The organism is Pseudoxanthomonas kaohsiungensis (genome assembly GCF_010211765.1).
Lineage (GTDB): Bacteria > Pseudomonadota > Gammaproteobacteria > Xanthomonadales > Xanthomonadaceae > Pseudoxanthomonas > Pseudoxanthomonas kaohsiungensis.
The window spans coordinates 1-56262 of the sequence record NZ_PDWO01000012.1 but is presented as its reverse complement, the minus strand read 5'-3'; the positions used below and the strand labels follow the sequence as shown (position 1 = coordinate 56262).

Genomic DNA, 56262 nt, shown 5'->3' with positions numbered 1-56262 from the left:
AAGGTCACCGGCTTCGGCAGGCCGGTGATGCGCCTGTCGTACAACTTCCATGGCGCGCCCGCGCTGGGCCTGGCCGAATTCAAGGACTGGAAGCAGGACCTGGTCGTCGGCGCCAGCCTTCAGGTATCGCCACCATTGGGGCAGTACGACGCGGACCGCATCGTCAACATCGCCAGCAACCGCTGGTCGTTCAAGCCCGAGCTGGGCCTGTCGAAAGCCGCCGGGCCGTGGATCACCGAACTGAAGCTGGCCGCGACCTTCTACACCGACAACGAGGAATTCTACGGCGGCACGACGCGTTCGCAGGATCCGCTGTACGCGCTGCAGGGCAACCTGATCCGTGGCCTGGCCTCCGGCGCGTGGTGGTCGCTGGATGCCACGTATTTCGCCGGCGGGCGTTCGCAGGTGGACGGCCGCTACAACCGCGACCTGCAGCGCAACTGGCGCGTGGGTGCGTCGTTGTCGCTGCCGGTGGACCGGAAGAACTCGGTCAAGGTCGCCGTCAGCAGCGGCGTCTACGCGCGCACCGGCAATGAATTCGACGCGATCGGGGTGTCATGGCAGCACCGCTGGGGCGGCGGCTTCTGAGGCGCTGGCCGGGCAGGGACGAAGGCACTACGCCGCCAGTGGTTGCACTGCGCGCCCCTGTCGTCCGCCGAACCCCGCCATGTCCGAACCGGTCCGCCTTGCCCGCCGTGTCGCCGAACTGGCGGGCTGCACGCGCGCCGACGCCGAACAGTACATCCGCAACGGCTGGGTGCGGGTGGATGGCCAGGTGTTGGAAGCGCCGCAGCACCGGGTGTCCGGCGAGCGGGTCGAACTGGATCCGGCCGCGACCCTGGAAGCGGTGGAGCCGGCCACGATCCTGCTGCACAAGCCGGCCGGGTACGACGCGGTTTCCGGCGACAGGCCGGCCGCCGCGCTGGTGGAGCCGGCCACGCGCTGGGCCCACGATCCCTCCGGCATCCGTCCGCTGAAGCGCCATTTCCTGCGGCTGACCCCGCAGGTGCCGCTGGATGCCGAGGCCAGCGGCCTGATGGTGCTGACCCAGGATGGACGGGTGTGGCGCCGGCTGACCGAGGATCGGGACGACATCGAGCACGAATACGTCGTAGAGGTCGAGGGCGAGATGAAGCCGCATGGCCTGCAGAAGCTCGCCCACGGGCTGTCGTATGCCGGACGCGTCCTGCCGCCTTGCAAGGTCAGCTGGCAGAGCGAGAACCGGCTGCGTTTCGCGATCAAGGCCGTGCAGGGCGGCCAGCTGCGCACCATGTGCGCGCAGGTCGGCTTGAAGGTGCTGTCGATCCGCCGGCTGCGCATCGGGCGCGTGGCCCTGGGCAAGGGGCCGGACGGCGCGATGCCGGCGGGGAGCTGGCGCTATCTGCCGGCAGGGGAGCGGTTCTGAAGCGCCGTGGCCGGGCGGGCAGGGGCGGCGTCCCGCGCGGTGCGTCGAGGCCGGGCGTCGTCCTGCGCCGCCGCTTCGCGCTTGCCTGAGCGTCGTCTTCCGGCGCCGTTCGAGCTCATCTAAGCGTCGTCTTCCGGCGCCGTTCGAGCTCACCTAAGCGTCGTCTTCCGCCGCCGTTCGAGCTCATCTAAGCGTCGTCTTCCGCCGCCGCTTCTCGCCCCTGCTGGCGGATCAGGGCTTCCTCGCGGGCGTCGTTGATCGCGTGGCGCACGCTGTCCAGGTCGACGCTGCTTTCGTCCGGGGTGAACTCGCCGCTCAGCACGGTGTCCGGATGCAACTCGCCGGCCTCGAACAGTGCCCACATTTCCTCGCCGTACCAGGTCTCCAGCAGCTCCGGCGCGAAGCGGCCCAGGCTGGCGGTGAGGTTGTTGACGTCGCGCAGCAGCATCGTGCGCGCCGCGTTGTTGCCGGCGGCGCTGACGACCTGCGGGAAATCGATGACGACCGGACCGTCGGGCCCGACCAGCACGTTGTAGGCCGACAGGTCGCCATGGATCAGGCCGCAGCACAGCATCAGCTGCGCCTGGCGTACCAGCACGGCGTGGTAGTCGCGGGCCTGCCGCGCTTCCAGCTCGACCTCGCCCAGGCGCGGCGCGCTGTAGCCCTCGGCGTCGGTGACCAGTTCCATCACCAGCACGCCATGGAAATAGCCGAACGGCTCGGGCACGCGCACGCCGGCCGCGCGCAGCTGGTACAGCGCCTCGACCTCGGTGTTCTTCCAGGCCGTCTCCTGCTGCTTGCGCCCATACTTGGTGGCCTTGCCGATCGCGCGCGCCTCGCGGCTGCCGCGCACCTTGCGGCCTTCCTGGTACTGCACGCGCTGCTGGAAGCTGCGCTGGGCCATGTCCTTGTAGACCTTCGCGCAGCGCACCTCACCGCCGCTGCGGACCACGTAGACCGCCGCTTCCTTGCCGCTCTTGAGCGGCCGCAGCACTTCGTCGATGACGCCGTCGTCGATCAGCGCCTGCAAGCCTGGGGGTGTTCTCACGGGATCCTGGGGGGTGGCGGCCGCTGCAGGAAGGCGCGGCCGTGGACGCGCGATTTTCGCACCTCCGGCCCGGCGGGGCCATCGACGTGCGACGGGGCCGCACTGCGACCCGCTGGCCGCGGCGGCCGGGGCGGGGGCGTGCGATGCCACAACGCCTTCCGGATGCGCCGCGCCTGACCTGGGTCAAGGCGGCCCGGCGACGCCCGCCACACACTGCCGGCATGCGAATCGACGTACTGCCGCCCGCTCCCCGTCGTCTCCAGGCCTCGCCGGCCTGGCTGGCACACGCCCCCCATCGCCTGATGTTCTTCATCGGCGCGGCCAACGTCCTGCTGGCGATGCTGTGGTGGGCGCTGTGGCTGCTGTCGGTGCGGTTCGGGCTGTGGACCCTGCCGGCGCTGGCGATCCCGCCGGGCTGGCTGCATGCGTTCGTGATGCAGTACCTGGTGCTGCCCAGCTTCGTCTTCGGCTTCCTGCTGACCGTGTTCCCGCGCTGGATGGGGCTGCCCGACCTGCAGCGCTGGCACTACCTGCCGGTGGGTGCGGGCCTGATGGGCGGGCAACTGGCGATCCTGCTCGGCGCCGCCGGCTGGGACGCCGGGCTGACCGTCGGCCTGTGGATGGCGCTCGCCGGGTGGAGCGCGGCGCTGGCCATCCTCGGCCGCCTGCTGGTGGACGAGAAGGGCGCCACCTGGCATGCGCGCTCGTGCTTCGCCGCCCTGGTGCTGGGCTGGCTGGGCATGGTGATGTTCATCGCCTTCGTGCTCGGCGCGCCGGCGGGCTGGGCATTCGCCGGGATCAGGCTTGGCGGCGTGGGCATGCTGCTGCCGGTCTACCTCACGGTCGCGCACCGGATGTTCCCGTTCTTCGCCGCCAACGTGGTGCCCGGTTACCGCGCCTGGCGTCCGCTGTGGTGGCTGGCCGCGATGTGGACGCTGGCGCTGGCGCACCTGGCGCTGGAGCTGGTGCATGGCCACGCCTGGCTGTGGCTGGTCGACGTGCCGCTGCTGGTGCTGAGCGGCCTGGCGGTGGTCCGCTGGTGGCCGCGTGCGCGCATGCCGGGCCTGCTGGCGGTGCTGTTCGTCGGCACCCTGTGGCTGCCGGTGACGTTCGCCCTGTACGCGGCGCAGAGCCTGGGCTACTGGATCACCGGCGAATTCATGCTCGGCCGCGCGCCGATGCACGCATTGTTCATCGGCTTCTTCGGCAGCCTGCTGGTGGCCATGGTGACCCGCGTCACCCAGGGCCATTCGGGCCGCCCGCTGCAGATGTACGGCATCGCCTGGTTCGCCTTCGCCGCGATCCAGGTCGTGGCCACGTTGCGGATCCTGGCCGAGGTGCTTCCGGACCCGGGCCTGTGGCAGGCACTGGCGGCGGTGGGCTGGCTGCTGGCGCTGTCGCCGTGGGTGGCGCACATCGGTCGCATCTACCTGTCGCCGCGGCGCGACGGGCGCCCGGGCTGACGGCAGGCCGCGATGCTCACCTTCTACCCCGACATCAAGCTCGTCCATGTCGCCGCGATCATGGCCAGCGGCGCGTTCTTCGCACTGCGCGCGCTGGCGCTGCTCGGCGGCATGCGCTGGCCGCGGCAGGCGCCGGTGCGCTACCTCAGCTACACCATCGACACCGTGCTGCTGACCGCGGCGCTCATGCTGCTGACGATCCTGCCGCGCGAGCTGTTCGCCAATGGCTGGCTGTGGACCAAGCTGGGCCTGGTGGCCGCGTACGTGGTACTGGGCATCGCCGCGTTCCGGCCGCAGCGCCGCGCCGTGGCGCGCGCCGGGCTGGTGGCGGCGGCGGGGCTGTGCTTCCTGCAGGCTTACTTCATCGCCCGCGCGCACCATCCGCTGGGCGCCTTCTGGCTGTTCGGCGGCTGAGCCGGACGGAGGATCATCGTGGAAGTGAACGAACTGGAACTGCCCGACCCGAGCATGCCGGCGTGTCCCTGGCTGCAGGAGTCGTGGGAAGCGGCCGGCGTGCGGATCGACGTGCCCGATGCCCGCCTCGACCAGGATGATGCGACGACGGGGCGGATGCCGGCCGGCGACTGAGCGTCAGCCCCGCGGCTTCTTGCGCGTACGGCTTCGCGCGGGCTTGCGCGGGGCCTCCATGCGCGGCCCCGTATCCGCGCTGGCCGGTGCGTACGCGAGGTGCATCCGTTCCAGCGAAGACAGCGCGTCGATGTAGGCGATGAAGTGCTGCAGGTAGCCGGGGGACAGCGTGCGCATCAGGTTGAGCGAGCGGTGCACGAGCACGGCCGAGTTGAGCGGGCCTGCGTCGCCGGCCACCGGTTCCAGCGACTGGCGCAGCTGGGACTCGGTGCGCAGGCCGGCCCAGAGCGTGCGGAACTGCTGCAGCAGCGGAATCTCGGGATAGGGGTCGCCGTCCATCGTGCGATGCGGCATCCGCGCCAGCAGCGTGGCCAGCGCACCGGCGGCGGCCGGATCGCGCGATCCGCTGGCATCGGCCGCCACGGGCGCCGCCACGTCGCGCGCGTAGTCCTCGACCAGCCCGGACAGGCGCTCGTCCAGCAGGCGACGCGCCAGGCCCTCGTGCGCGCCGGCACGGCGGGCGAGCGACTCGATCAGGGCGAACCGCACCGGGTCGACGCGGTCGGCGCCCTGTGCGCGCCAGGCATCCAAGCGCTGGCGCACGCCGGGAGCCGGATTACCGTCCATCGCTGGCGGCGGCCGGTGGCTGGGCGTGCGTGCGCCGCGGGACCGGTGCGATCTCCACGCGGCGGTTGCGGGCGCGGCCCTCTTCGTCGGTATTGGGGCCGACCGGCTGGCTGGCGCCGAACGCGGCGGCGAACACCGACGACGCCGGCACGCCTTCGTCGACCAGCACGCGGGTCACCGTGAGCGCACGCTGCGCGGACAGTTCCCAGTTGTCCGCGAACAGGCGGTTGCCGTCGCGTACCTGGCGGTCGTCGGTGAAGCCGCTGACCATCAGGATCTCGTCGCGTGCCTCCATGTAGGCGGCCAGCGGCGCCGCCAGGCTGCGCAGGAGTTCGCGGCCATGCGGTTGCAGCTGCGCCGAGTTGAGCGCGAACAGCACGTTGCCGCGGATGCCGATGCGCCCGTCGACCAGGGTCACCCGTCCGGCCGCCAGCGGCCCCGCCAGCGCCTGCTCCAGCGCCTGGCGTTGCGCCTGCTCGGCCTGCCGCCTGCGCATTTCCGCGTCCAACCGGCCCGACAGCTCGGCCTGCACCGCGATCACGCCGACCAGCACCAGCACGAACGCGCCGAGCAGGACCGACATCAGGTCGCCGAAGCTCGCCCAGACCGGCGCGGTGGATCCGGCGTCGTCGAACTCCACGCTCATGCCGCTTCGGTCCCGGCGGCGCTGGCGTCGTTGCCGGCCTGGCGCGGACCGCCGATGCGCTGCAGGTCTTCGACGATCTGCTTCTGCGCCAGCAGGCTCAGGTCGACCACCTCGCGGGCCTGGGCGACGTAGTAGGCCAGCTGCTCGTCGCTGCGTGCGAGCGAGCGGTCCAGCGCGGCTTCGATGCCCTGCAGGCGCGCGAGCAACTCTTCGTTGGACTGGCCGAACACCTGCACCGCCGCACCGAAGGCTTCGCCCAGGCTGGCCACCTCGGTGGCGCCGACGGCGACCTGCGCGGCGATGTCGCCGAGCTTGCCGGTCTCGGCCTCGATGTGGTCGGTGAAGCGCGTGCCGACGCGCTCGAGCAGGTCGGCCGAGGTGGCGACCAGGGCATCGATGGCACCGCGCTGTTCGGTGGAGGCGTGGTTGACCGCATCGAGCAGGGTGCCGAGCGTGCCGATCAGCTGGGTGCGCTCCTCGAGCATCGCGGTGTCGCGGACCATGCTTTCGGACAGCTTCTGGCGCAGCTCGGCGATGACCTCGGCCGCGGCGCGCGGCGCCTGCGCGGCGGCGTCCACCAGCCGTTCGATCTCGGCGATGGTGGCGCTGGCATGCGCCTGCGCCTGTGCCGCCATGTCGTTCGCGCTGGCGGCCAGCGCATCGCAGATCGCCTGCTGCCGCGCGGCCACCGCCTGGCCGGCCTGCTCCCAGTCCTGGCGCAACCCGGCGCCCATGCGGGCGACCTGTTCGGCCCAGGCGGCCAGGCGTTGCTGTTCGTGCTCGACCAGCAGCGCCTGCAGTTCGCCGTGCGAGCGATCCACGTCGCCGACCAGGGCGGTGGCGTGCCGTTCGAAGGTGGCGGCCGCCGTGGCCAGCGCCTGCTCGTTGCGTGCGGCCTGCTCGGCATGGCGTTCGTCCTGCTGCGCCAGCGCCGAGCGCCAGGCGCTGGCGACCACCTCGGCGTTGGCCTCCAGGCGTGCGGCGATCGCATCGACCACGCCGTTCGCGCGCTGCTCCAGTGCCGCGGCATGGCGGTCGAGGCCGTCGTGCAGTTCGCGCAGCAGCGAGGCGTTCGCATCCTGCTGGGCGGCCGCGGCGGCCTGCCATGCCTGCGCGGCCGCGCCCGTGGCGCCGGCGAGGCTGGCGGACATGCCCTCCAGCTGCCGTTGCACGGCGACGGAGACGGTGTCGTGCAGCGTGTTGGCTTCCCGGGCCAGGCCGGCCAGCGTGGCCGCCACCGCCGGCTGCAGCACATCGCCGATGGCGCGTGCGCTCTCGGCCACGCCGGACTTCAGCGATTGTTCCAGCGTGGCCGCCAGGCGCGCCTGCGAAGCCTCCGCGCGGGCATGGAAGTCCTGCTGCCCGGCCAGCAGCTGTTCGCCGGCGGCCGCGTTCTGCCGCTCGATCGCCGCGACCATCCCCTGCAGGCGCTCGACCAGTTCCGGCAGCAGTTCCGCCTGTCGCTGCTGGACGCGCAGCGCTTCGTCGCGGCGCCAGGCCAGCGAGTAGGTGCGAAGCGAAGTGGCGATGGCCGCGTCCAGCCGCTGCACGACCTGCAGGCGTTCGCGCCGCGCCAGCGCCGACAGCAGGCCCAGCGCGGCCGAGGTGGCCACGCCGGCGATCGAGGTGCCGAACGCGAAGGCCAGGCCCTTCACCGGCGCGGCGAGCGTGCCGCGGATCGCCTGCAGGTCGCCGGCGTTCTCCAGCGCCAGGCCGGTGCCGCTGAGCGTGGCCATCATGCCCAGCAGCGTGCCCAGCATGCCCAGCAGCACCAGCAGGCCGACCAGGTAAGGCGTGAGCGCCGGGGCCGGCAGCGCCACGCGTTCGCCCTCGATGCGCAGGCGCACCGCATGGCGAAGCTGCGCATGCAGGCGCTCCAGCCACGGATCGAGGACGCCGCCGTCGGCCGGCAGGTCCGACAGCGCGGCGGCCAGCGACGTGGTGGCCTGGCGGTAGCGGTACAGCTCGATCGCGCCAGCGATGTAGCAGGCGGCGATCACCAGCAGCACCGCCACGCCGGCCGGGTGGAAGGCGAGGTAGCCGGCGCCGACCCAGGCGACGGCGGCCAGGCCCGCCAGGAACAGGGCGGCGTGGAGGGCGGGGTGGAGGGGGCTTGTGCGCATGTCGATCCAGGTCAGGGGGTGCGAAGCGCCGCGAGCAGGCCTTCGATCGGTTGGAAGCGGACATCCAGTTCGGCCTGAAGCACGTCCTGCATGTCGCGATGGAAAACGTCGAGCCAGGCGGCGGACGCGGCGCCGGCCTGGCCGGGGGCGGTCGCACCGGCGCGCAGGCGGTCGAAATGCTGGCCCAGCAGCAACGGCACGCCGGCCAGCAGCTTGTATTCGCGCGGGCTGAGCGTCAGCTCCATCACCGCATCCACCTCGGCCAGTCGCGCCAGTTCCGGCGAGCGCTGCGCGAGCCGGTCGCGCAGGCGTCCGCGCAGCCGCCCGGTCGCGGCCTGCATCGCGCGCTGCATCGCCAGGCAGTGCTGGCGATAGGGGGCGAAGTCGATGGCGTCCGCACCGGTGGCCGCGGCCGGCGGCGTGGGCAGATCCGTGGCGATCGCCTCGGCCAGGGCCGCGCGCGTGCGCGCCACCTCGTCATCGCCGTCAGGGCCCGTCGCCGGCGCGGCGGGCGCGGAAGGCGACGGACGACCGTCCAGGGCGCCGGCCAGGGCGACCGCACGGGTCCAGTCGATCCACTGGCCCAGCCGCTCGCCCAGCGCCGGACCCGGGGCGGGGACATCGGCGTCCGCGACCCGGGCCAGCAGGCGAATGAAGGTCGGGCCCGGAACCGGGCTCCGTTGCAGGGCTGTTGGCACTTTTCCGGCCGAAAAACCGCGATTTTACATGAAAGCCCGGCATCCCCGGACCTTGACGGGCGGCCGCGGAAGCGGCCTGGACCCGGCGGGCGCACGCCGGTTTCACGCGCGCGCCCCTAGAACGGGCCTTCCCCCCGCCCGAGACGAACCATGAACCACGCCAACGCGCCCGCCACCGTCCCCCACGTCGAACTGGACCGCTACCTAGGCACCTGGTACGAGATCGCGCGCTTGCCGATGCGCCACGAGCCGCGCGAGTACACCGACATCACCGCGACCTATTCGCTGCAGCCCGACGGCAAGGTGAAGGTCGACAACCGCGCGCGCGACGCCGAAGGGGAGGTGAAGCAGTCGGTGGGCGAAGCGGAATTGGTCGAGGGCAGCGGCAGCGCCAAGCTCGAAGTCAGCTTCATGCCCGACGGCCTCAAGTGGGTGCCTTTCACCAAGGGCGACTACTGGATCCTGCGCCTGGATCCGGACTACCGGACCGCGCTGGTCGGCTCCCCGGACCGCAAGTACCTGTGGCTGCTGGCGCGCGAACCCGGAATCGACGAGGCGGTGAAGGCCAGCTACCTGGAAACGGCCCGGCAGCAGGGTTTCGACCTGTCGGACCTGATCCACACCCCGCATACCGGGCGCGTCGGCTGACCGGTGCTGGCCACCTACCAGGGCTTGGCGCTGCGCATCGCCAGCGGCAGCGAAGCGGCCATCGCCTGCAGGCGCGCGGCCACGTACGAGGCATGCTCGGGGCCGGCGGCCTCGGCGATCGCTTCGGCTTCGGTCGCGAACACTTCCATCAGTTCATCGGGGAAGGTCTGCTGGACCAGGCCCGGCAGCCGCGCCTCGAGCGCATCGAGCATGGCCACGATTTCCGGATCAACGTCGCTCACGGGGCGGCTCCGCGCCCCCGGGGGCGGGCGCCTGCTCCGGCGAGCATACCCCAGGCCGGCGGCCAGGCCAGCCGGCGCGGGGCGTGGGCCGGTGGCCGTTTCCCCTGGCCGCGACCGGTACGCTAGAACGCGTACTCCAGGCCGAGTCCCGGGCCTTGCAAGGTGGCGTCGAAGGTGAAGCCGCCGCTGCTGTAGTCGATCGTCATCCAGCGATAGCCGGCAGTGAGGGCGACACGATCGTTGAAGCGGTATCCGGCCATCAGCATCGCATCCACGGTCAGGTCCGACTCGCCGGCGCCGGCCAGCAGCCAGGCGCCCACGTAGACGCTGTTGGCGAAATCGCGGCGGCCCTTGATGCCCAGCTGCGGGTCGATCCAGTTCTGCGACTGGGAGGCATCGTAGGCCTGTGGCACGGGCGCCGGTGGCGGCGCCGGCAGGGCATAGGCGAAGCCGGTGCGCGTGGACCAGTAGCGCGCGCCCGCTACCAGGTCCAGGTGCGCCTGAGCGGCGTCGACCATGCGGTACTGGTAGGCCAGCAGCATCGTGGTGGAGTCGCCGTCCAGTTCGACCGGCACGCGGATGCCGAGCGGCGGGACTGGCATGCCGGCGGAGCCTGACAGGCGCAGGGTGACCAGTTCGGCGACCACGCCGTGGCGGCCATGTTGCGCCTCGAAGGCGGCCATCGCGGCGAAATCCAGGTTGTTCCAGATGTCGCTGAAGCTGGCGCTGGGATGCACGGTCACCGGCAGGCGCGCGTGCGCGAGCGTGCCGTCGATGCTGGCGCCCCAGACGTAGGGAACGATGCGGTAGCTCCATCCATCGTCGGCGGCCAGGGCAGGCGCGCCGCAGGCGAGTGCGATGGCGGCAAGGACGGGAGGTGCGGCGCGGGGCTTCATGGGCGACACCCTCTCGTCGGTGGAGCCCGGATTGCCCCGGGCTGGTCGCCATGCTGCGGTGCTGCCGGCAGCACCGCAAGTGCTCAGGTCATGCCGCCGGCGGCCCCGCATGCCGCAATGCGTGGGCAGCATGGCCGCCATCCAATCCATGCGACGCGGGTGCCCATGCCGGGTCGGCGGCGATGCGCACGCGCATCCGACGCCATGCGCCGATGCCTCGTTGCCCGGCATCGAAGTGCCGGGCAACGCAGGCAGCCGGCAGCCCGGCCGCCGTGGAAGGCCGGTTCAACCGGCCAGCGGCTCCGGTTCGTGGCCCGGCTCGACCTCGGCCGCGGCGTCACGGTCGAGGCTGCGGTCGCGTGCCAGGTACAGGTAGACCGCCGGCAGCACGAACAGGGTGAACGCGGTGCCGATGGTCATGCCCGCGGCGATCACCATGCCCATCGAGAAGCGCGCGGCCGCGCCCGGGCCATTGGCGATCAGCAGCGGGATCATCGCGAACACCAGCGCGGCGGTGGTCATCAGCACCGGCCGCAGGCGGATGCCGGAGGCCTGCTCGATCGCCTCGCGCCTGGACAGGCCCTGCTGCTGCAGCTTGTTGGCGAACTCCACGATCAGGATGCCGTGCTTGGCGATCACGCCGATCAGGGTCACCAGGCCGACCTGGGTGTAGATGTTGATGCTCATCCCGGGGAACGCCTCGACACCGGTGAACTGCAGCACCCCGGCCACCAGCGCCAGCGCGTTGAGCACCAGCAGCGCGCCGGAGATCGCCATCGGCACGGTGATCAGCATGATCAGCGCGTCGCGGAAGCTTTCGAACTGCGCGGCCAGCACCAGGAAGATCGCGATCAGGGCGAACGCCAGGGTGACCAGCATCGCCGCGCCTTCCTGCTTGAACTGGCGCGACTCGCCGGCGTAGTCGACGCTGTAGCCCTGCGGCAGGACCTCGGCCGCGGCTTCCTCGAGCACCCGAAGCGCCTCGCCCTTGGAGACGCCCGGGCGCGGGGCGAACATGATGCCCACCGCGTTGAGCTGCTGGAAGCGCTTGAGCGTCTGCGGCTGCGCAGTTTCCTTCAGCGTCACCAGGGTCGACAGCGGCACCAGCTCGCCGTCGCGGGTGCGGGTGTAGTAGTTCTCCAGCTGCGCGGCATTGAGGCGGTCGCTGCGCTGCACCTGCGGGATCACCCGGTAGGACCGGTTCTCCATCGCGAAGCGGTTGACGTAGCCGCCCGACAGCATCGCCGCCATGTCCGCGGCCAGGGTGCGCATGTCGATCCCGAGCAGGGCCGCCTTCTCGCGGTCGATCTGCACCTCGATCCGCGGCTTGTCGATCTTCAGGTCCTTGTCCAGGAAGATGAAGCGGCGGCTCTCCATGGCCTTCTGCACGATCGCGTCGGACAGCTCGTTGAGCTGTTCCAGGGATCCAATACCCAGCACCAGGAACTCGCCGCCGCCGCCGTCGCCGCCGGCGCTGGGCAGCGAAGGCGGGACCAGGGCGAAGGTGTTCAGGCCGGTGATCGAGGACAGCTTGGGCTGCAGCGCCTGCTGCAGGACCTGGTTGGTGGAGCGGTCGCGCTCGCTCCAGGGCTTGAGCACGAAGCCGCCCATGGCGCTGTTGCTGGCGCCGCCGCCGCCGCCGAAGCCGCCGTTGAACAGGAAGAAGTCGTTGACCTCCGGGATCTCCTTGACCGCCGCTTCCAGCTCCCCGGTGTAGCGCTCCACGTAGTCCAGGGTGGTGTACGCGTCGGCGCTGCCGACGGCGAAGATGAAGCCTTCGTCCTCCAGCGGCGCAGGCTCCTTGGGCGCGGTCATGTACAGGAACACGCACGACACCAGTACCAGCGCGCCGAACACCGCGATCACGCCGCGGGTTTCCAGCGCGCTGTGCAGGCGCCGCTCGTAGCCGTTGCGCAGCCAGTCGAAGCGTGCGTCCAGCCAGGACTCCAGCCGGGTCTTGCCATGCGCGCTGTGCGGCTTGAGCAGCTTGGCGCACATCATCGGCGACAGGGTCAGGGCGATGATGCCCGACAGCAGCACCGAGCCGGCCAGGGTGAAGGCGAACTCGGTGAACAGCACGCCGGTCAGGCCGCCCTGGAAGCCGATCGGAAGGTAGACCGCCACCAGCGTGGTGGTCATCGCCACCACCGGCCAGGCCAGCTCGCGCGCGCCCTTGATCGAGGCGTCGTGCGGGCTCATGCCCTCCTCGATGTGGCGGTGGATGTTCTCCAGCACGATGATCGCGTCGTCGACGACAATGCCGATCGCCAGCACCATCGCCAGCAGGGTCAGCAGGTTGATGGTGAAGCCCATGAGCAGCATCAGGAACAGCGCGCCGACCAGCGACAGCGGCACGGTGACCGCCGGGATGACCACGCTGCGCAGCGAGCCCAGGAACAGGAAGATCACCACGATCACGATCACCACCGCCTCGACGATCGTCTTGACCACCTCGTTGATCGCGTCCTGGATCGACTCGGTGCTGTCGTAGGGGATGGTGGCGACGATGCCCTCCGGCAGCTGCGGCACGATCTCGTTGTCCCAGACCTTGCGCACCTCCTCGATCACTTCCAGCGAGTTGGCGTCGGGCGAGACGAAGATGCCCATGAAGGTGGCCGCGTCGCCGTTGATGCGCACCGAGGTGCCGTAGTTCTCCGAACCCAGCTCGACGTCGGCGATCTCGCCCAGGCGCACGATCGCGCCGTCCTGCTCGCGCACGATCAGCTGGCGGAACTCCTCGGCGTTGCGCAGGTCGGTGCGCGCGGTCAGGTCGACCGCCACCATCTGGCCCTTGGTGGAGCCCAGCGCGGACAGGACGTTGTTGGCCTGCAGGGCGGCGTGCACGTCGCTGGCGGTCACGCCCAGCGCGGCCATCCGGTCCGGCTTGAGCCACACGCGCATGGCGAAGGTGCCGGCGCCGAGGATGTCGGCGCGCTGCACGCCCGGGATGGTGGCGATGCGCGGCTCGACCGCGCGCATCAGGTAGTCGGTGATCTGGTTGTTGTCGAGCTGGTCGCTGGCGAAGGACACGTACATCGCCGCGATCTGCTGGCCCTGCTGCAGGTCGATCACCGGGTCCTCGGATTCGGCCGGCAGCTGGCTGCGCAGCTTGTTGACCTTGGCCGCGATCTGGGTGAGCGCCTCGTTGGCGTCGTAGTCCAGGCGGATGTAGGCCTGGATGGTGGAGATGCCGGCCGCGCTGGTCGAGGTCAGGTAGTCGATGCCTTCGGCCGAGGCCACCTCGCGTTCCAGCGGGGTGGTGACGAAGCCCTGCATCAGGTCCGCGTCGGCGCCGTAGTAGGCGGTGCTGACGGTGACCACCGCGTTCTGCAGCTCCGGGTACTGGCGGACGTTCAGTTCGTTGAACGAGCGCAGCCCGAGCAGCAGGATGAACAGGCTGACGACCATCGCCAGCACCGGCTTGTTGATGAAGATGTCGGTGAATTTCATCCGGGTCCTCCGCCGCTCCACGTCGGGAGCCGGCCGGAAAGGGAAGGGCGCCCGCCCGCGCATCGCGCGCGGCGGGCGTCGCGGTCGGTCAGCGGTTTTCCGGCTCGGGCTTGGCCTGCGCCGCCGGCTGCACCTTGTTGTTGATGGTCACGCCGGCATCGTTGCGCAGGCGCAGCAGGCCGCTGGTCACCACCACCTCGCCAGGCTTGAGGCCGTCGGTGATGCCGACCAGGTCGCCGCGGGTCGGGCCGGTGGTGACGAAGCGCTGCTTGACCACGTGGGTGGCCTGCGGCATGCCTTCCGGCGCCGGTTCGGCGCCAGCCTGCTTCGGTGCCTCGACCACCACGTACACCGAATTGCCGTACGGATTGAAGCTCACCGCGGTCTGCGGCACGACCACCAGCTCCCTGGACTGGCCGAGGTCGAACCCGATCCGGCCGAAGGTGCCAGGGCGCAGCACGCCGGCCGGGTTGGCCAGGGTGGCGCGGACCTTGAAGTTGCGCGTGTTCGCGTCGACCGACGGCTCGACCGCGGTGACCTTGGCCTCGAACGCCTGGCCCGGATGCGCGTCCACCTCCAGCCGCACCGGTGCACCGATGGCGACCTCGTTCATGCGCTGCTCCGGCAGGGTGAAGTCGACGTGGATCGGGTCCAGGGCCAGCAGGCCGACGATCGGATCGCCGGGGTTGATGTACTGGCCCAGGTTCACCTGGCGGATGCCCAGGACGCCGTCGAACGGCGCGCGGATCGTCTTCTGCGCGATCAGCGCCCGCTGCGCGTCGGCCTGCGCCTGGGTGGTGGCGGCGTCGGCGATGCGCTCGTCCACCTCCGAGCGCGAGACCAGCTTCTGGTCGCCCAGCTCGCGCCAGCGGTCGCGCTGGGTGATCGCCAGGCGGGCGGCGGTGTCCAGGGCCTTGAGCTGGGCCTGCTCGTTGGCGGTGTTCAGCTGCACCAGCAGGTCGCCCTTGCGCACGGCCTGGCCGGACTCGAAGGCGATCTGCTGGACCACGCCACCGGCCTCGGTGGTCACGTCGGTGCCGTTGTCGGCCACCAGGGTGCCCACCGCCTCGGCGGTGCCGCTCCAGCGCTCGCTGCGCGCCTCGAAGGTGCTGACCTCCACCGGCGGCTGCGGCATGTTGTCGAAGAAGTCGTTGGTCGCCTTGCCCATGATCGCCTTGACGGCGAACACGCCGCCGAAGATCACGGCCACGCCGCTCAGCATCAGGATCATGCGGCGCGCGAAGGAAGGCTGGCGCGCGGGCTTGGAGGAGGAGGTGCGTAAGGCCATGGCGATTCCGTTCTGCTCGTTCAAGCGGGGGGCAGGCCGCGGCGACGCACGCGGCGTCGCGGGCCCGTAGAGGGCGCTGCGTTGGATGCTTCTGCGTGCGGCTGGGGGCGGGCGGTGCCGGCTGCGGCCGCGATGCGACGGGGGGCGAGGCGGATTCTGCCGGTCAAGCGGCCGCAGGGCAACGCTTGCGCGGGTGCCGGATCCGTGGACTGCACCGTGGCGGCGACGCGGGCCGTCCGGGAAGCCGCCGGCCGCTTGCCGCACCGGCGACTCTGCCAGAATCGGCCCGTCCTCCCTCCGGTCGCGCCCCTTCCCGATGACTGCCCCTGCTTCGCCACGCCGCATCCTGTTTGCCAGCCTCATCGGTACGACGATCGAGTTCTTCGATTTCTACATCTACGCCACCGCGGCGGTGCTGGTGTTCCCGCACCTGTTCTTCCCGGCGGCCGAACCGGCCGCGGCCACCCTGCAGTCGCTGGCGACCTTCGCCCTGGCGTTCTTCGCCCGGCCGCTGGGGTCGGCGCTGTTCGGCCACTACGGCGACCGGGTCGGGCGCAAGGCGACCCTGGTGGCGGCGCTGCTGACCATGGGCATCTCCACTGTACTGATCGGCCTGCTGCCGACCTATGCACAGATCGGCGTTTGGGCGCCGGCGCTGCTGGCGCTGTGCCGGTTCGGCCAGGGCCTGGGCCTGGGCGGGGAGTGGGGCGGGGCGGTGCTGCTGGCGACCGAGAATGCGCCGCCGGGCAAGCGCGCCTGGTACGGGATGTTCCCGCAGCTGGGGGCGCCGCTGGGCTTCCTGTGTTCGACCGGCATCTTCCTGCTGCTGGCCCAGGTCCTCGACGAGGGGCAGTTCATGGCCTGGGGCTGGCGCATCCCGTTCGTCGCCAGCGCCGCGCTGGTCCTGGTCGGGTTGTGGGTGCGGCTGCGGATCACCGAGACGCCGGCGTTCCAGAAGGCGGTCGAGCGCGACGAGCGCGAGCGCCTGCCGATGGCCACCGTGCTGACCAGGCATGCCGGCACGCTGGCGGTCGGCACCCTGTCGCTGATGGCCACCTTCGTCCTGTTCTACCTGATGACCGTGTTCGCGCTGAGCTGGGGTACCTCGCAGCTGGGCTACGGGCGGCAGGAGTTCCTGCTGCTGCAGATGGCCGGCGTGCTGTGCTTCGCCGCGACCATCCCGCTGTCGGCCATCTACGCCGACCGCAGCGGCCGGCGCCGGGCGATGCTCCTGGCCACGCTGGGGATCATTGCTTTCGGCCTGCTGTTCGAGCCGCTGTTCGCCGCCGGCCATCCGGCGCAGGTGCTGCTGTTCCTGTGCGTGGGGCTGGGGCTGATGGGACTGACCTACGGGCCCTGCGGAACGATCCTGGCCGAGATGTTCCCGACGCCGGTGCGCTACACCGGCGCGTCGCTGGCCTTCAACCTGGCCGGCATCCTCGGCGCATCGCCGGCGCCCTACATCGCCACGCGCCTGGCCGGCAGCCATGGCATCGCCGCCGTCGGCGCCTACCTGAGCGCGATGGCGGCATTGACCCTGCTGGCGCTCTTGCTGGTCCGCGCGCGCCCGGCGGAGTGAGCGTCGCACGTCGTGGCTTCAGGCAGGGGCGCCGGAGTCTTCGCGCTCCCGCCGTCTTCGGTTGAAACCCGGGATCCGGGCGGGCCAGCATGCCCTTTCAAGCGTCGGTCCCGGATGGGGTCGCCGTGTCCTGTCGAAGCGTCGGCTTCGGACGGGGCCGCCGCACCCTAGGCCTATGTCCCACCCTTCGGGACGACGTCCTGTCTTTACGAAGGGCCGTGGCACATCCATGTGCCACTTGGGACATAGGCCTAGGGTGCGGCGACCTTCGTGGTCGTCAGGGTCGTGGCTTCGATCGCAAGAGCAGGGCAAGTGCGATGCCGTGCAGCCGCCGTGGAGCCGTGGAGCCGTGGAGCCATGGGTGTCTTCCACCTGTCGAGTCGTCCGGGGGCCCCTTCCGGAGCCGACGCGAAGAACGCTCCTGGAACCAACTGCGCCCACGCCACCGGAGGCGGCGCGAACAGAGCCTCAAGTTACGAGGCCAGCGCGTCCCGAAAACGGAGGAACCACCTGAATTGTTCCGCCCTCAATGGAACAGCCGCTTCACCGTGCGCGCCAGCCAACCGCCCTGCTCGTGCTCGCGGGCGAAGCGGTCCAGGTGCCGGCGTACCTGCTCGGAGTAGGCGCGGTCGTCGTTGCGGATGTGGTTGAACAGCCAGCGCGAGAGCATGCTCTTGAGTTCGTCGACCACGTCCTCGCCGGCCTGGAAGCGCAGGCGGTACTCGCTGACCCGCTTGGTGAACACCTCGTGCACCCGTCGGTGCGCGGCGCAGAACGGGTAGCCGGCCTCCTCCATCAACTCTTCCTCGAAGGCGAAGTGGGACAGGGTGTAGTCGACCAGCTCGTCGATCACGTCGGCCACCACCAGCGCCACGCCGCGGGCCTGGGCCTGGTGCAGCTGGTTGATCATCGACACGATCCGGCGATGCTGGTCGTCGATCACTTCGATGCCGGTGTTGAGGTCGTCTTGCCAGGTCAGCAGGGCCATGCGCGTGCCGTGGATGCGGGGGTGCGCACAGCGTAGGGATGCGCTGCCGGCGCGGCCTTGATCGTGATCAACCTACGGCGTGCGCGTTACCGCTCACCAGAGCGCGTCGCGCATCCGGTACCAGGCCATCGCCAGCACCAGCAGCGGGGTGCGCAGGGCGCGGCCGCCGGGGAAGGGCGCGTGGGGGATCTTCGCGAACAGGTCCAGGCGCTGCGACTGCCCGCCGATCGCCTCGGCGATGAGCCGGCCGGCCAGGCCGGTGCTGGCCACTCCGTGGCCGCAAAAGCCCTGGGCGAAGTAGACGTTCGGCGCCAGCCGGCCCCAGTGCGGGGCGCGGTTGAGGGAGATGTCCACGTAGCCGCCCCACAGGTACTCGATGGGCAGGTCGTCCAGCTGCGGGAACACCGCGCGGATGCGCCGGCGCATCACCCCGCGCAGGTTCGGCGGCGGATAGCTCGAGTAGCTGGCGCGGCCGCCGAACAGGAGCCGGTGGTCGCGGCTGAGCCTGAAGTAGTCCAGCGCCCAGTTCACGTCGGCCACGGCCATGTCGTTGGCGATCAGCGCCCGCGCACGATCTTCGCCCATCGGCGCGGTCGCGGCGATGTAGGTGCCCACTGGCATGACGCGCGATTCGAGCTCGGGGGCCACGCCGCGCAGCCAGGCATTGCCGGCGATGACCGCGAAATCGGCGGCCACGTGCCCATGCGGGGTGCGCAGGCGCGGCCGGTTGCCGCGAACCAGCTCCACCACCGGCGACCGCTCGAAGATCCGCACGCCCGCGCCCAGCGCGGCGCGCGCCAGGCCGAAGGCGTACTCGAGCGGATGCAGGTGGCCGCTGGCGGGGTCGTACACCGCGCCCAGGTAGCGGTCGCTCTCCAGCTCGTCGCGCAGGCGGCGCCGGTCCCACCATTGCAGCGGGTAGTCGTACTTCTGCGCCATCTCGACGATGCCGGCGCGCAGCTCGTGCGCCTGGCGCGGCTTGATCGGCACGTGCGCGTGGCCATCGCGCCAGTCGCACGGGATGCCGTGGCGGGCGATGCGCGCACGCAGCAGGTCCATGCCTTCCCGCGAGAGGTCGAACAGTACCCGCGCCGCCTCCTGGCCGAGCAGGCCTTCCAGCCGGGACTGCTCGCAGCCGTAGCCGACGATGGCCTGGCCGCCGTTGCGCCCGGAGGCGCCCCAGCCGATGCGTTGCGCCTCCAGCACCACCACCCGGTAGCCGGCCTCGGCCAGGTCCAGCGCCGCCGACAGGCCCGTGTAGCCGGCGCCGAGGATGCAGACGTCGGCATCCTCCAGCGCGCCTTCCAGCGCCGGCTGTTGCGGCAGCGGCATGGCGCTGGCGGCGTACCAGCTGGGCGGATAGGCGGCTTCGCTCATGCCGGCCTTCCGCACGGCGCCTCGGGTCCGGCTGCTGCACTCCCACCGTAGAGCGGGGCTTGCCCCGCTGCCTGCGCGCGTATCCCGACGAAGCAGCGGGGCAAGCCCCGCTCTACGGGGCGCCTGCGGGCATGGCCGCGCTCAGACCGTGCGCAGGTACCAGGCATAGTCCAGGTCCGGTACCTGCGCGTGGAAGTCGAGCATCTCCTTGCGCTTCTGCTCGCCATAGATGTGCCGGAACGACTCGCCGTACCAGCGCGCGGCGAACGCGCTGCCGAGGAAGTCGTCGATCGCCTGGCGCCAGTGCGGGATCTGCAGCGGGAACTGCTCGTAGGCATTGCCGGTGACCGGCGCGCCGGGATCGAGCCGCCGTTCGATCCCGTCGAGCATGCCGGCCAGCACCGCGGCGGCGACCAGGTAGGGATTGGCGTCGGCACCGGCGATGCGGTGCTCGATGCGGGTGTTGGCCGGGTCGCTGTGCGGAATGCGCATGGCCACGGTGCGGTTGTTGAAGCCCCAGCTGTCGTTGAGCGGGACGAAGGCGTTGGCGACGAAGCGGCGGTAGCTGTTGGCGTGCGGGGCGAACAGCAGCAGGTTGTCGCGCGCGCTGGCCTGCAGCCCGCCGACCGCGTGGCGCAGGGCATCGGCCGGGGCCTGCGGGGTGCCGGCGAACAGGTTGCGTCCCTGCGTGTCGAGCAGGCTCACGTGCAGGTGCAGTCCACTGCCGGCCTGGCCGGCCAGCGGCTTGGCCATGAAGCTGGCCAGCGCGCCCTGCTGCTGGGCGATCGCCTTGATCACGCGCTTGAGCAGGACGGCGTCGTCGCAGGCGGCGACCGCGTCGGCGCGGTGCTTGAGGTTGATCTCGAACTGGCCCGGGGCGTACTCGGCCACCGCGGTGTCGGCCGGGATCCGCTGCGCGCGGCAGGCGCGGGCGACCGCGTCGATGAAACCGGCGTTCTCGTCCAGGTCGTCGATCGAATAGACCTGGGTGCTGGCGTTGCGCGCTCCGTCGCTGGCGTTGAGCGTGGGCTGCGGGCGGCCATCGGAATCGGCGAGGCGGTCGAACAGGTAGAACTCCAGCTCCACCGCCACGACGGGCACCAGGCCGAGCTCGCGGTAACGGTCGACCACGCGTTCGAGCACGCGGCGCGGGTGCGCATCGAACCAGCCGCCGGCGCCGTCCTCCATCGCCAGCAGCAGTTGCAGCGCCGGTCGCGGCGACCACGGCACCGGCCGCAGGCTGCCGGGGATCGGCCGGCAGATCCGGTCCTCGTCGCCGATGTCGTAGCCCAGCCCCGTTTCCTCGACGGTGTTGCCGGTGATGTCGGCGGCCACCAGCGACATCGGCAGGCAGACGCCCTCGGCGTAGACCTTCTCCAGCGACCCGGCTGACACCCGCTTGCCGCGCAGCACGCCATTGCAGTCGGGCAGCAGCAGGTCCACGTGCGCATCCTCCGGGCCGGCCAGGGCGTGCACGGTGGCCAGGTCCTCGGGCGGCAGCGCCGACGGCGCGGATGGGTGGTTCATGGGCGGGCCTCGGCGGGTGCCGGAGGAGAGTAGCAGGGCAGGCATCGTCAAGAATACTCAACGGAAGAGGCGCCAGCAGGGGTCGATATGTGCACCAAAGCGGGGCATGGGGCCTTGGGGCAGGCCTCGTGTTGTAAAAATAAAACGGCCGGGGTAATTTGGCCGAACGCCACCGGACCCTTCCGCGCATGGCCCTGCCGCCCCTGGTCGGCCTGCCCACCGACCGCAAACAGATCGGCCTGCACCCGTTCCTCGCCGTCGGCGAGAAGTACGTGCGGGCGGTGGTCGACGGGGCCGGGGCCACCCCGGTGCTGCTGCCGGCGCTGCAGCCACCGCTGGCCGCCGACGAGTGGCTCGCCCGCCTGGATGGCCTGCTGCTGACCGGCGCGGTCAGCAACATCGAGCCGCACCACTACGGCGACGAGCCCAGCTACGCGGGCAACCTGCACGACCCGGCCCGCGATGCCACCACCCTGGGCCTGGTCCCGCGCGCGGTCGCATTGGGCCTGCCGGTGCTGGCGATCTGCCGCGGCTTCCAGGAGGTCAACGTCGCCTTCGGCGGCAGCCTGTTCCAGAAGCTGCACGAGGCCACCGGCTTCAACGACCACCGCGAGAACCCCGACGACCCGCTGGACGTGCAGTACGCACCGTCGCATGCCATCCGCCTGGCCGAAGGCGGCCTGCTGGCCACCATCGCCGGCGGCACCCATGCGCAGGTCAACTCGCTGCACGGGCAAGGCGTGGCCCGCCTGGGCGAAGGCCTGGTCGTGGAGGCGATCGCGCCGGACGGGGCGATCGAGGCGTTCCGGCGCGACGGCGGCGGCTTCCTGCTCGGCGTGCAGTGGCATCCGGAATGGCAGGTCACCACCAACCCGTTCTACCTCGGCATCTTCCGCGCCTTCGGCGATGCCTGCCGCGCCTATGCCGCGCGGCGCGCGGCCAGTGCCCGCAACAGCCTCACGGAACCCGCATGAGCACCCGCCCGTCCCGCCGCAAGCCGCCCAGTACCGCCCAGCAGGAGAGCTCGCTGCGGCGCTGGCTGAAGGAGCGGCGGATCACCGAGGTCGAATGCCTGGTGCCGGACATCACCGGCAATGCGCGCGGCAAGATCATCCCGGCCGACAAGTTCAGCCACGACTACGGCACGCGCCTGCCCGAGGGCATCTTCGCCACCACCGTCACCGGCGACTACCCGGACGATTACTACGAGCTGACCTCGCCGTCGGACTCGGACATGCTGCTGCGCCCGGACCCGGACACGGTGCGGATGGTGCCCTGGGCCACCGACCCGACCGCGCAGGTCATCCACGACTGCCAGACCAAGGACGGCCAGCCGCACGAGCTGGCTCCGCGCAACGTGCTGCGCCGGGTGCTGGCCGCCTACGACGAACTCGGGCTGCAGCCGGTGGTGGCGCCGGAGCTGGAGTTCTTCCTGGTACAGAAGAACACCGATCCGGATTTCCCGCTGCTGCCGCCGGCCGGCCGCAACGGCCGCCCGGAGACGGCGCGGCAGTCGTATTCGATCGACGCGGTCAACGAGTTCGATCCGATCCTGGACCTGATGTACGACTACTGCGAGGCGATGGAGCTGGACGTGGATACGCTGATCCACGAGTCCGGCGCCGCCCAGCTGGAGGTCAACTTCACCCATTCCGACGCACTCTCGCGCGCCGACCAGGTGTTCCTGTTCAAGCGCACCATGCGCGAGGCGGCGCTGCGCCACGGCGTCTACGCCACCTTCCTGGCCAAGCCGATGGAGAACGAGCCGGGCAGCGCGATGCACATCCACCAGAGCCTGGTGGACGTGAAGCGCGGGCAGAACGTGTTCGCCGGCCGCAAGGCGGGCGAGCACAGCCCCACGTTCATGCATTACCTGGGCGGGCTGCAGAAGTACGTGCCGATGGCGATGGCGTTCTTCGCGCCGAACGTCAATTCGTACCGGCGCCTGGCGCTGGGCCAGGTGGCCCCGATCAACGTGCATTGGGGCTACGACAACCGCACCTGCGGCCTGCGCGTGCCGCTGGACACGCCGGAAAACACCCGGGTGGAGAGCCGCTTCGCCGGCTCCGACGCCAACCCCTACCTGGCGATGGCCGGGACCCTGGCCTGCGGCCTGCTCGGGATCCGCGACCGGCTGCAGCCGATGCCGGCGATGGACCACAGCGCCCAGGATGCCGGTTTCGCCCTGCCGCGTTCGCTCAACCAGGCGCTGGACGGGCTGGAGGGCTGCGCCGAGCTGCAGGCGCTGCTCGGCCCGCGCTTCGTGCGCGCCTACATCTCGGTCAAGCGCAAGGAGTACGAGACCTTCTTCCGCGTGATCAGCTCGTGGGAACGCGAGTTCCTGCTGCTCAACGTATGACCCCGCCACCCGACGGACCTTCCATGCAAGCCACGGACCTGCGCGAACTGCAACGCCTCGACGCCGCGCACCACCTGCACCCGTTCAACGACAACGCGGCGCTGGCGAAGAAGGGGACCCGGGTGCTCACCCGCGGCGAGGGCTGCTACGTCTGGGACGCCGAGGGCAACAAGCTGCTCGATGCCTTCGCCGGGCTGTGGTGCGTGAACATCGGCTACGGCCGGCCGGAGCTGGGCGCGGCGGCGGCGCGGCAGATGACGCAACTGGCGTACTACAACAGCTTCTTCCAGTGCACCACCGAGCCGACCATCCGCCTGGCCGCCAAGCTGGCCGAGCTGGCGCCGGGCGACATCAACCACGCGTTCTTCATGAACTCCGGCTCGGAGGCCAACGACACCATCCTGCGCCTGGTCCGCCATTTCTGGGCGGTGCAGGACCAGCCGCGCAAGAACATCTTCATCGGCCGCCACAACGGCTACCACGGCACCACCATGGGCGGCGCCAGCCTGGGCGGGATGAAGGGCATGCACGGGCAGGGCGGGTTGCCGATCCCCGACATCCACCACATCGAACCACCATTCTGGTTCGCCGACGGCGGCGACCTGCCGGAGGACGAGTACGGCCTGGTCGCCGCGCGCCGGCTGGAAGAGAAAATCCTGGAACTGGGCCCGGAGCGGGTGGCCGCCTTCATCGGCGAACCGATCATGGGCGCGATCGGCGTCTACATCCCGCCGATGACCTACTGGCCGGAGATCGAGCGGATCTGCCGCAAGTACGACGTGCTGCTCATCGCCGACGAGGTCATCTGCGGCTTCGGCCGCACCGGCGAATGGTTCGGCTCGCAGTACTTCGGCTTCCAGCCGGACATCATGCCGGTGGCCAAGGGAATCACCTCCGGCTACATCCCGCTGGGCGCGGCCATGTTCAACGACCGCGTCGCCGGCGTGCTCAAGGACAGCGGCGGCGAGCTGGCGCACGGGGCGACCTACTCGGGCCACCCGGTGTGCGCGGCGGTGGCGCTGGAGAACCTGCGCATCCTGCAGGAGGAACGCATCGTCGAGCACGTGCGCGACGACGTGGCCCCATACCTGGCCGGGCGCTGGGCCGAGCTGGGCGAACACCGCCTCGTCGGCCAGGCCCGCATCGCCGGGCTGATGGGTGCGCTGGAGCTGGTACCGGACAAGGGCCGGCGGGCGTTCTTCGAGGAGCGCGGCAAGGTCGGCGGCCTGTGCCGCGACATCGCCCTGCGCCACGGCCTGATCCTGCGTGCCACCTACGATTCGATGCTGCTGTCGCCGCCGCTGGTGATCACCCGCGGCCAGGTGGACGAGCTGTTCGACAAGGCGTGGAAGGCACTGGACGAAACCGCCGCCGCGCTGGGCAAATGAGCATGGCGGCGCTACGCTGCCGGCTTCCCGCAAACCGTGACCAGGAGCACCCCCATGAAGCTGCGAACGCCCGCCCCGCGCCCGTCCGTGACGCTCCTTCCGGCCGCGCGCCTGCTGGTCGCCGGCCTTGCCGCCGCCGTGCTGGCCGCGTGCGGCGGCAAGCAGGACGCCGCCTCGACCGGCACGGCCGCGGCCGGCGAGGAGAAGGTGCTCAATGTCTACAACTACTCGGACTACATCGCCGAGGACACCATCCCCAACTTCGAGCAGCAGTCCGGCATCCGGGTCACCTACGACGTCTACGACAGCGACGAGGTGCTGGAGACCAAGCTGCTGGCCGGCTCCAGCGGCTACGACGTGGTGGTGCCGACCCTGAACTTCTTCGGCCGCCAGATCCAGGCCGGCGTGTTCAAGCCGCTGGACAAGAGCAAGATCCCGAACCTGGCCAACCTCGACCCGGCGGTGATGCAGCTGATCGCCGCGCAGGACCCGGGCAACCAGTACGGGGTGCCGTACATGTCCGGCACCACCGGGATCGGTTTCAACGTCGACAAGGTCACCGCCGCGTTCGGCAGCACCGACGTCACCAACAGCTGGAGCCTGGTGTTCGACCCGGCCAAGATCAGCAAGCTCAAGGACTGCGGGGTGACCCTGCTCGACACGCCTTCGGACATGATCCCGATCGCGCTGCACTACCTGGGCGAGGATCCGCACAGCGCCGACCCGGCGGTGATCCAGAAGGCCGCCGACCTGATCAAGGGCATCCGCCCGTACGTGCAGAACTTCCACTCCAGCCAGTACGTCAGCTCGCTGGCCAACGGCACCACCTGCCTGGTGGTGGGCTGGTCGGGCGACATCATCCAGGCGCGCGACCGCGCCGAGGAAGCGGGCAACGGCGTCAACGTCGGCTTCTCGATCCCGGTCGAAGGTGCGCCGCAGTGGTTCGACATGCTGGCCATTCCCGCCGACGCGAAGCATCCGGAGAACGCCTACGCGTTCATCAACTACCTGCTCGAGCCGCAGGTGGCCGCCAACAACACCAACTACATCCAGTACGCCAATCCGGTCGCTTCGGCCACGCCGCTGGTGGACGAGGCCATCCGCAACGATCCGACGATCTACCCGCCGGACGCGGTGAAGGCCAAGCTGTTCACCTACGCGATCAACTCGCCGGAGACCGACAAGCTCTACACGCGGCTGTGGACGGAGATCAAGACCGGCCGTTGAGCGCGGGGCAGGAAGCCGGTCGCCGCGGCGGCCGGCAACCCGTGCCGGGCACGGACGTCCGGCGGGCATCGCAACAACCAGGTGGCATGCGGTAGGAGGTCGAAGGGAGGGGAACCCGGGGACGCCGGCCGCGAGGCGGCGTCGTTGACAACCGACAGGCCCTGCGGGGTCCAGATGGGGGAAGCGACGATGAGCAGGTGGCAACTGAACGGTTGGATGGCGGCAAGGGCCTGGCTGGTGGCGGGCCTGGCGGCGGCCGCGCTGGCCGGCTGCGGCAGGCAGGACACGGCGCCGGCGGGCGAGGCGACGGGCACGGCCGAGGCGCCGGCCGATGCCGGCACGCTGAATGTCTACAACTGGTCCGATTACATCGCCGAGGACACCATCCCCAACTTCGAGCGCGAGCGCGGGGTCAAGGTCAACTACGGGGTGTTCGACAGCAACGAGGTGCTGGAGGCCAAGCTGCTGGCCGGTGCGTCCGGCTTCGACGTCGTGGTGCCCTCGCTGCAATTCCTCGGCCGGCAGATCCAGGCCGGCGTGTTCCAGCCGCTGGAGAAGGAGCGCCTGAAGAACTATGGCGGGCTCGACCCGGAGCTGATGGAGCGGCTGGCGCTCCAGGACCCGGGCAACCGCTACGGGATCCCCTACCTGTGGGGCACCACCGGCATCGGCTACAACGTGGACAAGGTCACCGCCGCGTTCGGCGGCACCGAGGTCGCCGGCAGCTGGGACCTGGTGTTCAAGCCGGAGAACATCGCCAAGCTCAAGGACTGCGGGGTGATGCTGCTGGACACGCCGTCCGAACTGGTGCCGATCGCGCTGAACTACCTGGGCGAGGATCCCAACAGCACCGATCCGGCGGTGATCCAGAAGGGCGCCGACCTGCTCAAGACGATCCGTCCCTACATCCAGACCTTCCATTCCAGCCAGTACATCGATGCGTTGGCCAACGGCAGCGCCTGCCTGGTGGTGGGCTGGTCCGGCGACGTGCTGCAGGCGCGCGACCGCGCGGTGGAGGCGGGCAACGGCGTCAATGTCGCCTTCTCCATCCCCAAGGAGGGCGCGCCGATCTTCGTGGACATGCTCGCCATCCCCAAGGACGCGAAGAACCTGGACAACGCCTACGCCTTCATCGACTACCTGTTGCGCCCGGAGGTGGCCGCGGCCAACAGCAACTACGTCAGCTACCCCAATCCGGTGCCGGCGTCGCTGCCCATGGTGGACGAGGCGATCAAGAACGACCCGACCATCTACCCGCCGCCGGAGACGGCCGCCAAGCTGTTCACGCTGGCGATCATCCCGCCGGAAGTGGACCGCCTGTACACCCGGCTCTGGACCGAGCTGAAGACCGGCCGCTAGGCTGCACGGCAACCCGGGCGCGGATCGCCGCCAGCGGCGGCCCGCCCATCCCCCACCTGGAGCGGCCATGGCGGCGAGCAACGAACGCGCGAACGGATCCCCGGCCGAGGCCGGCGCCGAGCGCTACCTGCGGATCGAGGGCGTGCGCAAGGAATTCGACGGCTTCGTCGCCGTCGACGACGTGAGCCTGGACATCCGCAAGGGCGAGATCTTCGCCCTGCTGGGCGGCTCGGGCAGCGGCAAGTCGACCCTGCTGCGCTGCCTGGCCGGCTTCGAGCGCCCGACCAAGGGGAGGATCGTGCTCGACGGCGAGGTCATGAACGACCTGCCGCCGTACGAGCGCCCGATCAACATGATGTTCCAGTCCTACGCGCTGTTCCCGCACATGACCGTGGAGCAGAACATCGCCTTCGGCCTCAAGCAGGACGGGATGGCCAAGGACGCGATCCGCAAGCGCGTGGGCGAGATGCTGGAGATGGTACAGCTGGGCAAGCTGGCCAAGCGCAAGCCGCACCAGCTCTCCGGCGGCCAGCAGCAGCGTGTGGCCCTGGCCCGCTCGCTGGCCAAGGGGCCGAAGCTGCTGCTGCTGGACGAGCCGATGGGCGCGCTGGACAAGAAGCTGCGCTCGCGCATGCAGCTGGAGCTGGTCAACATCATCGAAACCTCCGGGGTGACCTGCGTGATGGTCACCCATGACCAGGAGGAGGCGATGACCATGGCCACCCGCATCGCCCTGATGGACCAGGGCTGGATCCAGCAGGTCGGCACCCCGGACGAGATCTACGAGCAGCCGGCCAACCGCTTCGCCGCCGAATTCATCGGCTCGGTCAACCTGGTCGATGCGACCATCGACGAGGACGAACCCGACTACGTCACCCTGAAGACGCCGGCGTTCGAGGCGCCGATCCACATCGGCCACGGCATCACCGGCTTCCCGGGGCAGGCGGTGTCGTTCGCGGTCCGCCCGGAGAAACTGGACATCGCCAAGGCGGAGCCGGCGCAGCCGCACAACAAGGCACGCGGCACGATCGAGGACATCGCCTACTTCGGCAGCCATTCGGTCTACCACGTGCGGCTGCCCAGCGGGATCAAGATGCTGGTGAACTTCGCCAACGAGAAGCGCTGGGAGAGCGAGGGGATGACCTGGGGCGACCCGGTCTGGCTGTGGTGGGGCGACAACGACGGCGTGGTGCTGACCTCATGAACGCACGCGCCCTCAAGCGCTTCGTGCCGGGTGGCCGCTGGGCGGTGATCGCCGTGCCGTTCCTGTGGCTGTTGCTGTTCTTCGCGATCCCGTTCCTGATCGTGCTGAAGATCTCGTTCTCGCGGCTGGCCATCGCCATGCCGCCGTACACGCCGATCCTGGAGTACGTCGACAAGGCCCTGACCGTGCGCCTGAACCTGGGCAATTACGTGGCCCTGTTCACCGACTCGCAGTACGTGCTGGCCTACCTGAGCTCGATCAAGATCGCCGCGGTCTCGACCCTGCTGTGCCTGCTGATCGGCTACCCGATGGCGTACTTCATCGCCCGGATGAAGCCGTCCACGCGCAACATCGCGCTGATGGCGGTGGTGCTGCCGTCGTGGATCTCGTTCCTGCTGCGGGTCTACGCCTGGGTAGGCATCCTCGACGCCAACGGCATCCTCAATCGCGCGTTGATGGGCCTGGGCGTGATCGACGCGCCGCTGCGGATCCTCTACACGCCGCTGGCCGCCTACATCGGCATCGTCTACTGCTACCTGCCGTTCATGGTGCTGCCGCTGTACGCCAACCTGGTCAAGCTCGACCTGCGCCTACTGGAAGCCGCCTACGACCTGGGCGCCAAGCCCTGGCAGGCCTTCCTGCGCATCACCCTGCCGCTGTCGCGGGCGGGGATCGTGGCCGGCTGCATGCTGGTGATGATCCCGGCGGTGGGCGAGTTCGTGATCCCGGAGATGCTCGGCGGCCCGGATACGCTGATGATCGGCCGGGTGCTGTGGGGCGAGTTCTTCAACAACCGCGACTGGCCGGCCGCCTCGGCGGTGGCGATCGTGATGCTGCTGATCCTGCTGGTGCCGATCCTGGTGTTCAACCGGTTCCAGCAGAAGGAAATGGAGGGGCGGCTGACATGAACCCGACCCTGGGCCAACGGATCCTGCGCTGGACGGTGCTGGCGCTCGGCTACGTCTTCCTGTACCTGCCGATCCTGCTGCTGATCGTGTACTCGTTCAATTCCTCGCGCCTGGCCACGGTCTGGGCGGGCTTCTCGACCAAGTGGTACGGCGAGCTGCTGCGCGACCGGCAGATCCTGGAGGCGGCCTGGGTCAGCCTGCGGATCGCCTTCTGGACGGCGACGGCGGCCACGGCCATCGGCACGCTCGGGGCGATGGTGATGACCCGCTTCCGCCGATTCCCGGGCAAGACCGTGTTCGGCGCGCTGATCACCGCGCCGCTGGTGATGCCCGAGGTGATCATCGGCCTGTCGATCCTGCTGATGCTGGTCTCGGCCGGGGCCGCGCTGGGGATCCCGTCCAAGGGCATGGTCGCGATCTGGATCGCGCACGTGACCCTGACCGTGTCCTTCGTCACCGTGGTGGTGTCCTCGCGCCTGCAGGAGCTGGACAAGTCGCTGGAGGAAGCGGCCATGGACCTGGGCGCCAACCGGCTCAAGGTGTTCTTCCTGATCACCCTGCCGATCATCGCCCCGGCGCTGGTCAGCGGCTGGCTGCTGGCCTTCACCCTGTCGCTGGACGACGTGGTCATCGCCAGTTTCGTCGCGGGGCCCGATTCGACCACGCTGCCGATCAAGGTGTTCTCGTCGGTGCGCCTGGGCGTGAGCCCGAAGATCAACGCGCTGGCCACGTTGATGATCATGGCCGTCTCCGTCGCCGCGGTGATCGGCTGGTGGCTGATGTTCCGCGACGAGCAGCGCCGCCAGCGCGACATGCAGCTGGCCCTGCAGGAGAACGGCTGATACGGGCATGGCTGCGGCGATCGCGGTGCGTCGCCACGGCGCACTAACGCGGCGGCGGCCAGACTGCAACCTGCGGTGCAGGCGAGGAAAGCGATGACTGTCGAGACGATCAACCCCGCGACCGGGCAGGTCGAGTACCGCCATGAACTGATGACGCCGGCGCAGGTCGAGGCCGTGCTGGCCGCGGCGCGGGCGGCGTTCCCGGGCTGGTCGCAGCGCAGCCTGGAGTCGCGCGGCGAGGTGCTGCGCGCGGTGGGCGCGGCCCTGCGCCGGCGCCGCGAAGACGTGCAGCGGACCATCACCGCCGAGATGGGCAAGCTGCGCAAGGAGGCGCTGGCCGAGGTCGACAAGTGCGCCGATGCCTGCGACTACTACGCCGGCCATGCGGCCGGCTACCTGGCCGACCAGGCGATCGCCACCGAGGGCCGCGCCAGCTACGTCCGCTACGAGCCGCTGGGCTGCGTGCTGGCGGTGATGCCCTGGAACTTCCCGTTCTGGCAGGTGTTCCGCTTCCTGGCGCCGGCGCTGATGGCCGGGAATGTCGCGGTGCTCAAGCACGCCAGCAACGTACCGCGCTGCGCCGACCTGATCGCGGGCGTACTGGACGAGGCGGGCGTGCCGGCCGGGGTGTTCGGCGTGCTGCACATCGACAACGAGCAGGCCGCCGCGGTCATCCGCGACCCGCGCGTGGCCGCGGTGACGCTCACCGGCAGCGAACGCGCCGGCCGCTCGGTCGCCGGCAACGCCGGCCAGCAGCTGAAGAAGTGCGTGATGGAACTGGGCGGCAGCGACGCCTTCGTCGTCCTCGACGACGCGGACCTGGACAAGGCCGTCGCCGGTGCGGTCGCCTCGCGCTTCGGCAATGCCGGGCAGACCTGCATCGCGGCCAAGCGCTTCATCGTGGTCGAGGCGATCGCCGACGACTTCACTCGACGCTTCGTCGAGGCGGCGGGCGCGCTGCGACTGGGCGAACCCAACGGCGACTCGGCCACCCTGGCGCCGATGGCACGGCAGGACCTGCGCGACGAGCTGCACAAGCAGGTGCGCGAGAGCATCGCGCGCGGCGCAAAGCCGCTGCTGGGTTGCGAACCGGACGCCTCGCACGCCGGCTATCCGGCTTCGATCCTCGATGCGGTCGTGCCCGGCATGCCGGCCTACGAGGAGGAGCTGTTCGGCCCGGTGGCCAGCATCCTGCGGGTCAAGGACGAGGACGAGGCGGTGCGCGTGGCCAACGACACCACCTTCGGCCTGGGCGGGAGCGTGTGGACCGGCGATCCGGCGCGCGGCGAGCGCGTGGCACGCCAGCTGCAGGTCGGTGCGGCGTTCGTCAACGCGATCGTGCGCAGCGACGTGCGGCTGCCGTTCGGCGGGACCAAGCGTTCGGGATTCGGCCGCGAGCTGGCCGGGCACGGCATCCACGAGTTCATGAACATCAAGTCGGTCTACGTGGCCTGAGCCGGCCGCAGGCTGGCGGGACGGCCAAGGGGAGCAGGCGATGGGCGGCAGCCTCTGGAGCCGGTTCGGCTGGTACGCGATGGCGGTGCTGGCGCTGCTGGTGGCGGGCTACGCGTTCGCCATGGCGTTGGTGCCCGGATGGAGACACCCGCTGGTGCGCGAGATGTTCGCGCAGCGGCCGCTGGCGAGCTGGGGGCATTTCATCGGCGGCGGCACGGCGCTGGTCGCCGGCGCATTGCAGCTGCATACGCACCTGCGCAACCGCTGGCTCGCGCTGCACCGGTGGCTGGGCCGGCTCTACGTGCTGGCCGTGGCGGCCGGCGGCATGGCCGCGCTGGTGCTGGCCCCGCACGCCTCGACCGGCCGCGTGGCGGCCGCCGGGTTCGCGCTGCTGGGGGCGTGCTGGCTGGCGTCCACCGCGCTGGCGGTACTCGCGATCCGCCGCCGGCGGCTGGCCGCGCACCGCGACTGGATGGTGCGCAGCTATGCATTGACCCTGGCGGCGGTCACGCTGCGCTTCTACCTTCCGGCCAGCCAGTTCGCCGGCATCCCGTTCACCGTGGCCTATCCGGCCATCGCCTGGCTGTGCTGGGTGCCCAACCTGCTGCTGGCGCAGGCCTTCCTGCGCTCGCGGCGCGCGCGCGAGCTGCTGGCGGCCAGCGCGGTGCCGGCGTACTGGCGGCAGGAACGGTCGCGCCCGCCTGCCTGAGCGCGCGCCGCGGAGTCGCCGCGACCACGGCCATGGAACAGACGGTTACGCCGCCCGCGATTCCGTTGCGGCACCGCAGGCATCATCTTGCGTGCTACCGGAAATGGAGAACGTCCCATGAGCGCTTCGATCGAATCCGCCCCTGCCCATGTCATCCGCATGGTGCGCGGCCAGGCCACCTCCGACGGCGCCGGGGTCAGGCTGACCCGCGTGATCGGCGGGCCGGCGCTGCCCGAGCTGGACCCGTTCCTGCTGCTGGACGAGTTCGGCACCGACAAGGCCGAGGACTACATCGCCGGTTTCCCGAGCCATCCGCACCGGGGCTTCGAGACGGTGACCTACATGCTCGACGGGCGCATGCGGCACAAGGACAACCACGGCAACGAGGGCCTGTTGACCCCAGGCAGCGTGCAGTGGATGACCGCCGGCCGCGGCCTGGTGCATTCGGAGATGCCGGAACAGGAATCGGGCCGCATGCGCGGGTTCCAGCTGTGGGTGAACCTGCCGGCGCGCGAGAAGATGACCGATCCGCGCTACCAGGAATTCGCCCCCGAGCGGATCCCGGTGGTGCGCCCGGCCGACGGGGTCGAGGTGAAGGTGATCGCCGGACGCGTGGGCGACACGGTCGGGCCGATCGTGCAGCCGGCCACCGACCCGCTGTACCTGGACATCGCACTGGAGCCGGGCGTGGCCTGGGAGTACGCGCTGCCCGAGGGCCACAACGCGTTCGCCTATGTGTTCGAGGGCGCGGCAACGGTGGGCGACGGCGATGGGGCCCGTCCCCTGGAGACCCACGCGATGGGCGTGCTGGGCGGCGGCAGCAGGCTGGCGTTGCGCGCAGGCAGCCAGGGCGCGCGCCTGATCCTGGTGGCCGGCATCCCGCTGCGCGAGCCGGTCGCGCGGCACGGGCCGTTCGTGATGAACACCCGGCAGGAGCTGATGCAGGCCTTCGTCGATTTCCAGGAAGGCCGCTTCTGAGCGCAATGTCACGCGCCGGAACGGCGTGCGTCGCGCGCGTCGCGGGCCGGGCGATCGTCCGGCCCGGCGGCGATCAGTTCAGGGCGATGCCTTCGGCCAGCGAGAGCAACTGCCGCAGCTCGGCGTCGTTGGCGGCGTCCACCCACACCTGCGCGTAGCGGTCATCGCCCAGTTCGACGATGGTCACGCGCTTGCGTTCGCCGGTGGAGACGGCGATCTCCGGCTGGTACCAGTGCACCTCGTACGCGCCGATGGAACCTTCTTCCTCGCGGTTGCGGCGTTGCAGGTTGACCGTCGGCGAGGAGGTCAGCATGACCCCGATCACCTGCCGCTCGCCGTCCAGCGCACGGCACACGGTGAAGCCGTTGCCGGCCTGCTGCTGCCAGTGCAGGTTGGAGCCGGCGGGCAGGGCCGGGCAGATGGCGTCCTGCGCCGACGCCTGCGGTGTGGCCCACGCGATCGCGAGCAGGCCCAGAAGGTGGAACTTGTTCATGGCACTTCCCCCGGTCCGCGAAGCGGACCCTTGTCCCCGGATGGCGCGCGGGTGGCGTGGCCACCTGGCCCGGACGGATGCGGGGCCGGCGCGATCCCTCGCGCCCGCACGTTGCTTGCTCCCCTGGGCCGCCCGCCGATGGCGCCGGAACGGCCCCTCCCGTCCGAAAATACCCAGCGCTGCCGCGGGATGCAAACCCTGCGCTCAGAAACTGCGCTGGAAGTCGAACTCCTGCCGGCGTCCGTCGACCACCACCACGATGCGCGCGCGCAGCGTGTCGTGCGCGCCGACCCGGACCGTGCCGACGTGGTCGACGTACTCGCCGGTGGCGACCGGCCGCATGGCCACGGCCTGGCGCCGGCCGGCCAGGTCGACCACTTCGGCGCTGACCTCGCCGACGGCGCCGGTTTCGTCGCCGTCGGCGGTGGGGCGTCGCAGCGCCACCACCAGCAACGCGGTGCCGGCGTCGCGCTCGACCCCGTATTCGCGTGCCACCGCCTCGCCCAGCGCCAGCGTCGGCAACAGGTTGTAGCGGGCGCGCAGCGGCCCCTCGAGCTCGGTCGTGCTCGGGTGCGGAGGGACGAAACGGGCCGGTTCGGGCGCGGGGTTGCCGCAGCCGGCGAGGCCCAGCGCCAGGACCAGGGGCAGTAGCGTGCCGCGCCGCATGCCGCCGCTCATGCGTCGCCCGCCGCGGCCAGCGCGGCGCCGCGTTCGCGCGCGGCATGCACCGCCCGGGCCACCAGCGCCTCGAAGCCGCCGGACTGGAATGCTTCGATCGCCGCCTGGGTGGTGCCGCCGGGGGACGTGACCCGGCGCCGCAGTTCGGCAGGCGCCTCGCCGGCCTCGGCAAGCATGCGGCCGGCGCCGAGCAGGGTCTGCACCACCAGGGTGCGCGCATCGGCCGCGGGCAGGCCCTCGGCGACGGCGGCCGCTTCCAGGGCTTCGGCCAGCAGGAACACGTAGGCCGGCCCGCTGCCGGAGACCGCGGTCACCGCATCGATCAGCGGTTCGGCGTCGATCCAGACCGTCGCACCGGCGCTGGACAGCAGCTCGTCCGCACGCGAGCGCTGCGATGCATCGACGCCTTCGCCCGCGTACAGGCCGGTGACCCCGGCGCCGAGCAGGGCGGGCGTGTTCGGCATGCAGCGCACCACCGGCAGGCCGCCACCGAGCCAATGCTGCAGGCGCGCCACCGGAATGCCGGCGGCGATCGATACGACCAGGGGGCGCTGCGCCTGCGCGGCCGCGGCCAGCGGTTCGCACGCCGCGCGCATCATCTGCGGCTTCACCGCCAGCAGCCACAGGCCGGCACCGGCCACCGCATCCTCGCCGCGCTCGAACGCCTGTACGCCGAAGTCCGCGACCAGCGCCTCGCGCAACGCGGCGACCGGCTCGGCGACGCGGATCGTGCGGGTATCGCCCCCGCGCCGGGCCAGCCCGCCGATCAGGCTCCGTGCCATGTTGCCGCCGCCGATGAAGGCCAGGGAGTCGGACGCGGGGAGGGGGGCGGTCATCGGAAATCCGGGTTCGGGAGGGTAAGGAAGGCGGCTCAGTGCGGGCGCGGGCCGAACAGCGCGGTGCCGATCCGCACCATGGTCGCGCCTTCGGCGATCGCGACCGGGAAATCGTCGCTCATGCCCATCGACAGGGTATCGACCCCGGGGTGGCGCGCGGCCAGGTCGGCGAACAGGGCGCGGATCCGGGCGAAGGCCGGCCGCCGCGCTTCCAGGTCGGCGTGCGGCACCGGGATCGACATCAGTCCGCGCAGCGCCAGGCGCGGCTCGGCGGCGACGCGTTCGGCCAGGCCGGCGATCGCCCCGGGTGGGCATCCGCCCTTGCCCGGTTCGCCCTCCACGTTCACCTGGATGAGGACGTTCAGCCGCGGCCGTTGCGGCGCCCGGTGGCGGGCGAGGGCGGCGATGACGCTGTCGCGGTCCACGCTCTGCACCCAGTCGAACACCTCGGCCGCGAGCGCGGCCTTGTTCGACTGCAGGTGGCCGATCAGGTGCCACTGCAGGCCCGGGTGGTCGGCCGCCAGCGCCGCGCGCTTGGCCGCGGCCTCCTGCACGTAGTTCTCGCCGAAGGCCTGCTGGCCGGCGGCGGCCAGCGCGGCCACCGCGTCGGCCGGCTGGGTCTTGGACACCGCGAGCAGGGCCGGGACTGGCCGCCCCGCCGCGTCGGCCGCGTTCTGGATGCGCTGCAGCACGGTTCGCAGGCGGTCGGCGGGCATGGACGGGCGGGCCATTGGCGGCAGCGGCGGGAGCGCTATACTGCCCCGCGGGGATGTATCGTTCCAGCCCGGGCGGAGCGCTCGGGCTATCGACTGATCTGTGGATCACGGGGGATCACGCGCATGGATATCGCCGAGCTGCTGGCCTTTTCGGTCAAGAACAAGGCTTCCGACCTGCACCTGTCGGCCGGCCTGCCGCCGATGATCCGGGTCGACGGCGACGTGCGGCGGATCAACATCCCCGCCCTGGACCACAAGCAGGTCCACGCGCTGGTCTACGACATCATGTCGGACAAGCAGCGGCGCGACTACGAGGAGTTCCTCGAGGTCGACTTCTCGTTCGAGATCCCCTCGCTGGCCCGCTTCCGCGTCAACGCGTTCAACCAGAACCGCGGCGCCGGCGCGGTGTTCCGCACCATTCCCTCCGACGTGCTGAGCCTGGAGGACCTGGGCTGCCCGCCGATCTTCCGCGAGCTGATCCAGCAGCCGCAGGGCCTGATCCTGGTCACCGGCCCGACCGGTTCGGGCAAGTCGACCACGCTGGCGGCGATGGTCGACCACATCAACAAGAACGAGTACGGGCACATCCTCACCGTCGAGGACCCGATCGAGTTCGTCCACACCTCGCAGAAGTGCCTGATCAACCAGCGCGAGGTGCACCGCGACACGCACGGCTTCAACGAGGCGCTGCGCTCGGCGCTGCGCGAGGACCCGGACTACATCCTGGTCGGCGAGTTGCGCGACCTGGAGACCATCCGCCTGGCGCTGACCGCCGCCGAGACCGGCCACCTGGTGTTCGGCACGCTGCACACCTCGTCGGCGGCCAAGACCATCGACCGCATCATCGACGTGTTCCCCGCCGGCGAGAAGCCGATGGTCCGCTCGATGCTGTCCGAATCGCTGCGCGCGGTGATCTCGCAGGCGCTGCTGAAGAAGGTCGGCGGCGGCCGCACCGCGGCCTGGGAAATCATGGTCGGCACCCCGGCCATCCGCAACCTGATCCGCGAGGACAAGGTCGCGCAGATGTACTCGTCGATCCAGACCGGCCAGCAGTACGGGATGATGACCCTCGACCAGCACCTGCAGGACCTGGTCAAGCGCGGCCAGATCACCCGCAACCAGGCCAAGGAATACGCCAAGGACAAGCGCCTGTTCGAGTAACAGGCCGTCGCACAGCGGGAACGCCGACCAGGCACCAGGACCAGGAGCACGCCATGAGCACCATCGACTTCACCTCGTTCCTCAAGCTGATGGCGCACCAGAAGGCGTCGGACCTGTTCATCACCGCCGGCATGCCGCCGTCGATGAAGCTGCACGGCAAGATCAGCCCGATCACGCAGACGCCGCTCACCCCGCAGCAGAGCCGCGACCTGGTGCTGAACGTGATGACGCCGGCGCAGCGCGAGGAGTTCGAGAAGACCCACGAATGCAACTTCGCGATCGGCGTGGCCGGCGTCGGCCGCTTCCGCGTCTCGTGCTTCTACCAGCGCAACCAGGTGGGCATGGTCCTGCGCCGGATCGAGACCAAGATCCCGACGGTCGAGGAACTCAACCTTCCGCCGATCATCAAGACGCTGGCGATGACCAAGCGCGGCATCATCCTGTTCGTGGGCGCCACCGGCACCGGCAAGTCGACGTCGCTGGCCTCCATGATCGGCTACCGCAACCAGAACTCGACCGGGCACATCATCACCATCGAGGACCCGATCGAGTTCGTGCACAAGCACGAGGGCTGCATCATCACCCAGCGCGAGGTCGGCATCGACACCGACAGCTGGGAGAACGCGCTGAAGAACACCCTGCGCCAGGCCCCTGACGTGATCATGATCGGCGAGGTGCGTACCCGCGAGGGCATGGACCATGCCATCGCCTTCGCCGAGACCGGCCACCTGGTGCTGTGCACGCTGCATGCGAACAACGCCAACCAGGCGATGGACCGCATCATCAACTTCTTCCCCGAGGACCGTCGCAGCCAGCTGCTGATGGACCTGTCGCTCAACCTCAAGGGCGTGGTCGCCCAGCAGCTGATCCCGACCCCGGACGGCAAGGGCCGCCGCGTGGCGATGGAGATCCTGCTGGGCACGCCGCTGGTGCAGGACTACATCCGCGACGGCGAGATCCACAAGCTCAAGGAAGTGATGAAGGAGTCCACCAACCTGGGCATGAAGACCTTCGACCAGAGCCTGTTCGAGCTGTACCAGGCCGGCGAGATCTCCTACGAGGACGCGCTGCGCTACGCCGACTCGCAGAACGAGGTGCGCCTGCGGATCAAGCTCTCCCAGGGCGGCGACGCGCGCACCCTGGCCCAGGGCCTGGACGGGGTCGAGATCGCCGAGGTGCGTTGAGGCATCCGTCGCGCGACCCCCAACGCCGCGAAGCCGCCTCCGGGCGGCTTCGTCGTTTCCGGCGCCCGTCCGATCGCCTGGCCGGTCATCCGACCCGGCCGGGGCCTGGGCGCCAATGCGCTCACGCGGGCGTGGGAAGCGCCTAGAATGGCGCACCCCACCGCGGCACCCTCCACGTGAACCCCACCGATCCGGACCTCCGGCCCGGGCAGGCTCCCCTGCCCGAAGACGGCGCCGTCGTCACCGCCGGCCCGCTGACCCCGCCCCCCGACTCGGCCGGCACCCCGGCCGACGACCGTGCGTACCACCACTCACTGGCCGAGGACGTGCAGGGCATGGTGCTGGCCACGCTGGTGGCGTCCCTCGGCCTGGCCGTCTTCGCCCAGGGCGGGCTCATGATCGGCGGCATGGCCGGCGTCTCCTTCCTGCTGCACTACGCGCTGGGTTGGAACTTCGGCCTGCTGTTCGTGCTGGTGAACCTGCCGTTCTACTGGATCGCGGTGCGGCGGATGGGCTGGGAGTTCACCCTGAAGACGTTCCTGGCCGTCGGCGCCTGCGGCCTGCTCAGCGACCTGCTGCCGCGCTGGGCCGGCTGGTCGCACATGACCGGGCTGTACTCGGCGCTGGTGGGCGGGGCGCTGTGCGGGCTGGGGGTGCTGTTCTTCATCCGGCACCGCGCCAGCCTCGGCGGCGTCGGCGTGCTGGCGGTGTACCTGCAGCGCGAGCGCGGGATCAGCGCCGGCAAGGTGCAGCTGGCATTCGATACGGTGCTGATGGTTGCGGCGTTCTTCGTGCTCTCGCCGGCCAAGGTGCTGTATTCGGCGGTCGGCGCGGTCGTACTGAGCCTGGTGCTGATGTTCAACCACCGCCCGCACCGCTACATGGGCGTGTGACCCGTAGAGCGGGGCTTGCCCCGCTGTACGTGCCTGATGGAGCGGGTCGGCGGGAGGCAGCGGGGCAAGCCCCGCTCTACGACATCCAGGGTGGCGCCAGTTGCGCGATCCTGGCGTACGCCGGGCAGTCCTTGCGGTGCGCGCCGGGCAGGTAGCCCAGGCTCATCAGGAACTCGCCGGTGATTTCACCGCCGGTGAAGCGGAAGGTCTTCCGGAACAGCTTGACCCATCCGGCCTTGTCCAGCGGATGGTGGGCGTCCAGCCACGCGGCGAACTCGCCATGGGAATCGCGCAGGCCGCGGATCACGCCCGCGTTGTGGATCGCCGCCTCGACCTTCAGCCGGTTGCGGATGATGCCCGGGTCGGCTAGCAGGCGCGCGCGATCGGCCTGGCCGTAGCCGGCCACCGCGTCCACGTCGAAGCCGTCGTAGGCGCGGCGGAAACCCTCGCGCTTCTTCAGCATCGTTTCCCAGCTCAGCCCGGCCTGGTTGATTTCCAGCAGCAGGCGCTCGAACAGCACCCGTTCCTCGCGTTGCGGGACGCCGTACTCGCTGTCGTGGTACGGGCCGTGCAGCGGATGGCCCGGGGCGGAATCGCAATAGCCCGACATGGCATGCTCGAAGGGGGTGGCCCCGCGATTATGCCAAGCCTCAGGCGGCGGCCGGCGCACCGGCGCTAGAATGGCGGCATGTCCCTCCCCGACGAAAACCTGTCCAACCAATTGCTGATCGCGCTGCCGGCGCTGTCCGACCCGAACTTCTCGCGTGCCGTGGCCCTGATCTGCCAGCACGACGAGCAGGGCGCGATGGGCGTGGTGGTCAACCGCCCCTCGGAATACACCCTGGGCCAGGTGCTCTCGCAGATGGGCATCGGCAGCGACGACGAGGCGCTGTGCGCACGCACGGTGCTGCATGGCGGCCCGGTGCACCAGGAGCGCGGCTTCGTCCTGCACGACGGCGGGCGCGAATGGGATTCGAGCCTGCAGGTCGCCGACGGCCTGTACCTGACCACTTCGCGCGACATCCTCGAGGCGATGGCGGCGGGCGAGGGTCCGGCCCATGCGGTCGTCGCCCTGGGCTGCGCCGGCTGGGGCGCCGGGCAGCTGGAGTACGAACTGGGCGAGAACACCTGGCTGACCGCGCCGGTGGACCCCGAACTGCTGTTCGAGCTGCCGCTGGAGCGCCGCTGGCAGACCGCCGCCGGGCGCATCGGCGTGGACCTGTTCATGCTGGCCGACTACAGCGGACATGCCTGAGCCTTCCGCGCCGGTGCCCGCGCATCCCGCGGCCGATGCGATCGTGCTCGGCTTCGATGTCGGCGCGCGCCGGATCGGCGTGGCCGTCGGCAGCGCGCTCGGTGGTGCGCGCGCGGTCGCGGTGGTCGACGTGCGCGAAGGTGGGCCGGACTGGACCTCGATCGAACGGCTGCACCGCGACTGGCGCCCGGCCGGCCTGGTGGTTGGCGATCCGATGACCCTGGACGGCGGCGACCAGCCGATCCGTCGTCGCGCGCGGGCCTTCGCCGGCGAGCTGAAGGCGCGCTTCCGCCTGCCGGTGGTGATGGTCGACGAACGCTCCAGCTCGGTGGAGGCGGCGCAGCGCTTCGCCCGCGACCGCGCCGCGGGCAATCGCCGCCGCCGCGATGCGGCCACCCTCGACGCCGCCGCGGCGGCGGTCATCGTCGAACGCTGGCTCGCTGCGCCCGAAGACGCCACGCCGCTCTAGCACGCTTCCGTCCACTCCCCGAGCACGCCACCCAATGACGCCCCAACTCGCCTCCGACGGCCGCCTCCGCCACCTGCTGACCCTGGAAGGCCTGCCGCGCAGCACCCTGCTGCAGCTGCTGGACCGTGCCGGCCAGATCCGCGATGCCGCGGTCGGACGGGTCGGCAAGCGCACGGTGCTGGCCGGCAGCGCGGTGTGCACGCTGTTCTTCGAGCCGTCCACGCGCACGCGCAGTTCGTTCCAGCTCGCCGCCCAGCGCCTGGGCGCGGACGTACTCAACTTCGACGCGTCGACCTCGTCCACCCGCAAGGGCGAGACCGCGCGCGACACGCTCAAGAACCTCGAGGCGATGGGCGTGCGCGGCTTCGTCATCCGCCACCCCGAAGACGGCGCGGTGCAGCGCCTGGCCGACGTGGCCGGCGAGGGTACGGCGCTGGTCAACGCCGGCGACGGCCGCAGCGCGCATCCGACCCAGGGCCTGCTCGACATGCTGACCCTGCGCCAGGCCAAGGGCAGCGATTTCTCAAAGCTGAAGGTGCTGATCGTCGGCGATGTCCGGCATTCGCGCGTGGCCCGTTCGGACCTGCAGGCGTTGCGTACCCTCGGCGCCGGCGAGATCCGCATCTGCGGCCCGCGGCCGCTGCTTCCGGACGAGGCGACCACGGGCGGCTGCGTGGTCGGCACCGATTTCGACGCGATGCTCGAAGGGGTCGACGCGGTGATGATGCTGCGCCTGCAGCGCGAGCGGATGGAGGAGGGCCTGGTGCCGTCGCTCGAGGAATACCACGACCACTATGGGCTGACCGTGGAGCGCCTGCGCCGCGCGGCGCCCGATGCGGCGGTGCTGCACCCGGGGCCGATCAACCGCGGCGTGGAGATCACCGACGAGGTCGCCGACGGCCCGCAGTCGTGGGTGCTGCGCCAGGTCGCCAACGGCGTGGCGGTGCGGATGGCGGTGCTGGAGCACCTGCTGGGTTGAGGTCGGGGTGACTTGGCGGACCGGTCGGGTTCGCCTCCGCCGCAACCTCCACCGCAACCGCAACAGAAAAAAGCGCGGGCCTCGGTGAGGGGGCAGCGCCCTGCCGCATCGGGGGTCACCGCTCAGGCCGGCATCCCTGCCTCACTTCGCGGCCGCGGCCATCCATGGCCGCTTGACCCCCAATGCGACAGGACGCCGCCCTCGGGCGCGTGCAGGTCGTTGCTTCGCTCGACGCAAGCGAAGCAGCGCAAGAGCAACGCCAAAGCGCCCGCGCCGCAGCAGGCCTGTCGGTCCAGCGTTTGATCCTGCAAGCGCCTGATCGAAGCCACGACCCCAAAACTTGCAGAGGCCGCCGTGTCCCGGGGCCATGGACCAAGTGGCACAGGGATGTGCCACGGCCCTTCGTAAAGACAGGATGTCGTCCCGAAGGGTGGGCCATGGCCCCGGGGCGCGGCGGCCCCTCCCGGAGCCGATGCACTTGCACTTGCGCTTGTGGTTGCGGTTGAGATTGCAGTTGCAGCCACATTTCCGTATGCCCCTTGCACGTGCACTGATGCGGTTATGTCTGCGAACAGGCCACGCATCGCCTGCGTGGCCGTCGCGTCCTCAGTCCGCCGCGATGGCCGCCGCGGCCGACGGTTCGGCCGACGTCACCTCGCGCGCCGACTCGACCAGCTCGACGAATTCCCGGCGCAGGCCCCAGCGGTCCCCGCCCAGCGTGGCGCGTGCGCTGGCGGCCACGTCGTCCCAGTCCCAGCCTTCCACGTTCGTGCCGCCGCGCAGCAGGTCGGCGTACGCGGCGACCGCCGCGGCGAAGCGCAGCGAGGCGCCCGGTTCTGGCTGCAGCGACGAGCGCAGCACCGGCGTCTCGATCAGGCGACTGCGCTCCTGGCCCGGCAGCTTGTAGCGCAGGCGCAGGTGGGCCAGTTCGCCGTCGCGCGCGGAGCTGCCCTGCGCGGCGGCGGCGTAGCGCAACGGCGGCAGCCGTTCCCCGCCGGAGCCGGCCAGCGCGATCTCGTACAGCGCCGTCACCTCGTGGCCGGCGCCGATGTCGCCGGCATCGACCCGGTCGTTGGCGAAGTCTTCCCGCGCCAGCATCCGGTTTTCGTAGCCGATCAGCCGGTATTCGGCCACCTGCGCCGGGTTGAACTCGATCTGCACCTTCACGTCGTTGGCGATCGTCAGCAGCGTGGCCTGCATCTGTTCGACCAGCACCTTGCGCGCTTCCTCCGGCGTGTCGATGTAGGCGTGGTTGCCATCGCCGGCGTCGGCCAGGCGCTCGGCCATCGCGTCGTTGTAGTTGCCCTGGCCGAAGCCGAGCGTGGACAGCGCGATCCCGGACCGGCGCTGGTCGGCGACCAGCGTTTCCAGTGCGCCACGGTCCACGGTGCCGACGTTGAAGTCGCCGTCGGTGGCCAGCAGGATCCGGTTGACGCCGCCGTCGACGAAGGCCTGCCGCGCCGTCGCGTAGGCCAGGGCGATGCCGTCGCCGCCATTGGTGCTGCCGCCGGCCTGCAGGCGCTCGAGCGCGGCGAGGATCTCGTCGTGGCGATCGCCCGGGGTCGGCGGCAGCACCAGGCCGGCCGAGCCGGCATAGACCACGATCGACACCCGGTCCTGCGCCCGCAGCTGCGGCACCAGCTGGGCGAACGCCTGCTTGAGCAGCGGCAGCTTGTCGGGCGATTCCATCGAGCCGGAGGTGTCGACCAGGAAGACCAGGCTGGCCGGCGGCAGCGTGGCCTTGGGCACGTCGTAGCCCTTGATCCCGACCATCAGCAGCTGCCGCTTGGGGTTCCATGGCGAGGGCGCCAGTTCGGTGGTCACCCGGAACGGCACCTCGCGCGACGCCGGCACAGGATGGCCGTAGCTGAAGTAGTTGAGGAACTCCTCCACGCGCACCGCGTCGGCCGGCGGGCGCATGCCCTCGCGCAGCATCCGCCGCACGTTGGCGTAACTGCCGGTGTCCACGTCGATGGAGAACGTCGAAACCGGCTGCTCGCTGGCGCGCTGCACCGGGTTGTCGTCGCGATTCTCGTACCGCTCGGTGTTGGCGGGTTCCGTTGCCGCGAACGGCATGTGCACGGCGGTGGCCGGAGCGGCCGCGACGAACGCGCGCTGCATGGCGGCATCGGCCACGGGCGGCGGGGAAGGCGCCGCGGCGTGGACGACGGCGCGCGCGGCTTCCTTCTCCTGCGCATGGCGCGCACGTGCCCTGGATTCGGTGATCGCGTGCGCCTGCGCGGGCGGGATCGCGGCGGCGCCGGCCGGCGCGATCGCCGGGGCGGCGGATGCCGCGGCATCGGTGCCGCCCGACGGTGCGGTCGAGCGGCAGCCGGCCAAGGTCGCTGCCAGGGCCAGCATCAGCAGGACGGCGCCCTGGCGGGCCGGGTGGAGGGGCGTTGCGGTACGGCGCATGGCGGACTCCCGTGGGTTGGACGGGAGTTGCAAACGCGCCGGGCTGGAAAACGGGGTTGGGCGTGATCGTCGGACGCCCCCCAGTTGCGGTTGCATCCTTCACGGGCCGCCGTGCCTGCGATCGTGGCCGCCAGGGTGCCGGCCGCTTTCCCCGCCTCAGAGCACCATCGGCTGGAAATCGATGCCCAGGCCGGGCATGCCGTCTTTCTCCGACAGCAGGTCCGCGCGCAGCAGTGGCCGGCTGTCGATCCAGTGGCGGTCCAGCACCAGGGTCAGCCGGTCGCCCTGGGCGGCCAGCTCAAGGGTCGGGATCTGGTCGCCGTCGTGGGCACGGTGCAGCAGTACCGCCAGCCGCAGCAGCGCGGCCTTGCGCCTGGCCGACAGCAGCAGGCGGTCGGGCAGGGCGTCGAAGGCGGTCTTGGGAACGCCGCGGCGGTGGGTGCGCACCAGCGCGGCCAGCACCTGCTGTTCCTGCCGCGAGAAGCCGGCGATGTCCGAATGCTCGAGCACGTAGGCGCCATGCACGTGGTACTGGCTGTGCGCCACGGCCAGGCCCAGCTCGTGCACGCGCGCGGCCCAGCCGAGCATGCGCGCATCGTCGTCCTCCAGCGCCCAGTCGTCGGCCACCTGTTCGAACAGGCGCATCACCGTGCCTTCCACGCGCGCGGCCTGGGTCTCGTCGATGCCGTAGCGCTGGATCAGCGCCTGCACAGAGGCATCACGCGGGTCGTCGGCGCCGCCGCGGCCGAGCATGTCGTAGAGGATGCCCTCGCGCATGGCCGCCTTGCTCACCAGCAGCTTCTGCAGCCCCAGCGCCTGGAAAGCCGCCTCCAGCACCAGCACGCCGCCGGCGATGATCGGGCGGCGCTCGCCGGACAGGCCGGGCAGGTCGATCTGGTCGATGCTGTCGGCCTGCAGCAGCCGCTCGCGCACCTGCGGCAGCGCCTCGGCGGTGATCGCGCCCTTGGTCAGCTTCATCGCCGCGCAGATCTCGCCGATCGACTTGTGGGTGCCGGACGAGCCCAGCGCCTCCTGCCAGCCCAGCGCGCGGTACAGGCCCGCGAACTGCTGGAACTCGGCGCTGATCTCGGTCAACGCCGCATTCCACTTCTTCTTGGACAGGCGGCCGTTGGGGAAGAACCGGCGCGTGCTGGCGATGCAGCCCGCCTGCAGGCTCTCGCGTTCGATGGGATCGAATCCGCTGCCGATGATGAATTCGGTCGAACCGCCGCCGATGTCGATGACCAGGCGCCGCTGCCCGGGCTTGGGCGGCTGCGCATGGGCCACGCCAAGGTAGATCAGGCGCGCCTCCTCGCGGCCGGACACCACCTCGATCGGATAGCCCAGCACGGCTTCGGCCGGGCCCAGGAACGCCTGCGGATCGTGCAGCTGGCGCACCGTGTTGGTGGCCAGCGCGCGCACGTGCAGTCGCGGCACCCCCCGCAGGCGCTGGCCGAAGCGCGCCAGGCAGTCCAGCGCGCGCTGCCGCGCCGGCGCCGACAGGCCGCCCTTGCCGTCCAGCCCGTCGGCCATGCGCACCGTCTCGCGGAGGCGGTCGACCACGCGCAGCTGGCCCAGCATGTGCTGGGCCAGGACCATGTGGAAACTGTTGGACCCCAGGTCGATCGCGGCGAGCGCGTCGCCGTCCTGGACCTGGGGACGGGAAGCGGCGCGGGACTGTGCGGAGCTCGGCATGGCGCGAATCTTAGCGGATGGCCGCACCCTCCCGCTGCGGCCGCCCTAGAGTGCCTCGAGCAGCGCCTGTTGAGCCGAGTACGGCGCCTGGCCCTCGCCGGGGGCGCACTTGCGGTACCGCCCGTCGGCGCCCAGCTCCCATGCATTGAGGTTGTCGGCGAGGTAGTTCTGCAGCGCCTCGCGCTGGACCCGCTCTGCCAACCGCGGATCCAGGATCGGGAAGCAGGTCTCCACCCGCCGCAGCAGGTTGCGTTCGAGCCAGTCGGCGCTGGCGCAGTACAGTTCCGGCTTGCCGTCGTTGCCGAACCAGTAGACCCGGCTGTGCTCGAGGAAGCGGCCGACGATCGAGCGCACGCGGATGTTCTCCGACACGCCGGGGACGCCCGGGCGCAGGGTGCAGGCGCCGCGCACGATCAGGTCGATCGACACGCCGGCCTGCGATGCCGCGTACAGGGCGCGGATGACCTGCGGTTCGTTGAGCGCGTTCATCTTGGCGAGGATCCGGCCCGGGCGGCCGCTGGCGGCCAGCCGGGTCTCGCGCTCGATCCGCGCGAGGATCCCGCTGTGCAGGGTGAACGGCGACTGCAGCAGCCGCTTGAGCCGGATCGACGGCGCCAGCCCGGACAACTGCTGGAACAGCAGGTGCACGTCGTTGCCGATCTCCGGATCGGCGGTCAGCAGGCCCAGGTCGGTGTAGGCGCGCGAGGTGCCCGAGTGGTAGTTGCCGGTGCCCAGGTGCGTGTAGCGGCGCAGGCGGCGGCCTTCGCGGCGCACGATCAGCAGCATCTTGGCGTGGGTCTTGAACCCGACAACGCCGTACACCACCTGCACGCCGGCCTCCTGCAGGCGGTCGGCGACGCCCAGGTTGGCATCCTCGTCGAAGCGCGCCCGCAGCTCGACCACCACGGTCACGTCCTTGCCGTTGCGCGCCGCCTGCACCAGCGCGTCGACGATCGCCGAATCCTTGCCGGTGCGGTACAGGGTCTGCTTGATCGCCAGCACGTCGGGGTCCGACGCGGCCTGGGTCAGCATCTCCAGCACGCCGGAGAACGAGTCGAACGGGTGGTGCAGCAGCACGTCGCCGCGGGCGACGGTCTTGAACACGTTCTCGTCCTCCAGCCGGTTGCGCGGCGAGAACGGCGGGAATTTCAGCTCCGGGCGCTGCACCAGGTCGTGGACCTGGATCACCCGGTTGAGGTTGACCGGGCCATCGATGTAGTAGACCGCGTTCTCGCCCAGCTCGAAGTTCTGCAGCAGGGTCCGCACGATCGGCTTGGGGCAGTCGTGGGCGATCTCCAGGCGCACCGCGGGCCGGTAGCCGCGGCCGACCAGCTCGCTGCGCAGCGCCGAGGCCAGGTTGTCGACCTCGTCCTCGTCGACCACCAGCTCGGAGTTGCGGGTGACGCGGAACTGGTAGGCGCCGCGCACGGTCATGCCCGGGAACAGCTCGTCCACGAACGCGGCCAGCATCGAGGACAGCAGCACGAACGCCTGCTTGCCCTTGCCGGCCAGGCTCGGCGGCAGCTCGACGATGCGGCTGAGCGAGCGCGGCGCACGCACGATGGCCAGGTGGCTGGGACGGCCGAACGCATCCATCCCTTCCAGCACCACCACCACGTTGAGCGACTTGTTGAGGATGCGCGGGAACGGATGCGACGGATCCAGCCCCAGCGGCGACAGCACCGGCATCACCTTGTTGCGGAAGTAGGCGCGCAGCCAGCGGCGCTGGCGCGCGTTCCAGCTCTTCCGGCCGAGCACGCCCACGCCGGCATCGGCCAGGGCCGGCCGGATCACCTCGTTCCAGCAGCGGTACTGCGCGTCGACCAGTTCGGCGGCGCGGTCGTGGATCAGGTCCAGCAGCTGCGCCGGCGCGAGGCCGTCGGACTGCGCCGGCAGGCCCAGGTCGAGCGCGTGGCGCACGGTCGCCGCGCGGATCTCGAAGAACTCGTCCAGGTTGGTGCACGAAATGCAGAGGAAACGCAGCCGCTCCAGCAGCGGCACCTGCGGGTCCTGCGCCTGGGCCAGGACGCGGAAATTGAAATCCAGCTGCGACAGCTCCCGGTTGAGGTACAGCGCCGGGTCGCGCAGCGCGTCGGCGCCGGCGTCGTCGTCGTGCGCGGCATGCGGGGGGAGTAGTGGTCGGTCGTTGTCCATGCGTGCGGGTAGCGTAGCGGCTCAGCAGGTGGGTTGCCCGGCGGCGGGCAGGGCAAGGGGGTCTTCCTGGCGCGGCTGCACCCGGTCCGGGCCGAAATGGCAGGCGAAGACACTGCCGGTGCCCACTTCGCTCTCGATCGACAGGCGGGCCTGGTGCAGGCCCAGCACGTGCTTGACGATCGACAGGCCCAGGCCAGTGCCGCCGCTTTCGCGCGAGCGGCTGCTGGAGACCCGGTAGAAGCGTTCGGTCAGGCGCGGGATGTGCGCCTCGGGAATGCCGTAACCGGTGTCGCGCACCGACAGCACCGCGCCGCCCTCGGGCGTGCGCGCGAAGTCCACCCGCACCCGCCCGCCGGCCGGGGTGTAGCGGATCGCGTTGGTCACCAGGTTGGAGAACGCGCTGTGCAGTTCCTGGGTGGAACCGAGCAGGTCGCAACCGGCCTGGTCGTGGACCTCGATGGCGTGCCGGCCCTGGCTGTAGGCCTCGGCCTCGCGACGCAGGGTGGCCAGCATCGGCGCCATCGCCACGTTTTCCTCGGGCAGGCTGTCGCGCGCTTCCAGCCGCGAAAGGGCCAGCAGGTCCTCGACCAGGCGGGTCATCCGCTGCGACTGCTTCTGCATTTCCGCCAGCATCGGCTGCCACGGCGGGTAGTCGGCCGGGTCGAGCATGTCCAGGTAGCCGTGGACGACGGTCAGCGGCGTGCGCAGCTCGTGGGAGACATTGGCGACGAAGTCCCGGCGCATCTGTTCCAGCCGCAGCAGCTTGCTGACGTCGCGCGCCACCAGCAGCCAGTAATCCTCCGAATAGGGGATCAGGCGCAGGTTGAGCCGCATCCGCTCGTCCACCGGGGACGGCGCGTCGAGCATGGGCTCGGCATTGCGGCCGGCGGCCAGCCAGCGCGCCAGGGGCAACGGCTGCAGGCGTTCGACCACCGGGGCGCCGAGGTCGCGCGGATGGTGCAGGCCGAGCAGGTCGGTGGCCGCGCGGTTGAACCAGATCGTGCGCTGGGTGTTGCGCTCGACCACCACCACCGCATCGGGCAGCGCGGCGGCGGCGGCGCGGTAGGCGCGCAGCATGTCCAGCAGGCGGCGCTTGCGCGCGCGCATCTCGACCTGGCTGCGGTGGAGCAGGTGGTCCAGTTCGTTCCAGGCACCGGTGCCGCGGGCCGGTTCCCAGCGCCGCCGCGCGGTCAGGCCAAGCAGCACCCGGCGCAGCCGCCAGTAGTGCCACACCAGCACGCCCAGGGCGGTGATCGCCAGCACCCAGCCCACCTGTCCCACCGCCAGGCCGAGCAGCGCGGCCGCGCAGAGCAGCGCGGCCAGCACCGCCAGCGTGCGCCGCCACGCCGCGCGCAGGTCCGGCGGCATCCGATCGGTGCTGGTGGGCGTGTCCCGGTTGCGCGAGGGTGGCGTGGCGAGGCGGTCGTTCATCCGGGGTCGGCGCGTCCTGCGTCGGTCAGGTGGCGGTGGAGAACCGGTAGCCGGCGCCGCGCACCGTCTGCACCATGTTCTCCACCCCGAACGGCTCCAGGGTCTTGCGCAGGCGGCGGATGTGCACGTCGATCGTGCGTTCCTCCACGTACACGCTGCCGCCCCAGACGTGGTCGAGCAGCTGGGCGCGGCTGTAGACACGCTCGGGATGGGTCATGAAGAAGTGCAGCAGGCGGTACTCGGTCGGGCCGATCGGCACGGCCGCCTCGCCGGCGAACACGCGGTGCGCGGCACCGTCGATGCGCAGCGCGCCGACCGCCACGCTGCCGTCCTCGTCGTCCTCGCGCGTGCGGCGCATCACCGCGCGGATCCGCGCCAGCAGTTCGCGCGCGGAGAACGGCTTGACCACGTAGTCGTCCACGCCGGCCTCGAGGCCGCCGACGCGGTCGTTCTCCTCGCCGCGGGCGGTGAGCATGATGATCGGCACCTCGCGGGTGAGCGCCTCGCGGCGCCAGCGCCGGGCCAGGTCCAGGCCGCTGGTGCCCGGCAGCATCCAGTCCAGCAGGATCAGGTCGGGGACGCGGTCGGCGATGGCCGCCTGCGCCTCGCGCGCGTCGCCGGCATGGACCGGCGCGTAGTCGCCCTTGCGCAGGGCGAAGGCGACCATGTCCCGGATCGCGGGCTCGTCATCGACTATCAGGATCTGCTTCTGCACGGTATTCCCGACAGATGGGGGCGACGGCGGGATTAGACTACCGTCCGATGACCGAATTGTGACACTGGCAGCGGGCTGGAGCCGCCGCCACGTCAGCGCCGCTCCATGTCCGGGTCGCGGATGCCCTGCTGGCGGAGTTCCAGCACGGTCGGGGTGATGGCGGCGATGCGGGCGTCGACCCGGGACCGGGTCACGTAGTCCAGGTCGCCGCGCTTCTTGAGCGTCTCCAGCTGGATCAGCGCCTGTTCCGGACGACCATTCAGGAATGCGGCCTCGGCATACGCTTCGGCGGCGCGGCTGGTATCGCCGGCCAGTTCGCTGGCGCGGGCGAAGGTCTGCTGGAACACCGGGTCGGCGCCAGCGCGGGCCAGCAGCGGGCGCAGGACTTCCTGGGCACGGCGGCCGGCCTCGCTGCCGCCCTGTTCGACCAGGACGCGGGCATAGCTCAGCGCCACCGGGCGGTTGCCGGGCATCCGCCGCAGCAGTTCGTCGAAGCGCTGGTTGGCCTGGGCGGCGCGGCCCGAGCGCGATTCGGCCTCGCCCAGCGCCAGCGCCACCCACAGGCTGTCCGGATGCCGCTCGAGCAGCGCGGACAGCTCGGCCGCCGCCGCCGCCGGCTGCCGTGCCAGCCGTGCCACCGCCAGCCCGTAGCGCTGCGGGTCGGTCAGGCCGTCCGGGCTGGAGCGCCGCAGCGATTCGTACTCGCGGATGGCGGCGTCGGGGGTGTTGGCGGTGAGTGCCCGCAGCCGCTCCTGCGCCCAGGCGAACTGGCTCCCGGCGGCCTCGGCCACGGGATCGAACGGGTCGAAGCGGAAGCCGGAAGGCAGCAACGGATTGACGGTGGCGGAAGGCGGCGCCTGGACCTTGCGCGGATCCATCCGTTCCACCCGTTCGCCACCGCCCGGCACCGAGGTGGTGGCGGTGACCATGCCGCGCTTGAGCTGCTCGGCGCGCTGCTTGGACTCGCTTACGCGCGTGGTGGTGACCGGGTGCGTGCGCAGGTAGTCGGGGACCGAGTACCCGCCGGAATTGCCGCGCATGGCGAACGACATGCGCTCGAAGAAGTCCGCCATCGCATCGACGTCGTAGCCGCTGCGGGAGAGAGTGCGGATGCCCAGCCGGTCGGCTTCCGATTCGTTGGAGCGGGTGTAGTTGATCTGGTTCTGCTGGATCAGCGCCATCGCGCTGGCGATGGCCGCCTCCGAGGCTTCGCCGGACGAACTGCCGCCGGCGGCCTGGGCGGCGACGATCGCCGCCAGCATGCCGAGCAGGATCGGGACCTGGTCGCGCTGCGCGCGCTCGACCCCGCGCAGCACGTGCTGCTGGGTGACGTGCGCCACTTCGTGGGCCAGCACCGCCGCGACCTCGTCCTCGCGCCGGGCGGTAAGCACCAGGCCGGCATTCATGCCGATGTAGCCGCCCAGGGTGGCGAAGGCGTTGATCTGCCGGTCCTTGAGCATGAAGAAGGTGTACGGCTGCTCGGGCCGGTCGCTGCTCGATCCCAGCCGGTTGCCCATCGACTGCAGCCAGTCGTCGAGCAGCGGATCCTCGAGCAGGTAGCCGTAGTTGCGCAGCTCGCGCAGCATCATCCCGCCGTACTCGGCCTGCTTGGCCGGGTTCAGCAGTTCGCCGGCGGAGGAGCCGATGTCCGGCAGGCGCGCGTCTTCCTGGGCCGGCGCACGCATCGGGGCCAGGGTCAGGGTCAGGGCGGCGGCCAGCAGCAGGTAGCGCAAAACAGGTTCTCCGGATCCGGAAGGAGGATGGGGGCGGCGGCGGCGGCAGGTGTGAATCGGCGGTTAACCCGCTGTGTTCCACTCGTGGAGGCTGCCTGCGACGGCGCCGCTACCATATTCGCTACAGACCCCATTCGTCCCGCGGAGTTTCCCGTGACTGCCCCTGCCCCCCCGATCACCCTCTATTCCACCGCCATCTGCCCGTACTGCGTGGCCGCCAAGAACTTCCTCAGGAGCCAGGGCCGGGAGTGGACCGAGGTCCGCATCGACCTGCACCCGGACCAGCGCGAGAAGATGGTGAACCTGGCGCGCCGCACCAGCGTGCCGCAGATCTTCGTCGGCGAGGTCCACGTCGGCGGCTACGACGACATGATGGCGCTGCATCGCGCCGGCCGGCTGCTGCCGCTGCTGGAAGGGCACGGACCGGACGGTCAGGCGGAGGGTTCGGCATGAGCGCCGGTAACGGGGACGACGGCCAGGACCGCGTGCGCGAATTCACCGAGTTCCGCCAGCGCATGAACCAGCGCATCCTGGCCGAACCCAACCAGGTGGTGCGTCGCTTCTTCGCCCTGGACACCCAGACCTACCAGGCCGGTGCCCTGGACGTGAAGACCAAGGAACTGCTGGGCCTGGTCGCCTCGCTGGTGCTGCGCTGCGACGACTGCATCAGCTACCACGTGGCCCAGTGCAAGGAGGCCGGGGTCAGTCGCGACGAGTTCTTCGAGACGTTCTCCGTCGGCCTGGTGGTCGGCGGCTCGATCGTGATCCCGCACCTGCGGCGGGCGGTGGATTTCCTCGACCGGCTCGAGGCCGGCGATGCCCAGGCCGCCGCGCCGGCCCACGACCACGGGTGAGGCGGGCGGGCCGGGCTGTCCCGCCGGGCCCTCCGAAGGTCGATCTTGGGGGATTCAGGGCGGATCGGGCATAATTTCAGCACAAACTTTCCCCTCCCCACGCGCCGCGCCCGCCACCGGGTCCGTGCGCCTGTTCCCGGAACACTTCCACCATGACCCAGAAGATCACGGTCATCCGCGGCGACGGCATCGGCCCGGAGATCATGGACGCGACCCTGCACGTGCTCGACCAGCTGGGCGCCGGCCTGGAATACGAATTCGCCGACGCCGGCGTGGTCGCCCTCGAGAAGCATGGCGACCTCATGCCGAAGGAGACCCTGGACTCCATCGCGCGCAACAAGGTTGCGCTGAAGAGCCCGCTCAGCACCCCGATCGGCGGCGGCTTCACCTCGATCAACGTCAGCCTGCGCCGGCATTTCGACCTTTACGCCAACGTGCGCCCGGCGATCTCGTTCCCCAACACCCGCTCGCGCTACGAGAACATCGACCTGGTCACGGTCCGCGAGAACACCGAGGGCGCCTACCTGGCCGAGGGCCAGGAAGTGTCGGCCGACGGCCAGACCGCGATCTCCTGCACCCGCATCACCCGCAAGGGTTCCGAGCGCATCGTGCGCTACGCCTTCGAACTGGCCCGCAGCACCGGCCGCAAGAAGGTCACCGCCGTGCACAAGGCCAACATCATCAAGTCGACCTCCGGCCTGTTCCTCAACGTGGCCCGCGAAGTGGCCGCGCAGTACCCGGACATCGAGTTCCAGGAAATGATCGTCGACAACGCCTGCATGCAGCTGGTGATGCGTCCGGAGCAGTTCGACGTGATCGTGACCACCAACCTGTTCGGCGACATCATTTCCGACCTGTGCGCGGGCCTGGTCGGCGGCCTCGGCCTGGCCCCGGGCGCCAACATCGGCGAGCACGCGGCGATCTTCGAGGCCGTCCACGGCACCGCGCCGGACATCGCCGGCAAGGGCGTGGCCAATCCCTGCGCGCTGCTGCTGGCGGCCGCGCAGATGCTCGACCACATCGGCCAGCCGCAGAATGCCGAGCGCCTGCGCAAGGCGATCGTCGCCACCATGGCGGCCAAGGACTCGCTGACCGGCGACCTGGGCGGCACTGGCACCACCATGGGCTTCGCCAAGGCGATCGCCAGCCGCCTCTGAGCCCCGCCGGCCAGGGCCGGACCGCCCGCGGCAACGCAACGACGGGACGCACAGCGTCCCGTTTTTGTTGGCGGGTGTGCCATCCGTGGTGTTGGCCGCCCGCGGGATGCGGCGCACACTCCGCACCCCGCATCCGCAGGCTCGCCCATGTCCGTCCGTCCCAGCGCGCTGGCGCTGGCCCCCCTGCTGTTGTTCCTGGCGCTGTTCTTCGGCGCCGGGCTGTACTACACCGCGCAGGGCGAGCCGATGGGCTTCTACCAGCTGCGCGCACCAGTGGCGATCCTGCCGGCCCTGGCGCTGGGCTTGTGGCTGGCGCGTCGACGCGGCGTGCCAGCGCAGCCCACGCTGCTGGCGGGCATGGGCGACGGCAACATCATGCTGATGTGCCTGGTCTTCCTGCTGGCCGGCGCATTCGCCATGGTCTCCAAGGGGATCGGCGCAGTCGACGCAGTGGTCGCCCTGGGCCTGGGTACGCTGCCGCCGGCCCTGGTCCTGCCCGGCCTGTTCCTGGTGGCCGCGTTCGTCTCCATCTCGATCGGCACCTCGATGGGCACCATCGCCGCCGTGGTCCCCATCGCGCTGGGGGTGGCCGACGCCTCCGGGCTCGACCGGGTGCTGGTGCTGGGCGCGGTGCTGGGCGGGGCGATGTTCGGCGACAACCTGTCGATCATCTCCGACACCACCATCGCCGCCACCCGCAGCCAGGGTGCGCAGATGCGCGACAAGTTCCGCGAGAACCTGAAGATCGCCGCGCCGGCGGCGATTGCCACCCTGGTGCTGCTGGCCGGACTGGGCGAGACCGCGCCCGCGCCGGAGGCGGCCGAGGTCTCGCCCTGGCTCGCGCTGTCGTACCTGCTCGTGCTGGCTCTGGCCGTGGCCGGGCTCGACGTGGTGCTGGTGCTCGGGATCGGCCTGGTGGTGGCCGGCGGCTTCGGCCTGGCGGTGGCGCCCGATTACGGCGCGGTGGAATTCGCCGGCGACATCTATGCCGGCTTCGAGAGCATGGTGGAGATCACCCTGCTGTCGATCCTGATCGGCGGCCTGGCGGCGCTGATCAGGGCCACCGGGGGCCTGGACTGGCTGGCGCAGAAGATCGCGAAGTTCGCGCGTGGCCACACCGGCCGGCGGTCGGGCGAACTCAGCATCGCCGCGCTGGCCGCCGGCACCGACGCGCTGACCGCCAACAACACCGTCGCGATACTGGTCAGCGGCAGCCTCGCCCGGGACATCGCGCAGCGTCACGGCATCAGCCCGCGACGGGCCGCCAGCATGCTCGACATCTTCGCCTGCGTGGTCCAGGGGGTGCTGCCGTATGGCGCGCAGATCCTGCTGGCGGCATCGCTGGCGGCGGTGTCGCCGCTGGCCTTGGCCGGCAGCGTGTATTACTGCTGGCTGCTCGCGCTGTCGGCCATCGTGTTCATGCTGTGGCCGGCGCGTAAGCCGGCCGCAGCGGTGGCGCCCGCGGTCGACTGAAGGGCGGCGGGGCCCGGAACGGAAACGGGGCGCCGTAGCGCCCCGTTTCCTGTACAGAGTCAGCGGCGGCTTACCGCGACTGCAGCTTCGACAGCAGGCGCAGGAACTCCAGGTACAGCCACACCAGGGTGACCATCAGGCCGAACGCGCCGTACCACTCCATGTACTTGGGCGCGCCCTTCTCGGTCGCGTTTTCGATGAAGTCGAAGTCCAGCACCAGGTTCAGCGCGGCGATCACCACCACGAACAGGCTGAAGCCGATGCCGACGATCCCGGACTCGTGGATCATCGGGATCTGCACGCCGAAGAAGCCCAGGACGATGCTCGCCAGGTAGACCAGGGCGATGCCGCCGGTCGCGGCGACCACGCCGAGCTTGAAGTTCTCGGTGGCCTTGATCAGGCCGCTGCGGTAGGCGAACAGCAACGCGAACAGCGTGCCGAAGGTCAGTAGCACCGCCTGCATCACGATGCCATTGAAGCGCGCCTCGTACATGGCCGAGATCGCGCCCAGGAAGAATCCCTGGGCGATCGCGTACAGCGGCGCGGTCACCGGGGCCCAGGTCTTCTTGAAGATGGTCGCCAGCGCGATCACGAAGCCGGACAGCGCGCCGCCCCACACGTACAGCCCGATCGACGGGTTGACCGCGCCGTCGGCGCCGAAGGTCTGGTGCCACGAGAAGGCGCCGGTGAGCACGACCAGCAGCAGCATCAGGCCGGTCTTGTTGACCGTGCCGTTGATGGTCATCGTCCCGGTGTCGCCGCCGGTGACCACCCGGCCGCTGCCGAGGTCGAGGAAGGTGGATTCCTGGAGGGCGGGATTGCCGCTGCGCATGGGTACGTGCTCCGTCTATGGATGGGGCCAAGGATACACGGCGGCGACACCGGGACGATGACCATCAACGGCACGGTCAACAAGACCGGCCTGATGCTGCTGCTGGTCGTGCTCACC

At 70.6% G+C, this 56262-nt stretch carries 52 protein-coding genes (1 of these 52 only partly in view); 28 read left to right on the top strand and 24 right to left on the bottom strand.

Features of this window, described 5'->3' with window-relative positions; all coding sequences use genetic code 11:
- Nucleotides 1-588, top strand: partial view of a transporter gene (locus CSC66_RS12785; protein ID WP_202935645.1) — the 3' portion only. Its footprint begins 345 nt before the window's first position; 588 of the gene's 933 nt are visible here — the last part of the coding sequence; the start codon falls outside the window, past its left edge; it ends in the stop codon at nt 586-588.
- A 79-nt stretch (nt 589-667) separates the two neighbouring features.
- Nucleotides 668-1405, top strand: coding sequence for an rRNA pseudouridine synthase (locus tag CSC66_RS12780; protein WP_162377781.1), 738 nt, complete (start codon nt 668-670; stop codon nt 1403-1405).
- A gap of 187 nt (nt 1406-1592) precedes the next feature.
- Here the strand turns inward: CSC66_RS12780 and CSC66_RS12775 are convergent, their stop codons facing one another.
- A complete protein-coding gene (locus CSC66_RS12775) occupies nt 1593-2453 on the bottom strand; it encodes a PA4780 family RIO1-like protein kinase (protein WP_162377780.1) in 861 nt (286 codons plus the stop codon).
- Between the two features lie 221 nt (nt 2454-2674).
- Here CSC66_RS12775 and CSC66_RS12770 point away from each other — a divergent pair, with 221 nt between their 5' ends.
- From CSC66_RS12770 to CSC66_RS12760, 3 genes are read left to right on the top strand one after another with little or no spacing between them, the layout of a single operon-like run.
- Nucleotides 2675-3916, top strand: coding sequence for an NnrS family protein (locus CSC66_RS12770; protein WP_162377779.1), 1242 nt, complete (start codon nt 2675-2677; stop codon nt 3914-3916).
- Between the two features lie 12 nt (nt 3917-3928).
- Nucleotides 3929-4330, top strand: a complete 402-nt coding sequence (locus CSC66_RS12765) for a SirB2 family protein (RefSeq protein WP_162377778.1) — start codon at nt 3929-3931, stop codon at nt 4328-4330.
- A gap of 18 nt (nt 4331-4348) precedes the next feature.
- Entirely contained in the window at nt 4349-4504 is a 156-nt protein-coding gene (locus tag CSC66_RS12760; RefSeq protein ID WP_162377777.1) for a hypothetical protein, read from the top strand.
- Between the two features lie 3 nt (nt 4505-4507).
- Here the strand turns inward: CSC66_RS12760 and CSC66_RS12755 are convergent, their stop codons facing one another.
- From CSC66_RS12755 to CSC66_RS12740, 4 genes are read right to left on the bottom strand one after another with little or no spacing between them, the layout of a single operon-like run.
- Complete coding sequence (locus CSC66_RS12755; RefSeq protein WP_238394391.1) at nt 4508-5107, bottom strand: DUF2894 domain-containing protein; 600 nt, start codon at nt 5105-5107, stop codon at nt 4508-4510.
- A 13-nt stretch (nt 5108-5120) separates the two neighbouring features.
- A complete protein-coding gene (locus CSC66_RS12750; protein WP_162377775.1) occupies nt 5121-5777 on the bottom strand; it encodes an OmpA family protein in 657 nt (218 codons plus the stop codon).
- The gene (locus CSC66_RS12745) at nt 5774-7900 is read right to left on the bottom strand and encodes a DUF802 domain-containing protein (protein WP_162377774.1); all 2127 of its coding nucleotides are present in this window, start codon (nt 7898-7900) and stop codon (nt 5774-5776) included. The genes CSC66_RS12750 and CSC66_RS12745 overlap by 4 nt, the downstream gene beginning before the upstream one ends.
- A gap of 11 nt (nt 7901-7911) precedes the next feature.
- Complete coding sequence (locus tag CSC66_RS12740; protein ID WP_162377773.1) at nt 7912-8598, bottom strand: DUF3348 domain-containing protein; 687 nt, start codon at nt 8596-8598, stop codon at nt 7912-7914.
- Nucleotides 8599-8748: 150 nt separating this feature from the next.
- Between CSC66_RS12740 and CSC66_RS12735 the strand changes: the two genes are divergently transcribed.
- Nucleotides 8749-9246 carry a lipocalin family protein gene (locus tag CSC66_RS12735; protein ID WP_162377772.1) on the top strand — a complete coding sequence of 166 codons (498 nt, stop codon included), beginning with the start codon at nt 8749-8751 and terminating at the stop codon, nt 9244-9246.
- A 14-nt stretch (nt 9247-9260) separates the two neighbouring features.
- Here the strand turns inward: CSC66_RS12735 and CSC66_RS12730 are convergent, their stop codons facing one another.
- The 4 genes from CSC66_RS12730 to CSC66_RS12715 form a co-directional block, all read right to left on the bottom strand.
- Nucleotides 9261-9488 carry a hypothetical protein gene (locus tag CSC66_RS12730; protein WP_162377771.1) on the bottom strand — a complete coding sequence of 76 codons (228 nt, stop codon included), beginning with the start codon at nt 9486-9488 and terminating at the stop codon, nt 9261-9263.
- Between the two features lie 122 nt (nt 9489-9610).
- On the bottom strand, nt 9611-10384 hold the full coding sequence (locus CSC66_RS12725) for a porin family protein (RefSeq protein WP_162377770.1): 774 nt from the start codon (nt 10382-10384) through the stop codon (nt 9611-9613).
- Between the two features lie 285 nt (nt 10385-10669).
- Nucleotides 10670-13834, bottom strand: a complete 3165-nt coding sequence (locus CSC66_RS12720) for an efflux RND transporter permease subunit (protein ID WP_162377769.1) — start codon at nt 13832-13834, stop codon at nt 10670-10672.
- An 88-nt stretch (nt 13835-13922) separates the two neighbouring features.
- Nucleotides 13923-15122, bottom strand: coding sequence for an efflux RND transporter periplasmic adaptor subunit (locus CSC66_RS12715; protein ID WP_162377768.1), 1200 nt, complete (start codon nt 15120-15122; stop codon nt 13923-13925).
- 316 nt (nt 15123-15438) lie between these two features.
- Here CSC66_RS12715 and CSC66_RS12710 point away from each other — a divergent pair, with 316 nt between their 5' ends.
- A complete protein-coding gene (locus CSC66_RS12710; RefSeq protein WP_202935644.1) occupies nt 15439-16701 on the top strand; it encodes an MFS transporter in 1263 nt (420 codons plus the stop codon).
- A gap of 526 nt (nt 16702-17227) precedes the next feature.
- On the opposite strand, the gene CSC66_RS12705 is transcribed toward CSC66_RS12710, so the two are convergent.
- The 3 genes from CSC66_RS12705 to CSC66_RS12695 all read right to left on the bottom strand — a co-directional run bounded on the left by CSC66_RS12705 (nt 17228) and on the right by CSC66_RS12695 (nt 20593).
- Complete coding sequence (locus CSC66_RS12705; RefSeq protein ID WP_162377767.1) at nt 17228-17689, bottom strand: bacteriohemerythrin; 462 nt, start codon at nt 17687-17689, stop codon at nt 17228-17230.
- 93 nt (nt 17690-17782) lie between these two features.
- The gene (locus CSC66_RS12700; RefSeq protein ID WP_162377766.1) at nt 17783-19066 is read right to left on the bottom strand and encodes an NAD(P)/FAD-dependent oxidoreductase; all 1284 of its coding nucleotides are present in this window, start codon (nt 19064-19066) and stop codon (nt 17783-17785) included.
- 141 nt (nt 19067-19207) lie between these two features.
- On the bottom strand, nt 19208-20593 hold the full coding sequence (locus CSC66_RS12695) for a glutamine synthetase family protein (protein ID WP_162377765.1): 1386 nt from the start codon (nt 20591-20593) through the stop codon (nt 19208-19210).
- A gap of 188 nt (nt 20594-20781) precedes the next feature.
- On the opposite strand from CSC66_RS12695, the gene CSC66_RS12690 reads away from it, so the two are divergent.
- From CSC66_RS12690 to CSC66_RS12640, 11 genes are all read left to right on the top strand, one after another.
- Nucleotides 20782-21567, top strand: coding sequence for a gamma-glutamyl-gamma-aminobutyrate hydrolase family protein (locus CSC66_RS12690; protein ID WP_162377764.1), 786 nt, complete (start codon nt 20782-20784; stop codon nt 21565-21567).
- On the top strand, nt 21564-22952 hold the full coding sequence (locus CSC66_RS12685; protein ID WP_162377763.1) for a glutamine synthetase family protein: 1389 nt from the start codon (nt 21564-21566) through the stop codon (nt 22950-22952). The genes CSC66_RS12690 and CSC66_RS12685 overlap by 4 nt, the downstream gene beginning before the upstream one ends.
- Before the next feature lie 23 nt (nt 22953-22975).
- Nucleotides 22976-24340: an aspartate aminotransferase family protein gene (locus CSC66_RS12680; protein WP_162377762.1), complete on the top strand. Its 1365-nt coding sequence runs from the start codon at nt 22976-22978 to the stop codon at nt 24338-24340.
- A gap of 87 nt (nt 24341-24427) precedes the next feature.
- Complete coding sequence (locus CSC66_RS12675) at nt 24428-25567, top strand: polyamine ABC transporter substrate-binding protein (RefSeq protein WP_379655877.1); 1140 nt, start codon at nt 24428-24430, stop codon at nt 25565-25567.
- Between the two features lie 216 nt (nt 25568-25783).
- Complete coding sequence (locus tag CSC66_RS12670; RefSeq protein WP_162377839.1) at nt 25784-26926, top strand: polyamine ABC transporter substrate-binding protein; 1143 nt, start codon at nt 25784-25786, stop codon at nt 26924-26926.
- Nucleotides 26927-26993: 67 nt separating this feature from the next.
- Entirely contained in the window at nt 26994-28130 is a 1137-nt protein-coding gene (locus tag CSC66_RS12665) for an ABC transporter ATP-binding protein (protein WP_162377760.1), read from the top strand.
- Nucleotides 28127-29038, top strand: coding sequence for an ABC transporter permease subunit (locus CSC66_RS12660; RefSeq protein ID WP_162377759.1), 912 nt, complete (start codon nt 28127-28129; stop codon nt 29036-29038). The genes CSC66_RS12665 and CSC66_RS12660 overlap by 4 nt, the downstream gene beginning before the upstream one ends.
- Nucleotides 29035-29880, top strand: coding sequence for an ABC transporter permease subunit (locus CSC66_RS12655; RefSeq protein WP_162377758.1), 846 nt, complete (start codon nt 29035-29037; stop codon nt 29878-29880). Before CSC66_RS12660 ends, CSC66_RS12655 begins: the two co-directional genes overlap by 4 nt.
- Before the next feature lie 93 nt (nt 29881-29973).
- On the top strand, nt 29974-31335 hold the full coding sequence (locus tag CSC66_RS12650) for an NAD-dependent succinate-semialdehyde dehydrogenase (protein ID WP_162377757.1): 1362 nt from the start codon (nt 29974-29976) through the stop codon (nt 31333-31335).
- Between the two features lie 40 nt (nt 31336-31375).
- Complete coding sequence (locus CSC66_RS12645; protein ID WP_162377756.1) at nt 31376-32044, top strand: DUF2306 domain-containing protein; 669 nt, start codon at nt 31376-31378, stop codon at nt 32042-32044.
- Nucleotides 32045-32161: 117 nt separating this feature from the next.
- A complete protein-coding gene (locus CSC66_RS12640) occupies nt 32162-33022 on the top strand; it encodes a pirin family protein (RefSeq protein ID WP_162377755.1) in 861 nt (286 codons plus the stop codon).
- Nucleotides 33023-33095: 73 nt separating this feature from the next.
- On the opposite strand, the gene CSC66_RS12635 is transcribed toward CSC66_RS12640, so the two are convergent.
- From CSC66_RS12635 to CSC66_RS12620, 4 genes are all read right to left on the bottom strand, one after another.
- A complete protein-coding gene (locus CSC66_RS12635) occupies nt 33096-33515 on the bottom strand; it encodes a hypothetical protein (protein ID WP_162377754.1) in 420 nt (139 codons plus the stop codon).
- 204 nt (nt 33516-33719) lie between these two features.
- Nucleotides 33720-34193, bottom strand: coding sequence for a DUF4426 domain-containing protein (locus CSC66_RS12630; protein WP_162377753.1), 474 nt, complete (start codon nt 34191-34193; stop codon nt 33720-33722).
- On the bottom strand, nt 34190-35029 hold the full coding sequence (gene proC / locus CSC66_RS12625; RefSeq protein ID WP_162377752.1) for a pyrroline-5-carboxylate reductase: 840 nt from the start codon (nt 35027-35029) through the stop codon (nt 34190-34192). Before proC ends, CSC66_RS12630 begins: the two co-directional genes overlap by 4 nt.
- Nucleotides 35030-35064: 35 nt before the next feature.
- Nucleotides 35065-35745, bottom strand: a complete 681-nt coding sequence (locus CSC66_RS12620; RefSeq protein ID WP_162377751.1) for a YggS family pyridoxal phosphate-dependent enzyme — start codon at nt 35743-35745, stop codon at nt 35065-35067.
- A 123-nt stretch (nt 35746-35868) separates the two neighbouring features.
- On the opposite strand from CSC66_RS12620, the gene CSC66_RS12615 reads away from it, so the two are divergent.
- From CSC66_RS12615 to CSC66_RS12605, 3 genes are all read left to right on the top strand, one after another.
- Nucleotides 35869-36906 carry a type IV pilus twitching motility protein PilT gene (locus tag CSC66_RS12615; RefSeq protein WP_162377750.1) on the top strand — a complete coding sequence of 346 codons (1038 nt, stop codon included), beginning with the start codon at nt 35869-35871 and terminating at the stop codon, nt 36904-36906.
- 53 nt (nt 36907-36959) lie between these two features.
- Nucleotides 36960-38090 (top strand): PilT/PilU family type 4a pilus ATPase, encoded by a 1131-nt coding sequence (locus tag CSC66_RS12610; protein ID WP_162377749.1) that lies wholly within the window; start codon nt 36960-36962, stop codon nt 38088-38090.
- Between the two features lie 218 nt (nt 38091-38308).
- Nucleotides 38309-38983: a YitT family protein gene (locus CSC66_RS12605; protein ID WP_162377838.1), complete on the top strand. Its 675-nt coding sequence runs from the start codon at nt 38309-38311 to the stop codon at nt 38981-38983.
- A 76-nt stretch (nt 38984-39059) separates the two neighbouring features.
- On the opposite strand, the gene CSC66_RS12600 is transcribed toward CSC66_RS12605, so the two are convergent.
- Nucleotides 39060-39593, bottom strand: a complete 534-nt coding sequence (locus CSC66_RS12600) for a DNA-3-methyladenine glycosylase I (RefSeq protein ID WP_162377748.1) — start codon at nt 39591-39593, stop codon at nt 39060-39062.
- 78 nt (nt 39594-39671) lie between these two features.
- Between CSC66_RS12600 and CSC66_RS12595 the strand changes: the two genes are divergently transcribed.
- The 3 genes from CSC66_RS12595 to CSC66_RS12585 are packed head-to-tail and all read left to right on the top strand — an operon-like array spanning nt 39672 to nt 41686.
- A complete protein-coding gene (locus CSC66_RS12595; RefSeq protein WP_162377747.1) occupies nt 39672-40238 on the top strand; it encodes a YqgE/AlgH family protein in 567 nt (188 codons plus the stop codon).
- Nucleotides 40231-40707 (top strand): Holliday junction resolvase RuvX, encoded by a 477-nt coding sequence (gene ruvX / locus CSC66_RS12590; protein ID WP_162377746.1) that lies wholly within the window; start codon nt 40231-40233, stop codon nt 40705-40707. The genes CSC66_RS12595 and ruvX overlap by 8 nt, the downstream gene beginning before the upstream one ends.
- 34 nt (nt 40708-40741) lie before the next feature.
- Complete coding sequence (locus CSC66_RS12585) at nt 40742-41686, top strand: aspartate carbamoyltransferase catalytic subunit (RefSeq protein WP_162377745.1); 945 nt, start codon at nt 40742-40744, stop codon at nt 41684-41686.
- Nucleotides 41687-42292: 606 nt separating this feature from the next.
- Here CSC66_RS12585 and CSC66_RS12580 read toward each other — a convergent pair.
- The 6 genes from CSC66_RS12580 to CSC66_RS12555 all read right to left on the bottom strand — a co-directional run bounded on the left by CSC66_RS12580 (nt 42293) and on the right by CSC66_RS12555 (nt 51829).
- Complete coding sequence (locus tag CSC66_RS12580; RefSeq protein ID WP_238394389.1) at nt 42293-44101, bottom strand: vWA domain-containing protein; 1809 nt, start codon at nt 44099-44101, stop codon at nt 42293-42295.
- A 156-nt stretch (nt 44102-44257) separates the two neighbouring features.
- The gene (gene ppx / locus CSC66_RS12575; RefSeq protein WP_162377744.1) at nt 44258-45796 is read right to left on the bottom strand and encodes an exopolyphosphatase; all 1539 of its coding nucleotides are present in this window, start codon (nt 45794-45796) and stop codon (nt 44258-44260) included.
- Between the two features lie 45 nt (nt 45797-45841).
- On the bottom strand, nt 45842-47950 hold the full coding sequence (gene ppk1, locus CSC66_RS12570; RefSeq protein WP_162377743.1) for a polyphosphate kinase 1: 2109 nt from the start codon (nt 47948-47950) through the stop codon (nt 45842-45844).
- 21 nt (nt 47951-47971) lie between these two features.
- Nucleotides 47972-49318: a phosphate regulon sensor histidine kinase PhoR gene (gene phoR, locus CSC66_RS12565; RefSeq protein WP_162377836.1), complete on the bottom strand. Its 1347-nt coding sequence runs from the start codon at nt 49316-49318 to the stop codon at nt 47972-47974.
- Nucleotides 49319-49406: 88 nt separating this feature from the next.
- Entirely contained in the window at nt 49407-50096 is a 690-nt protein-coding gene (gene phoB, locus CSC66_RS12560; RefSeq protein ID WP_162377742.1) for a phosphate regulon transcriptional regulator PhoB, read from the bottom strand.
- Nucleotides 50097-50188: 92 nt separating this feature from the next.
- On the bottom strand, nt 50189-51829 hold the full coding sequence (locus CSC66_RS12555; RefSeq protein ID WP_162377741.1) for a M48 family metalloprotease: 1641 nt from the start codon (nt 51827-51829) through the stop codon (nt 50189-50191).
- Between the two features lie 153 nt (nt 51830-51982).
- Here CSC66_RS12555 and grxC point away from each other — a divergent pair, with 153 nt between their 5' ends.
- The 4 genes from grxC (at nt 51983) to CSC66_RS12535 (ending at nt 55313) form a co-directional block, all read left to right on the top strand.
- Complete coding sequence (gene grxC / locus CSC66_RS12550) at nt 51983-52282, top strand: glutaredoxin 3 (RefSeq protein WP_238394388.1); 300 nt, start codon at nt 51983-51985, stop codon at nt 52280-52282.
- The gene (locus CSC66_RS12545; RefSeq protein ID WP_162377739.1) at nt 52279-52683 is read left to right on the top strand and encodes a carboxymuconolactone decarboxylase family protein; all 405 of its coding nucleotides are present in this window, start codon (nt 52279-52281) and stop codon (nt 52681-52683) included. The genes grxC and CSC66_RS12545 overlap by 4 nt, the downstream gene beginning before the upstream one ends.
- A 152-nt stretch (nt 52684-52835) precedes the next feature.
- Complete coding sequence (locus CSC66_RS12540; RefSeq protein ID WP_162377738.1) at nt 52836-53840, top strand: isocitrate dehydrogenase; 1005 nt, start codon at nt 52836-52838, stop codon at nt 53838-53840.
- A gap of 147 nt (nt 53841-53987) precedes the next feature.
- Nucleotides 53988-55313: a Na+/H+ antiporter NhaC family protein gene (locus CSC66_RS12535; RefSeq protein ID WP_162377737.1), complete on the top strand. Its 1326-nt coding sequence runs from the start codon at nt 53988-53990 to the stop codon at nt 55311-55313.
- Nucleotides 55314-55383: 70 nt separating this feature from the next.
- On the opposite strand, the gene CSC66_RS12530 is transcribed toward CSC66_RS12535, so the two are convergent.
- Complete coding sequence (locus tag CSC66_RS12530) at nt 55384-56145, bottom strand: Bax inhibitor-1/YccA family protein (RefSeq protein WP_162377736.1); 762 nt, start codon at nt 56143-56145, stop codon at nt 55384-55386.
- Nucleotides 56146-56262 lie beyond the last annotated feature (117 nt).

Bases quoted from the DNA above. Each gene is read 5' to 3' on its own strand.
- CSC66_RS12780 (WP_162377781.1), top strand. From the start codon at position 668: ATGTCCGAACCGGTCCGCCTTGCCCGCCGTGTCGCCGAACTGGCGGGC.
- CSC66_RS12770 (WP_162377779.1), top strand. From the start codon at position 2,675: ATGCGAATCGACGTACTGCCGCCCGCTCCCCGTCGTCTCCAGGCCTCG.
- CSC66_RS12765 (WP_162377778.1), top strand. From the start codon at position 3,929: ATGCTCACCTTCTACCCCGACATCAAGCTCGTCCATGTCGCCGCGATC.
- CSC66_RS12750 (WP_162377775.1), bottom strand. From the start codon at position 5,777: ATGAGCGTGGAGTTCGACGACGCCGGATCCACCGCGCCGGTCTGGGCG.
- CSC66_RS12745 (WP_162377774.1), bottom strand. From the start codon at position 7,900: ATGCGCACAAGCCCCCTCCACCCCGCCCTCCACGCCGCCCTGTTCCTG.
- CSC66_RS12735 (WP_162377772.1), top strand. From the start codon at position 8,749: ATGAACCACGCCAACGCGCCCGCCACCGTCCCCCACGTCGAACTGGAC.
- CSC66_RS12725 (WP_162377770.1), bottom strand. From the start codon at position 10,384: ATGAAGCCCCGCGCCGCACCTCCCGTCCTTGCCGCCATCGCACTCGCC.
- CSC66_RS12720 (WP_162377769.1), bottom strand. From the start codon at position 13,834: ATGAAATTCACCGACATCTTCATCAACAAGCCGGTGCTGGCGATGGTC.
- CSC66_RS12715 (WP_162377768.1), bottom strand. From the start codon at position 15,122: ATGGCCTTACGCACCTCCTCCTCCAAGCCCGCGCGCCAGCCTTCCTTC.
- CSC66_RS12710 (WP_202935644.1), top strand. From the start codon at position 15,439: ATGACTGCCCCTGCTTCGCCACGCCGCATCCTGTTTGCCAGCCTCATC.
- CSC66_RS12705 (WP_162377767.1), bottom strand. From the start codon at position 17,689: ATGGCCCTGCTGACCTGGCAAGACGACCTCAACACCGGCATCGAAGTG.
- CSC66_RS12700 (WP_162377766.1), bottom strand. From the start codon at position 19,066: ATGAGCGAAGCCGCCTATCCGCCCAGCTGGTACGCCGCCAGCGCCATG.
- CSC66_RS12695 (WP_162377765.1), bottom strand. From the start codon at position 20,593: ATGAACCACCCATCCGCGCCGTCGGCGCTGCCGCCCGAGGACCTGGCC.
- CSC66_RS12690 (WP_162377764.1), top strand. From the start codon at position 20,782: ATGGCCCTGCCGCCCCTGGTCGGCCTGCCCACCGACCGCAAACAGATC.
- CSC66_RS12685 (WP_162377763.1), top strand. From the start codon at position 21,564: ATGAGCACCCGCCCGTCCCGCCGCAAGCCGCCCAGTACCGCCCAGCAG.
- CSC66_RS12680 (WP_162377762.1), top strand. From the start codon at position 22,976: ATGCAAGCCACGGACCTGCGCGAACTGCAACGCCTCGACGCCGCGCAC.
- CSC66_RS12670 (WP_162377839.1), top strand. From the start codon at position 25,784: ATGGCGGCAAGGGCCTGGCTGGTGGCGGGCCTGGCGGCGGCCGCGCTG.
- CSC66_RS12665 (WP_162377760.1), top strand. From the start codon at position 26,994: ATGGCGGCGAGCAACGAACGCGCGAACGGATCCCCGGCCGAGGCCGGC.
- CSC66_RS12660 (WP_162377759.1), top strand. From the start codon at position 28,127: ATGAACGCACGCGCCCTCAAGCGCTTCGTGCCGGGTGGCCGCTGGGCG.
- CSC66_RS12655 (WP_162377758.1), top strand. From the start codon at position 29,035: ATGAACCCGACCCTGGGCCAACGGATCCTGCGCTGGACGGTGCTGGCG.
- CSC66_RS12650 (WP_162377757.1), top strand. From the start codon at position 29,974: ATGACTGTCGAGACGATCAACCCCGCGACCGGGCAGGTCGAGTACCGC.
- CSC66_RS12645 (WP_162377756.1), top strand. From the start codon at position 31,376: ATGGGCGGCAGCCTCTGGAGCCGGTTCGGCTGGTACGCGATGGCGGTG.
- CSC66_RS12640 (WP_162377755.1), top strand. From the start codon at position 32,162: ATGAGCGCTTCGATCGAATCCGCCCCTGCCCATGTCATCCGCATGGTG.
- CSC66_RS12635 (WP_162377754.1), bottom strand. From the start codon at position 33,515: ATGAACAAGTTCCACCTTCTGGGCCTGCTCGCGATCGCGTGGGCCACA.
- CSC66_RS12630 (WP_162377753.1), bottom strand. From the start codon at position 34,193: ATGAGCGGCGGCATGCGGCGCGGCACGCTACTGCCCCTGGTCCTGGCG.
- proC (WP_162377752.1), bottom strand. From the start codon at position 35,029: ATGACCGCCCCCCTCCCCGCGTCCGACTCCCTGGCCTTCATCGGCGGC.
- CSC66_RS12620 (WP_162377751.1), bottom strand. From the start codon at position 35,745: ATGCCCGCCGACCGCCTGCGAACCGTGCTGCAGCGCATCCAGAACGCG.
- CSC66_RS12615 (WP_162377750.1), top strand. From the start codon at position 35,869: ATGGATATCGCCGAGCTGCTGGCCTTTTCGGTCAAGAACAAGGCTTCC.
- CSC66_RS12610 (WP_162377749.1), top strand. From the start codon at position 36,960: ATGAGCACCATCGACTTCACCTCGTTCCTCAAGCTGATGGCGCACCAG.
- CSC66_RS12600 (WP_162377748.1), bottom strand. From the start codon at position 39,593: ATGTCGGGCTATTGCGATTCCGCCCCGGGCCATCCGCTGCACGGCCCG.
- CSC66_RS12595 (WP_162377747.1), top strand. From the start codon at position 39,672: ATGTCCCTCCCCGACGAAAACCTGTCCAACCAATTGCTGATCGCGCTG.
- ruvX (WP_162377746.1), top strand. From the start codon at position 40,231: ATGCCTGAGCCTTCCGCGCCGGTGCCCGCGCATCCCGCGGCCGATGCG.
- CSC66_RS12585 (WP_162377745.1), top strand. From the start codon at position 40,742: ATGACGCCCCAACTCGCCTCCGACGGCCGCCTCCGCCACCTGCTGACC.
- CSC66_RS12580 (WP_238394389.1), bottom strand. From the start codon at position 44,101: ATGCGCCGTACCGCAACGCCCCTCCACCCGGCCCGCCAGGGCGCCGTC.
- ppx (WP_162377744.1), bottom strand. From the start codon at position 45,796: ATGCCGAGCTCCGCACAGTCCCGCGCCGCTTCCCGTCCCCAGGTCCAG.
- ppk1 (WP_162377743.1), bottom strand. From the start codon at position 47,950: ATGGACAACGACCGACCACTACTCCCCCCGCATGCCGCGCACGACGAC.
- phoR (WP_162377836.1), bottom strand. From the start codon at position 49,318: ATGCCGCCGGACCTGCGCGCGGCGTGGCGGCGCACGCTGGCGGTGCTG.
- CSC66_RS12545 (WP_162377739.1), top strand. From the start codon at position 52,279: ATGAGCGCCGGTAACGGGGACGACGGCCAGGACCGCGTGCGCGAATTC.
- CSC66_RS12540 (WP_162377738.1), top strand. From the start codon at position 52,836: ATGACCCAGAAGATCACGGTCATCCGCGGCGACGGCATCGGCCCGGAG.
- CSC66_RS12535 (WP_162377737.1), top strand. From the start codon at position 53,988: ATGTCCGTCCGTCCCAGCGCGCTGGCGCTGGCCCCCCTGCTGTTGTTC.
- CSC66_RS12530 (WP_162377736.1), bottom strand. From the start codon at position 56,145: ATGCGCAGCGGCAATCCCGCCCTCCAGGAATCCACCTTCCTCGACCTC.